Source organism: Nonomuraea sp. NPDC050663, from assembly GCF_044456985.1.
Taxonomy (GTDB): Bacteria; Actinomycetota; Actinomycetes; order Streptosporangiales; family Streptosporangiaceae; genus Nonomuraea.
Genome location: NZ_JBITGL010000005.1, coordinates 556742 through 612761, shown reverse-complemented (window position 1 = coordinate 612761; position 56020 = coordinate 556742). Strand labels below are relative to the sequence as shown.

At 70.3% G+C, this 56020-nt stretch carries 58 protein-coding genes (2 of these 58 cut by a window edge); 18 read left to right on the top strand and 40 right to left on the bottom strand.

Annotation, left to right across the window (positions count from 1 at the left end):
* Positions 1–947 carry the 5' portion of a gamma-aminobutyraldehyde dehydrogenase gene (locus ACIBH1_RS19900; RefSeq protein ID WP_397315339.1) on the bottom strand. It extends 487 nt beyond the left edge of the window, so the window shows 947 of its 1434 coding nt (coding positions 1–947); the start codon lies at positions 945–947; the stop codon falls past the left edge of the window.
* A 163-nt stretch (positions 948–1110) separates the two neighbouring features.
* Between ACIBH1_RS19900 and ACIBH1_RS19895 the strand changes: the two genes are divergently transcribed.
* The 3 genes from ACIBH1_RS19895 to ACIBH1_RS19885 all read left to right on the top strand — a co-directional run bounded on the left by ACIBH1_RS19895 (position 1111) and on the right by ACIBH1_RS19885 (position 3103).
* Positions 1111–1605: an Lrp/AsnC family transcriptional regulator gene (locus ACIBH1_RS19895; protein ID WP_181612033.1), complete on the top strand. Its 495-nt coding sequence runs from the start codon at positions 1111–1113 to the stop codon at positions 1603–1605.
* 119 nt (positions 1606–1724) lie between these two features.
* Entirely contained in the window at positions 1725–2573 is an 849-nt protein-coding gene (locus ACIBH1_RS19890; protein WP_397315259.1) for a lytic polysaccharide monooxygenase, read from the top strand.
* On the top strand, positions 2573–3103 hold the full coding sequence (locus ACIBH1_RS19885) for a DUF305 domain-containing protein (RefSeq protein WP_397315258.1): 531 nt from the start codon (positions 2573–2575) through the stop codon (positions 3101–3103). The genes ACIBH1_RS19890 and ACIBH1_RS19885 overlap by 1 nt, the downstream gene beginning before the upstream one ends.
* Here the strand turns inward: ACIBH1_RS19885 and ACIBH1_RS19880 are convergent.
* The 6 genes from ACIBH1_RS19880 to speB form a co-directional block, all read right to left on the bottom strand.
* Positions 3087–4847, bottom strand: coding sequence for an ABC transporter ATP-binding protein (locus ACIBH1_RS19880; RefSeq protein ID WP_397315257.1), 1761 nt, complete (start codon positions 4845–4847; stop codon positions 3087–3089). The two genes, ACIBH1_RS19885 and ACIBH1_RS19880, sit on opposite strands and share 17 nt — an antisense overlap.
* A complete protein-coding gene (locus ACIBH1_RS19875; protein ID WP_397315256.1) occupies positions 4844–5797 on the bottom strand; it encodes a RimK family alpha-L-glutamate ligase in 954 nt (317 codons plus the stop codon). Before ACIBH1_RS19875 ends, ACIBH1_RS19880 begins: the two co-directional genes overlap by 4 nt.
* Positions 5798–5823: 26 nt before the next feature.
* The gene (locus ACIBH1_RS19870; RefSeq protein ID WP_397315255.1) at positions 5824–6039 is read right to left on the bottom strand and encodes a hypothetical protein; all 216 of its coding nucleotides are present in this window, start codon (positions 6037–6039) and stop codon (positions 5824–5826) included.
* A gap of 96 nt (positions 6040–6135) precedes the next feature.
* Entirely contained in the window at positions 6136–6774 is a 639-nt protein-coding gene (locus tag ACIBH1_RS19865) for a cyclase family protein (protein ID WP_397315338.1), read from the bottom strand.
* Entirely contained in the window at positions 6774–8264 is a 1491-nt protein-coding gene (locus ACIBH1_RS19860) for a purine-cytosine permease family protein (RefSeq protein WP_397315254.1), read from the bottom strand. The genes ACIBH1_RS19865 and ACIBH1_RS19860 overlap by 1 nt, the downstream gene beginning before the upstream one ends.
* Positions 8261–9193, bottom strand: coding sequence for an agmatinase (speB, locus tag ACIBH1_RS19855; protein ID WP_397315253.1), 933 nt, complete (start codon positions 9191–9193; stop codon positions 8261–8263). Before speB ends, ACIBH1_RS19860 begins: the two co-directional genes overlap by 4 nt.
* A 73-nt stretch (positions 9194–9266) precedes the next feature.
* On the opposite strand from speB, the gene ACIBH1_RS19850 reads away from it, so the two are divergent.
* Positions 9267–10715, top strand: coding sequence for a PucR family transcriptional regulator (locus tag ACIBH1_RS19850; RefSeq protein ID WP_397315252.1), 1449 nt, complete (start codon positions 9267–9269; stop codon positions 10713–10715).
* A gap of 10 nt (positions 10716–10725) precedes the next feature.
* A complete protein-coding gene (locus ACIBH1_RS19845) occupies positions 10726–11091 on the top strand; it encodes a hypothetical protein (RefSeq protein WP_397315251.1) in 366 nt (121 codons plus the stop codon).
* On the opposite strand, the gene ACIBH1_RS19840 is transcribed toward ACIBH1_RS19845, so the two are convergent.
* From ACIBH1_RS19840 to ACIBH1_RS19805, 8 genes are read right to left on the bottom strand one after another with little or no spacing between them, the layout of a single operon-like run.
* Positions 11092–13728, bottom strand: coding sequence for an alpha-mannosidase (locus ACIBH1_RS19840; RefSeq protein WP_397315250.1), 2637 nt, complete (start codon positions 13726–13728; stop codon positions 11092–11094).
* Entirely contained in the window at positions 13715–14770 is a 1056-nt protein-coding gene (locus ACIBH1_RS19835) for a Gfo/Idh/MocA family protein (RefSeq protein WP_397315249.1), read from the bottom strand. Before ACIBH1_RS19835 ends, ACIBH1_RS19840 begins: the two co-directional genes overlap by 14 nt.
* The gene (locus ACIBH1_RS19830) at positions 14767–15576 is read right to left on the bottom strand and encodes a sugar phosphate isomerase/epimerase family protein (RefSeq protein WP_397315248.1); all 810 of its coding nucleotides are present in this window, start codon (positions 15574–15576) and stop codon (positions 14767–14769) included. The genes ACIBH1_RS19835 and ACIBH1_RS19830 overlap by 4 nt, the downstream gene beginning before the upstream one ends.
* On the bottom strand, positions 15567–16727 hold the full coding sequence (locus tag ACIBH1_RS19825) for a CehA/McbA family metallohydrolase (protein WP_397315247.1): 1161 nt from the start codon (positions 16725–16727) through the stop codon (positions 15567–15569). Before ACIBH1_RS19825 ends, ACIBH1_RS19830 begins: the two co-directional genes overlap by 10 nt.
* Positions 16724–17773: an ABC transporter ATP-binding protein gene (locus ACIBH1_RS19820; RefSeq protein WP_397315246.1), complete on the bottom strand. Its 1050-nt coding sequence runs from the start codon at positions 17771–17773 to the stop codon at positions 16724–16726. Before ACIBH1_RS19820 ends, ACIBH1_RS19825 begins: the two co-directional genes overlap by 4 nt.
* Positions 17770–18588 (bottom strand): carbohydrate ABC transporter permease, encoded by an 819-nt coding sequence (locus ACIBH1_RS19815; protein WP_397315245.1) that lies wholly within the window; start codon positions 18586–18588, stop codon positions 17770–17772. Before ACIBH1_RS19815 ends, ACIBH1_RS19820 begins: the two co-directional genes overlap by 4 nt.
* Positions 18585–19529, bottom strand: coding sequence for a carbohydrate ABC transporter permease (locus ACIBH1_RS19810; protein WP_397315244.1), 945 nt, complete (start codon positions 19527–19529; stop codon positions 18585–18587). The genes ACIBH1_RS19815 and ACIBH1_RS19810 overlap by 4 nt, the downstream gene beginning before the upstream one ends.
* Complete coding sequence (locus ACIBH1_RS19805) at positions 19504–20868, bottom strand: extracellular solute-binding protein (RefSeq protein ID WP_397315243.1); 1365 nt, start codon at positions 20866–20868, stop codon at positions 19504–19506. The genes ACIBH1_RS19810 and ACIBH1_RS19805 overlap by 26 nt, the downstream gene beginning before the upstream one ends.
* A 243-nt stretch (positions 20869–21111) precedes the next feature.
* On the opposite strand from ACIBH1_RS19805, the gene ACIBH1_RS19800 reads away from it, so the two are divergent.
* From ACIBH1_RS19800 to ACIBH1_RS19785, 4 genes are read left to right on the top strand one after another with little or no spacing between them, the layout of a single operon-like run.
* A complete protein-coding gene (locus ACIBH1_RS19800) occupies positions 21112–21981 on the top strand; it encodes a deoxyribose-phosphate aldolase (protein ID WP_397315337.1) in 870 nt (289 codons plus the stop codon).
* Positions 21978–22826 (top strand): 5-deoxy-glucuronate isomerase, encoded by an 849-nt coding sequence (gene iolB, locus ACIBH1_RS19795; protein ID WP_397315242.1) that lies wholly within the window; start codon positions 21978–21980, stop codon positions 22824–22826. The genes ACIBH1_RS19800 and iolB overlap by 4 nt, the downstream gene beginning before the upstream one ends.
* A complete protein-coding gene (iolD, locus tag ACIBH1_RS19790) occupies positions 22823–24643 on the top strand; it encodes a 3D-(3,5/4)-trihydroxycyclohexane-1,2-dione acylhydrolase (decyclizing) (protein ID WP_397315241.1) in 1821 nt (606 codons plus the stop codon). The genes iolB and iolD overlap by 4 nt, the downstream gene beginning before the upstream one ends.
* 34 nt (positions 24644–24677) lie before the next feature.
* Positions 24678–25709, top strand: coding sequence for an AI-2E family transporter (locus tag ACIBH1_RS19785; protein WP_397315240.1), 1032 nt, complete (start codon positions 24678–24680; stop codon positions 25707–25709).
* A gap of 24 nt (positions 25710–25733) precedes the next feature.
* Here the strand turns inward: ACIBH1_RS19785 and ACIBH1_RS19780 are convergent, their stop codons facing one another.
* Positions 25734–26303: a DivIVA domain-containing protein gene (locus tag ACIBH1_RS19780; RefSeq protein ID WP_397315239.1), complete on the bottom strand. Its 570-nt coding sequence runs from the start codon at positions 26301–26303 to the stop codon at positions 25734–25736.
* A 92-nt stretch (positions 26304–26395) separates the two neighbouring features.
* On the opposite strand from ACIBH1_RS19780, the gene ACIBH1_RS19775 reads away from it, so the two are divergent.
* Complete coding sequence (locus tag ACIBH1_RS19775) at positions 26396–27124, top strand: ATP-binding cassette domain-containing protein (protein ID WP_397315238.1); 729 nt, start codon at positions 26396–26398, stop codon at positions 27122–27124.
* Complete coding sequence (locus ACIBH1_RS19770; protein ID WP_397315237.1) at positions 27121–27792, top strand: hypothetical protein; 672 nt, start codon at positions 27121–27123, stop codon at positions 27790–27792. Before ACIBH1_RS19775 ends, ACIBH1_RS19770 begins: the two co-directional genes overlap by 4 nt.
* Before the next feature lie 142 nt (positions 27793–27934).
* On the opposite strand, the gene rlmN is transcribed toward ACIBH1_RS19770, so the two are convergent.
* Positions 27935–29017, bottom strand: a complete 1083-nt coding sequence (gene rlmN, locus ACIBH1_RS19765; RefSeq protein WP_220133937.1) for a 23S rRNA (adenine(2503)-C(2))-methyltransferase RlmN — start codon at positions 29015–29017, stop codon at positions 27935–27937.
* A gap of 113 nt (positions 29018–29130) precedes the next feature.
* On the opposite strand from rlmN, the gene ACIBH1_RS19760 reads away from it, so the two are divergent.
* On the top strand, positions 29131–30150 hold the full coding sequence (locus ACIBH1_RS19760; RefSeq protein ID WP_397315236.1) for a suppressor of fused domain protein: 1020 nt from the start codon (positions 29131–29133) through the stop codon (positions 30148–30150).
* A gap of 7 nt (positions 30151–30157) precedes the next feature.
* On the opposite strand, the gene ACIBH1_RS19755 is transcribed toward ACIBH1_RS19760, so the two are convergent.
* The 6 genes from ACIBH1_RS19755 to ACIBH1_RS19730 form a co-directional block, all read right to left on the bottom strand.
* Entirely contained in the window at positions 30158–30997 is an 840-nt protein-coding gene (locus tag ACIBH1_RS19755; protein ID WP_397315235.1) for a phosphatidate cytidylyltransferase, read from the bottom strand.
* 280 nt (positions 30998–31277) lie between these two features.
* A complete protein-coding gene (gene frr / locus ACIBH1_RS19750) occupies positions 31278–31835 on the bottom strand; it encodes a ribosome recycling factor (RefSeq protein ID WP_397315234.1) in 558 nt (185 codons plus the stop codon).
* 80 nt (positions 31836–31915) lie between these two features.
* A complete protein-coding gene (gene pyrH / locus ACIBH1_RS19745; protein WP_220133826.1) occupies positions 31916–32614 on the bottom strand; it encodes a UMP kinase in 699 nt (232 codons plus the stop codon).
* Between the two features lie 132 nt (positions 32615–32746).
* Positions 32747–33580, bottom strand: coding sequence for a translation elongation factor Ts (tsf, locus tag ACIBH1_RS19740; protein ID WP_397315233.1), 834 nt, complete (start codon positions 33578–33580; stop codon positions 32747–32749).
* A gap of 322 nt (positions 33581–33902) precedes the next feature.
* The gene (rpsB, locus tag ACIBH1_RS19735) at positions 33903–34874 is read right to left on the bottom strand and encodes a 30S ribosomal protein S2 (RefSeq protein ID WP_397315232.1); all 972 of its coding nucleotides are present in this window, start codon (positions 34872–34874) and stop codon (positions 33903–33905) included.
* A gap of 283 nt (positions 34875–35157) precedes the next feature.
* Positions 35158–35790, bottom strand: a complete 633-nt coding sequence (locus tag ACIBH1_RS19730) for an ArsR/SmtB family transcription factor (protein WP_397315231.1) — start codon at positions 35788–35790, stop codon at positions 35158–35160.
* Positions 35791–35851: 61 nt separating this feature from the next.
* On the opposite strand from ACIBH1_RS19730, the gene ACIBH1_RS19725 reads away from it, so the two are divergent.
* A complete protein-coding gene (locus ACIBH1_RS19725) occupies positions 35852–37129 on the top strand; it encodes an MFS transporter (RefSeq protein ID WP_397315230.1) in 1278 nt (425 codons plus the stop codon).
* A gap of 21 nt (positions 37130–37150) precedes the next feature.
* Entirely contained in the window at positions 37151–37288 is a 138-nt protein-coding gene (locus ACIBH1_RS19720) for a hypothetical protein (protein ID WP_397315229.1), read from the top strand.
* Between the two features lie 9 nt (positions 37289–37297).
* On the opposite strand, the gene ACIBH1_RS19715 is transcribed toward ACIBH1_RS19720, so the two are convergent.
* Positions 37298–38620: a CoA transferase gene (locus tag ACIBH1_RS19715; protein ID WP_397315228.1), complete on the bottom strand. Its 1323-nt coding sequence runs from the start codon at positions 38618–38620 to the stop codon at positions 37298–37300.
* A gap of 222 nt (positions 38621–38842) precedes the next feature.
* Between ACIBH1_RS19715 and ACIBH1_RS19710 the strand changes: the two genes are divergently transcribed.
* Both ACIBH1_RS19710 and ACIBH1_RS19705 read left to right on the top strand, forming a co-directional pair.
* Entirely contained in the window at positions 38843–39700 is an 858-nt protein-coding gene (locus ACIBH1_RS19710; protein ID WP_397315227.1) for a peptidoglycan DD-metalloendopeptidase family protein, read from the top strand.
* 8 nt (positions 39701–39708) lie between these two features.
* Positions 39709–40233, top strand: coding sequence for a hemerythrin domain-containing protein (locus ACIBH1_RS19705; RefSeq protein WP_397315226.1), 525 nt, complete (start codon positions 39709–39711; stop codon positions 40231–40233).
* A 40-nt stretch (positions 40234–40273) separates the two neighbouring features.
* Here the strand turns inward: ACIBH1_RS19705 and ACIBH1_RS19700 are convergent, their stop codons facing one another.
* The 14 genes from ACIBH1_RS19700 to rpsP all read right to left on the bottom strand — a co-directional run bounded on the left by ACIBH1_RS19700 (position 40274) and on the right by rpsP (position 51483).
* Complete coding sequence (locus ACIBH1_RS19700; protein WP_397315336.1) at positions 40274–41143, bottom strand: tyrosine recombinase XerC; 870 nt, start codon at positions 41141–41143, stop codon at positions 40274–40276.
* Positions 41144–41536: 393 nt separating this feature from the next.
* Entirely contained in the window at positions 41537–41677 is a 141-nt protein-coding gene (locus ACIBH1_RS19695; RefSeq protein ID WP_397315225.1) for a hypothetical protein, read from the bottom strand.
* Between the two features lie 232 nt (positions 41678–41909).
* The gene (gene dprA / locus ACIBH1_RS19690) at positions 41910–43325 is read right to left on the bottom strand and encodes a DNA-processing protein DprA (protein ID WP_397315335.1); all 1416 of its coding nucleotides are present in this window, start codon (positions 43323–43325) and stop codon (positions 41910–41912) included.
* 56 nt (positions 43326–43381) lie between these two features.
* Positions 43382–44914: a YifB family Mg chelatase-like AAA ATPase gene (locus ACIBH1_RS19685; protein ID WP_397315224.1), complete on the bottom strand. Its 1533-nt coding sequence runs from the start codon at positions 44912–44914 to the stop codon at positions 43382–43384.
* Positions 44915–45271, bottom strand: coding sequence for a YraN family protein (locus tag ACIBH1_RS19680; protein ID WP_397315223.1), 357 nt, complete (start codon positions 45269–45271; stop codon positions 44915–44917).
* 636 nt (positions 45272–45907) lie between these two features.
* Positions 45908–46231 (bottom strand): DUF2469 domain-containing protein, encoded by a 324-nt coding sequence (locus ACIBH1_RS19675; protein WP_181612001.1) that lies wholly within the window; start codon positions 46229–46231, stop codon positions 45908–45910.
* Positions 46232–46253: 22 nt separating this feature from the next.
* Entirely contained in the window at positions 46254–46919 is a 666-nt protein-coding gene (locus tag ACIBH1_RS19670; RefSeq protein ID WP_397315222.1) for a ribonuclease HII, read from the bottom strand.
* 546 nt (positions 46920–47465) lie between these two features.
* Complete coding sequence (gene lepB, locus ACIBH1_RS19665) at positions 47466–48053, bottom strand: signal peptidase I (protein WP_397315221.1); 588 nt, start codon at positions 48051–48053, stop codon at positions 47466–47468.
* Entirely contained in the window at positions 48035–48871 is an 837-nt protein-coding gene (gene lepB / locus ACIBH1_RS19660; protein ID WP_397315220.1) for a signal peptidase I, read from the bottom strand. The genes lepB (ACIBH1_RS19665) and lepB (ACIBH1_RS19660) overlap by 19 nt, the downstream gene beginning before the upstream one ends.
* 132 nt (positions 48872–49003) lie before the next feature.
* Entirely contained in the window at positions 49004–49363 is a 360-nt protein-coding gene (rplS, locus tag ACIBH1_RS19655; RefSeq protein ID WP_397315219.1) for a 50S ribosomal protein L19, read from the bottom strand.
* Positions 49364–49470: 107 nt separating this feature from the next.
* Positions 49471–50244 carry a tRNA (guanosine(37)-N1)-methyltransferase TrmD gene (gene trmD, locus ACIBH1_RS19650; RefSeq protein ID WP_397315218.1) on the bottom strand — a complete coding sequence of 258 codons (774 nt, stop codon included), beginning with the start codon at positions 50242–50244 and terminating at the stop codon, positions 49471–49473.
* The gene (gene rimM, locus ACIBH1_RS19645) at positions 50241–50714 is read right to left on the bottom strand and encodes a ribosome maturation factor RimM (RefSeq protein WP_397315217.1); all 474 of its coding nucleotides are present in this window, start codon (positions 50712–50714) and stop codon (positions 50241–50243) included. Before rimM ends, trmD begins: the two co-directional genes overlap by 4 nt.
* Before the next feature lie 72 nt (positions 50715–50786).
* On the bottom strand, positions 50787–51032 hold the full coding sequence (locus ACIBH1_RS19640) for an RNA-binding protein (RefSeq protein ID WP_181611994.1): 246 nt from the start codon (positions 51030–51032) through the stop codon (positions 50787–50789).
* Between the two features lies 1 nt (position 51033).
* Positions 51034–51483, bottom strand: coding sequence for a 30S ribosomal protein S16 (gene rpsP / locus ACIBH1_RS19635; RefSeq protein WP_397315216.1), 450 nt, complete (start codon positions 51481–51483; stop codon positions 51034–51036).
* 256 nt (positions 51484–51739) lie between these two features.
* On the opposite strand from rpsP, the gene ACIBH1_RS19630 reads away from it, so the two are divergent.
* Complete coding sequence (locus ACIBH1_RS19630; RefSeq protein ID WP_397315215.1) at positions 51740–52990, top strand: hypothetical protein; 1251 nt, start codon at positions 51740–51742, stop codon at positions 52988–52990.
* Positions 52991–53315: 325 nt separating this feature from the next.
* On the opposite strand, the gene ACIBH1_RS19625 is transcribed toward ACIBH1_RS19630, so the two are convergent.
* Entirely contained in the window at positions 53316–54335 is a 1020-nt protein-coding gene (locus tag ACIBH1_RS19625) for a LacI family DNA-binding transcriptional regulator (RefSeq protein ID WP_397315214.1), read from the bottom strand.
* Between the two features lie 31 nt (positions 54336–54366).
* Between ACIBH1_RS19625 and ACIBH1_RS19620 the strand changes: the two genes are divergently transcribed.
* A complete protein-coding gene (locus tag ACIBH1_RS19620; protein WP_397315213.1) occupies positions 54367–55581 on the top strand; it encodes an MFS transporter in 1215 nt (404 codons plus the stop codon).
* A gap of 222 nt (positions 55582–55803) precedes the next feature.
* Here the strand turns inward: ACIBH1_RS19620 and ffh are convergent, their stop codons facing one another.
* Positions 55804–56020: the end of a signal recognition particle protein gene (gene ffh, locus ACIBH1_RS19615; RefSeq protein ID WP_397315212.1), read on the bottom strand. 1328 nt of this gene lie beyond the right edge of the window; the window shows 217 of its 1545 coding nt (coding positions 1329–1545); its start codon lies beyond the right edge, outside the window; it ends in the stop codon at positions 55804–55806.

Genomic DNA, 56020 nt, shown 5'->3' with positions numbered 1-56020 from the left:
GACAGGTCGCCGGTGACGGTGCCCGACGCGGCCTCGCTCAGCGCGGCCACGAACTCGTCGTGGATGCTCTCGTGCACCAGCACGCGGCAGGCGGCGGTGCAGTCCTGGCCGGCGTTGTAGAGCCCGGCCGTGGCGATCTTGCCCGCGACGTCGGCGATGTCCTTGACGTCCTCGAAGACCACGACGGGCGCCTTGCCGCCGAGCTCCAGATGCACGCGCTTGAGGTCGTCGGCGGCGCTCTTGGCGACCGCCATGCCCGCGCCGACGCTGCCCGTGATGGCCACCATCGAGGCGGTCGGGTGGCCGACCACCAGCGCGCCGGTCTCGCGGTCGCCGGTGACGACGTTGAAGACGCCGGCCGGCAGGACCTCACCGATGATCTCGGCGAGCTTCACGGTGGAGGCCGGGGTGGTGTCGGACGGCTTGAGCACGACCGTGTTGCCCGCGGCGATCGCCGGAGCGATCTTCCACACCGCCATCATCATCGGGTAGTTCCACGGGGTGACCTGGCCGATCACGCCGACCGGCTCGTGCCGGATGACGCTGGTGTGCTCGGCGAGGAACTCTCCCGCGGTCGGGCCCTCCAGCGTGCGGGCCGCACCCGCGAAGAAGCGGAAGTGGTCGGCGGCGACCGGCGTCTCGTCCTCGGCCATGCGGGCGCGCGGCTTGCCGGTGTTGCGGCACTCGGCGTCGTTGATCTCATCCGCGCGCGCCTCGATGGCGTCGGCCACCTTCAGCAGGAGGTTGGCGCGCTCGCCGGGAGTGGTCGCCCCCCAGGTCTCGAAGGCGGCGGCCGCGGCGGCGTAGGCCGCGTCGACGTCCTCCTGGCCGGAGACGGGTGCCTGGAGATAGGCCTCACCGGTGCACGGATCGATGACATCGGAGTAGCGGCCGCTCTTGGCATCCACGAACTTCCCGTTGATGAAGTTCTGCAGACGATTCAAGATGTGACCTCCTGGTGAGGTGGGCTGGGTTGCCGCGACTCTGACAGAGCAACCTGGCCTCGACAAGGGATTCCGTTGCGACGATACCAAAATGCTACGAATTCGCTTGACAGAGGCCGGAGAACTGACAACATGTCGCACCAACGACGCTTGCGGAAGGTGATCCATGACGACACCGCCAAAGGCACGCCGGGGGAACGACGCTGTGGCGGGACCCGTCGTGCTCGACGACCTCTCCAAGCAGATCATCGAACAGCTGCAATCCGACGGCCGCATGCCGTACGCCGCCATCGGCAAGGCGGTCGGGCTCTCTGAGGCCGCGGTACGGCAGCGCGTCCAGCGACTGCAGGACACGGGCGTCATGCAGATCGTGGCGGTCACCGATCCGCTCACGCTCGGCTTCCCGCGGCAGGCGATGATCGGCATCAACTGCGAGGGCGACCTGGAGGCGGTCGCCGACGAGCTCGCGGCCATCACCGAGATCGACTACGTCGTGCTGACGGCCGGGTCCTTCGACGTCATCGTCGAGGTGGTGTGCGAGGGCGACCCGCACCTGCTGGAGATCCTCAGCAAGATCCGGGCCATCCCGGCCGTACGGGCCACGGAGTCGTTTGTCTACCTGAAGCTGCGCAAGCAGACCTACTCCTGGGGCGCCCGCTGAACCCCTGAGGGGGCCCAATTTTCCTTAAGAGCCGCATAAGAGCCTTGCGTGCCGGTGGTGGGGTGATTAATTCTTAGGAAGGTTTCCTTTTAATTCCTGTTCACCCCCCAGGAGTTGAGGTGCGCAAAACACTTCTGGCCGCAGCCGCTGCGGTCACGGGAGCGGTCGTCCTGCTTCCCGCTAGTGCCGCCCACGCACACGGCACGATGTCCAATCCGCCCAGCAGGGTCTACGTCTGCAAGAACGAAGGCCCCGAGACCCCCAAGTCCGACGCCTGCAAGGCCGCCGTGGCGGCCGGAGGAACGCAGGCCTACTACGACTGGAACGAGGTGTCGCTGCTGGAGGCCGGCGGGCGGCATCGCCAGTTGATCCCCGATGGCAAGTTGTGCAGCGCGGGACGCGACAAGTATCGCGGCCTCGATCTGCAGCGTTCGGACTGGCCGGCCACGAATGTGCGCTCCGGCGCCTTCACGCTGACCTACCACGCGTCGGCGCCGCATTCCAACAGCAACTTCGAGTTCTACATCACCCGCGAGGGCTGGAACCCGACGATGCCGTTGAAGTGGTCGGACCTGGTGCACATCCAGACCTTCAACAACCAGAACCCGTCGACCTTCACCAACTGGACGATCAACCTGCCCCAGCGCAGCGGCAGGCACATCCTGTACTCCATCTGGCAGCGCGTGGTGGGCAGCAACGAGGCCTTCTACACCTGCTCCGACGTGAACTTCGGCGGCGGCACGAACCCGTCGCCGTCGCCCACGCCGACCGTGACGGTCTCGCCGACCTCCAGCCCGACACCCACCCCGACGGTCACCCAGCCGGGCGGGACCTGGGCGGCGGGCACGGCCTACCGGGCCGGTGACCGTGTCACCTACAACGGCTCCACCTACGAGTGCCTGCAGCCGCACACCGCGCTGACCGGCTGGGAGCCGCCGAACGTCCCGGCGCTGTGGCGCAAGGTCTGATGAAAGCTGTCGTGTTCCTCCTGGCCGTCCTGCTCCTCTCGGGGTGCGGGGCGGCCGGGCAGGCCGCCGCCGATCCCGTCAACGCCGACGACGTCATGTTCCTGCAGATGATGATCCCCCATCACAAGCAGGGCGTGGAGATCGTCAGGCTGGGGCGGGACCAGGCCAGGAGTGCCGAGCTCAAGACCCTGGCCGCGGCGATCGAGAGCACTCAGACGGAAGAGATCACCCGGATGACCCGGTGGCTGCACGGGTGGCAGCAGCCGCTCACGGCCCCGTCGGACGCCCATGCCGGGCACGAGGTCCCCGAGACCGACCTGCAGAAGATCACCTCCTTGCGCAGGTCGAAGAACTTCGACCGCGACCTGCTCAACCTGCTCATCGCCCACCAGGACGACGCCGCCCAGCTGGCGGTCAAGGAAGGCTTCGCCGGCGCCAACCCCGAGGTGAAGGACTGGGCCAAGCAGGTGGAGCTTTCGCGCAAGGACCAGATCACGCTCATGCTCGATCTGCTCAAGCGCACGCCCTAGGCTCGCGGAGCCTCCGGGGCGATGCGCTGGAACGTGTGCTCGCGTGCAGCTCGGCGTAACGCCCGCCCGCCGCCACCAGCTCGGCGTGCGTGCCGTGCTCGACCAGCCGGCCGCGGTCCAGCACGAAGATCACGTCGGCTGCGGCGACGGTCGAGAGCCGGTGCGCGATCGCGATCGTCGTGCGCCCCGCCATCAGCGGACGCAGCGCCGCCTGCACCAGGCGCTCGTTCTCCGGGTCCAGCGCCGAGGTGGCCTCGTCGAGCAGGAGGATCCGCGGGCTCCTGAGGACGGCCCTGGCGATCGCCAGCCGCTGCCGTTCCCCGCCGGACAGCAGGAAGCCCCGCTCCCCCACGACGGTGTCGTATCCCTCGGGCAGCGCCATGATCCGATCGTGGATCATCGCCGCGCGGCAGGCGTCCTGGATCTCCGCCTCCGTGGCCTGCGGCTTGCCGAAGCGCAGATTCTCGGCGATGGAGGCGTGGAAGAGGTGCGTCTCCTGGGTGACGACGCCGAACAGGCCCGACACCGAGGCGGCGGTCAGGTCGCGCAGGTCCATGCCGTCGATCAGCACCGCGCCCCGGTCCGGGTCGTACAGGCGCAGCAGCAGGTGGGCGAGGGTGGTCTTGCCCGACCCGCTCCCGCCGACGATCGCCGCGAACTGGCCGGGCCGGATCGTCAGGCTCACCTGCTCCAGGGCCGGCGCCTCGCCGTAGCCGAAGCTGACCCCGGACAGTTGCACGCAGCCCTTCACCTCATCGGGGCGTACGGCGAGCGCGCCCGGGCGGTCGACGATGTCGGGGACCAGGTCCAGGTATTCGTGGATGCGCTCGAACAGCGCCGTGGCCGATCGCAGCTGGACCGAGATCTGGAGCAGCCGCCCGACGGGCATGAAGAACTTCGACTGCAGGGCGACGAAGGCGGTCAGCTCGCCGTACGTCATCGGCTCGCCGATCCCGACCGCGAGATAGATCGCCGCGGGGATGAGCGCGAAGGTGCCCTGCATGGCGTTGAGCATGGCGTGGGCGGCGAGGGCGGCCTTGAGCTGCAGCCGGGACAGGCGGCGGCTCTCGCGGCCGAAGCGGCGCAGGCCGTGGTCGGAACGGCCGAACACCTTGGCCAGCAGGACGCCGGAGACCGACAGGGTCTCCTCCACGATCACCGACATGTCGGCCTTGGTGGTCATCAGCGCGGTCGCCAGCTTGCGCTGGTAGTCGGCGGCGCGGGCGGTCAGCCAGCAGACCAGCGGCAGCAGCACCAGCGAGACGAGGGTCAGCCGCCAGGAGAGCCACCCCATGGTCACCAGCATCGTCACCGAGGTCACGGCCGCGGCGATCATCGAGGGGAAGGTCGAGCCGACGACGTCCTGCACGCTGCCGACGTCGTTGGCCAGCCTCGACTGGATCTCGCCCGACCTCGTGCGCGTGAAGAAGCTCATCGACATGCGCTGGAGGTTGGAGTAGACGCCGACCCGCAGCGCCTCCATCACCCGGTGGCCCATGCGGTGGGTCTCGTAGGCCTCGACGACGCCCAGCAGCGACGTCAGCAGCAGCACGCCCGCCATGAGGCCGAGCACGGTGACCAGCACCGCAACGTCGGGACCGCCCGGCCGCATCAGCCCGTCGTCGAGCATCACCTGCAGCAGGAGCGGGACCCCGACGCCCAGCGCGGACGAACCCACGATCAGGAGGCTGATCAGCACGATCCGTGCGCGGTGGGGCCTGAACAACCGCAGGAGCCGCTTCACCAGCGGGCCGTCGCCTCGCCGTACAGGAAGGTGCTGAACGACTCGAGCAGCGGCATGCCGGTCATGCCTTCGACGAACAGCCACTGGCCCTGCGGGTTGATCTCCAGCCAGACGTACTCCCCGGCGTCGGTGAGCTTCAGGTCGAAGATCCCCATCTTGAGGTCGAGCCGGCGCAACACCTCGTGCAGGTTCTTGGCCACTTCGTCCGGCAGGGGGTACTCCCTGGCCGGGAAGTTCAGGTCGAATCGCCAGTCCAGCTCGTCCACCTCGAACAGCGCGGCGTGGACGCGGTCGCCGAAGACCTGGACCCGCAGATGCCGTGAACCGGGGATGAGCTCCTGGTAGATGGCGGGCGCCAGGGACAGCGACGCCTCGTCGGCGAGCAGTTCCTTGCTGACCACCGTGGTGGCGGCGGTCCTGGCCGACGAGCCGCCGACGACCTTGACGATCGCCGCGCCGCCCATCGCCTCGCAGAAGGCCCTGATCCGCTCGGGCGACTGGCTGATCAGCGTCTGCGGCAGCCGCCAGCCCACGTCGTGGGCGATACGAAGCTGCAGGACCTTGCTCTGGGCCAGGTGGACCGCCTGCGGGTGGTCCACCACGTTGCCTCGGTAGCCCGCCATCACCATGCCGATGGCGGCGGTGGCGCTGTCGGAGAAGATCACATCGCGGTAGTCGGGATCGGTGACCTCGGGCAGCGCCGTGGTCCTGCCGTTGCCCACCCGGCGGAACCAGATCAGGTCCATCTCCGCCATCTCGACGGCCTCGCCGTCGCGGCCCGGCAGCACTCCCACCCCCTCGGGAGTCCAGCTCAGGCCGGGGCTGCGATAGAAGTGGTCGGTCTCGACGATGTGGGCTCCCACGCCGAAGCGCTCGCGCAGGCGGTGCTGCACGGCGAAGGCGTGGAGGTCACGCTCATGCGTGATGATCGCGATCCTTGGGACACGCATGAGCGCGCTCCTTTCCCGTCAGCTCATCACGTGTTGCGCGGCCAGCTGTAGCAGTCGTCCGCGCCGACGTCGCCGCAGAAGCAGTAGGCGATGTCGGGGTTCTGCTCGTCGCGGGCGGTGATCAGGTAGCCGGGCATGACGTCGCCCTGCAGCCGCCGCTGCCAGTCGCTCAGCTGGGGAGCCACGGCCACCTGCGCCGGAGTCTGACCGAAGAGCCCTGCCGGAGTCGCGTTGCCGAACAAGGAGAACCTCCATTCGATTGGGCGGTTGGTCTTCAACCGCCTGGTGAGGTTTTCCGAGTCGTCTTGGATCTCGGTTGCAGGTTCCTGCAAGGGCAGCTAGACCACCCGGGCGACCGCCCGCACCGGAGCACCGTCCGCCGAGTCGATCTTGATCGGCAGCAGCGACAGCTCGATCGGCCGCCCCGCCCGCTGAGCGGCGATCACCGGCTCCAGGTTGGTGAGGTTCTCCCCGATCACCACGTGCGCCCCGCAGAGCTCCCGGTGGGCGGGGAAAGCCTGGGCGGGCGTGGGGTCGACGCTCAGCGCGTCGATTGCCACCGCCCGCGTGCGGCGCGCCACGAGCAGGGCGGCGGCGCCCCAGCTCAGGTACGGGTGCTCCAGGTAACGTTCGGTCCCCCAGTACGCCGACCAGCCGGTGGCGACCAGCACCAGCACGTCGGGAGGCACCTCGGAGAAGGCCGAGGCCGGGATGGCCGAGCGCGGCGGCATGCCGCGCACGTCCACCACCACGGCCGGGCCCATGAAGCGCGACAGCGGCAGCTCGTCGAGGTCGGGCAGCGAGTCGTCGATGTGGAACGGGGCGTCGACGTGCGTGCCGGACTGCGAGCCCAGGTGGAGGGCGAGCACGTTGACCCCGTCGGCCGCCACGGTGAGCGCCGGGGTGACCAGCACCTCGGGATCGCCCGGGTAGACGGGCATGCCGCTGGTGATGGGCACGGACAGGTCGATCAGCATCACACCTCTACTGTGACAGGCACGATGGGCGGTACGGGGGTGTCGGCGCTCCTGACCCACCGGGGTCCCTGCGGGCCGAACACCTCGCGGGGCTCGGGGAAGAGCGTCAGCAGCGCCAGGTAGAGCAACGCGGCCAGGGCCAGGCCGAGCGGCAGCGAGATGTCGACGCCTCCGGCGAGTTCGCCGAACGGCCCGACGAACTGGCCGGGCAGGTTGACGAAGAGCAGCGCGACCAGGGCCGCGGTGATCCAGGCGGTCAGGCCGCGCCAGTTCCAGCCGTGCGCGAACCAGTAGCGCCCGCCGCGCTGGCGGCGGTTGAACACCTGCAGCGCCTCCGGGTCGTACCAGCCGCGCCGGGTGACGTAGCCGAGCGTCATGATGATCATCCAGGGGGCGGTGCAGGTGATGATCAGCGTGGCGAAGGTGGAGATGCTCGCGGTCAGGTTGGCGGCGAAGCGGCCGACGAAGATGAAGACGATCGACAGGATGCCGATGAACAGCGTCGCCTGCACCCGGGAGAAGCGCGGGAAGACGCTGGAGAAGTCCAGGCCGGTGCCGTACAGCGAGGTCGTGCCCGTGGACATGCCGCCGATCAGGGCGATGAGGCAGACCGGGACGAAGAACCAGGCCGGGGAGACGGCCAGCAGGCCGCCGACGTAGTTGGCGCCGTAGTCGGGGGCCTTGACGGCGGCGATCGACGCGGTGGCCAGGCCGAAGGTGAAGGGGATGATCGTGGCGATCTGCGACAGGAACGCCGCCGCCATGACCTTGCGGCGGGGCGTCGAGGCGGGGATGTAGCGCGACCAGTCGCCGAGGAAGGCGCCGAAGGAGACCGGGTTGGACAGCACGATCAGCGCCGCTCCGATGAAGGAGGGCCAGAACAGCTCGGGCGTCACGGATCCCGCGTAGGAGGGGTCGAAGTCTCCGGCGAACGCGAAGGCGCCCAGCACGAACAGCAGGGAGGCGGCGGCGACGGCGATCTTGTTGACGAAGAGCATGAACCGGAAGCCGTACACGCACACGATCAGCACGAGCCCGGCGAACACCGCGTAGGCCAGGCCGTACATCAGGTCGTTCTCCGGCAGGCCGATCAGCCGGTGCGCGCCGCCGACCAGGGCGTCGCCCGACGACCAGACGGAGATGGAGAAGAAGGCGATCGCGGTCAGCAGCGACAGGAACGAGCCGACGACCCGGCCGTGCACGCCCAGGTGGGCGCTGGAGGAGACGGCGTTGTTGGTGCCGTTGAGCGGGCCGAACAACGACATCGGCGCCAGGATCAGCGCGCCGACGACCAGGCCGAGCACGGTGGCGGCCAGGCCCTGCCAGAACGACAGTCCGAACAGGATGGGGAAGGCGCCGAGCACGCAGGTGGCGAAGGTGTTGGCGCCGCCGAACGCCACCCTGAACAGGTCGAACGGGGTGGCGGTCCGGTCGGCGTCGGGGATGCGCTCGACGCCGTAGGTCTCGACTTCGGTGATGGGGGTGCTCACTTGTTCTCCCGGAGGGCTAGGAGGCTGACCAGGTCGTAGGCCACGTGCGAGGCGGCGATGGAGGTGATCTCGGCGTGGTCGTAGGCGGGGGCGACCTCCACCACGTCCGCGCCGACGAGGTCGCACCCGGCCAGGCCGCGCAGGATCTCCAGCAGTTCCCGGCTGGTCATGCCGCCCGCCTCCGGGGTGCCGGTGCCGGGCGCGTGGGCGGGGTCGAGCACGTCGATGTCGACCGAGACGTACAGGGGGCGGCCGCCGATACGCTGGCGCAGCGCGTCGGTCACCTCGTCGACGCCACGGCGCATGACGTCGGCGGAGGTGACGATGCCGAAGCCGAGGCGGCGGTCCTCCTCCAGGTCGCGCTTGCCGTACAGGGGGCCGCGGATGCCGACGTGGCTGAGCGCCTCGGTGTCGAGGAGGCCCTCCTCGACCGCCCGGCGGAACGGGGTGCCGTGGGTGTAGGCGGCGCCGAAGTAGGTGTCCCAGGTGTCGAGGTGGGCGTCGAAGTGCAGCAGTGCGACGGGTCCGTGCTTGCGGGCGGCGGCGCGCAGCAGCGGCAGCGCGATCGTGTGGTCGCCGCCGATGGTGACCAGGCGGGAGTCGATGGACGACGCGGCCGCGTCGATGGTCTCGACCGCCTCCTCGATGTCGAACGGGTTGCACGCGATGTCGCCGCCGTCGGCGACCTGGACCCGCTCGAACGGCGAGACGTCGAGGCCCGGGTGGTAGGGCCGCAGCAGCCGGGAGGCCTCGCGGACCGCCGACGGGCCGAACCTGGCACCCGGCCGGTAGGAGACGCCGCTGTCGAAGGGCACGCCGATCACGGTCACGTCGGCCCGCCCGACCTCGTCCAGGCGTGGCAGCCGGGCGAAGGTGGCCGGTCCGGCGAACCGGGGGATCTTGCTGGAGTCGACGGGTCCTCGTGTCATGACGCAGAGTGTGCAAGCCGCGCCGCCGGGGGACAATTGTGCTCGCCATGAAAGTGGTTCCTATGCTTTGTGGGTGGCCACAAAAGTCTCGGTGGAGGATCTTGTCCGCTCCCCCGCTCTCCAGCTGCGGGTTCTCGCCGGGGAGTCCGGATTGTCGCGCCCGGTGTCGTGGGCGCACGTCAGCGAGCTCGACGACCCGACGCCGTGGTTGCTGGGCGCCGAGGTGATCATGACGACCGGGATCGCGATCCCCCGTACGGCGGCGGCCCAGCGCGCCTATCTGGAGCGCCTCGACGACGCCGGGGTTTCGGCCCTGGCCCTGTCGGCCCAGCTGCATGTGCCCCCGCTGCACGCGGCCTTCTTCGAGGTGGCGGGCGAGCGCGGCATGCCGGTGCTGGAGGTGCCGCTGGCGGTGCCGTTCATCGCCATCGCCCAGGAGGTGGCGGCGGCCGTGCAGGAGGACGCCAGGCAGCGGCTCGGCGCGCAGTTGCAGGTGTTCGGCGCGCTGCGCTGGCTGGCCGCCGAGGATCTCGACACGGCCTCGCTCTTCCGGCGGCTGGAGCGGCTGTCCGGCTACGACGTCTTCGCGTGCACGCCCGCGGGCCGACCGCTGCTGCCCGGCGTGCCGGTCCCCGATCCGGCGGTGATCCCGGCCGAGCCGGACGCCCCGCCGACCATCCCCGGCGGCTTCGTGCTGCCGGTGCCCGCGCCGGGCGGTCCCGCCGGGTTCATCGTGGCGCTGGCCCGCGACGGCGCCCAGCCCGCCGGACTCGCGGTCGCCCAGCACATCGCGACCGTGGCGGCCCTGCAGGTGGCCATGGCGCGCCACGATCGTGAGACGCTGCGACGCGAGAGCGCCGAAACCCTGGCCGAGCTGCTGCAGGACGTGCTCGACCCGGCGACCGCGCGCCGCCGCCTGGCCCGCCTGGGCCTGGAGGCGGACGTGGTGCTGCTGGTCGTGCGGGGTGTCCCCGACGACCAGCTGCGCCGCGCCCTCGACGACCTGCCCCATCTGCTGCTGCGCCGGGGCGACGACCATCACGTGCTCGGCCCCGAGTCGCTCTGCGAGGCGGTCGCCTCGGTGCCCGGCGTGTCGGCCGGGGCCTCACGGCCCTTCCCGGCGGGCGAGTCGACCCGCGTGGCCCAGCGGGAGGCCGGATGGGCGGCCTCCCGGGCGGCGGAGTCGGGCCGGCCGCTGGTGCGCTACGGAGAGGACACGACCGGACGCTGGCTGCCCGACGACCCGTGGACCCTGACCGCCCTGGTCGAGCACGTGCTGGGCGAGGTGCTCGCCTACGACTCCGCGCACGGCTCGCAGCTGGTGACCTCCGTGCGCACCTGGATGGAGCGCGACAGGCGCACCGAGGAGGCCGCGTCAGCGCTGCACGTGCATCCCAACACCCTGGCCTACCGGCTGCGGCGGTTCTCGGCGCTGACCGGGCGTGACCTGTCGTCGACCGAGGCCTTCGCCGAGGTGTGGCTGGCGATCAGGGCCGCGCGCCAGCTCGGCATGCAGGACTAGGTTGGTCGTCATGGTGCGAAACGACCGGAAACCGCGACGGCTCGTGGTGGGCGAGGAGACCTACATCTGGACGGTCAGGCACGCGCACGACAAGGGGCGCGACTGCCGCGAGACCCTCACCTTGCGCCGCGACGGGACACGCGGGCGCGCGCAGGTCGTCTTCCGGTCGGGCGAGGGCCGGGTGGTGTCGGGCGGCTTCTACATGCCCTCGGGCTCGGTGGCCACCGACGGCGCCTGGCTGAACCTGCACCTGCCCGGCACCGTCCGTGCCCTGCTCGACGAGGTGATCGCGGGCGGCTGGGACCCCGTCGACCCCACGACATTGCAGGTCGACGGGTGGTCCCTCATCGAGAAGGTGGCCGCGCTCCAGAAGTGATCACCGCAGCAGCTGCACCGTGACGATCTCCCAGGCGCGCACCGGCAACCGCAGCGTGCCTTCGGCCACGGGCAGGTCCTCGCCCGGCCGTCCGCGCAGGTCCGCGCGGCGGGCGGCGGTGAGGGCGCCCGACACGACCGCCTCGCCCGCCTCGTGGGCGAGCATGCGCAGCTCCAGCCAGCCTTCACGCCTCCTGAGCGAGGTCATGACGGCCCCGCTCACCTCCAGCCCGGTGCCCGGTTCCGGCAGGTCCAGCTCGCGCGGACCCGAGCCGGGCACGGCGAGCAGGTCGTGGCGGAAGACCTCCGCCGCCCGCGCGACCTGCGGCCCGTACGGCATGAGCGCCAGGCTCACCTGCCTCACCCCGCGCGACTGGGCAGCGGGGGTCGCCAGCTGCGGGCCCGCGGGCTCGGGGCGCAGCCCGTTGCGGTTGCGCGACAGGTAGCCGGCCGAGCGCAGCAGGGTCAGCGCCAGCTCGTTGTCGTCGGTGACCTCGTACTCCGTGACGTGCTCCAGCAGCACCGCCGCGCCGCCCGCGGCCACCCAGCCGGAGGCGGGGAAGGTCGGCAGCGGGGTCTCGCCGCACCCTCCTTCGCTCGTCAGCGGGCGCTCGACCACGGCGAACTGGCCCTCGGCGAGGGAGCCCGTGGCCCGCTCGGGCAGGGGGACGTGCAGGCGCACCCGGTGGTCGACCGAGCGGTTGTCGAAGGTGACGGTCAGGCGCACGAACGGCTCGCCCGCCCTCAGCTCGACGCGGGTGGTGACGACGGTCTCCTCGGTGCCCTCGGGGCCCTGCTCCGGCGGCGCGTCGGCCCAGGAGCGGGGGTCGGGGTCGCCGGTGCGGTGGCCGCCGAACCGGGGCCAGTGGTAGATCCGGCGCACGTCGAACGCGGCGACGACCGGACCCGAACAGACGGGTTCGACCTCGACCTCGGCGGGCCGGTCGACCAGGAAGTCGTGGACGGGAGGGGCGTGGTTGTAGGTGTCGCCCACGTCGCCGCCGTCGACGATCCGCCCGGCGCCGGTGATGGCGACGCCGTCCTGGCCGGTGAGGGTCAGGGTGCCGTCGTCTGCGAGCTCCACGGTGAGCAGGCCGTTGGTGAGGGTCGTGTCGTCCCGTCGTACCGGCGCGGCCGGGGCCTGCCCGGAGGAGGACGGCGCCGGAGCGAGCGCCACGTGACCCAGGGGCGGCAGCTCGACCAGCGCCGCCACCGTGCGGCGGGGCTCGGCCTCGATGCGGACGCGGGTGACGCCCTCCAGGTGGCCGCGCAGCTCGGCGACGTTGAACGCCACGTCGGAGTCGCGGGCGACGGTGAAGGCGAGCACGCCGTCCTCGACCGACCAGCCGGTGATGTGCTGGCCGTACAGCTCGGTGCCGTGGATGAAGCTCAGCGCGACCGAGGGCTCCATCTCCTCATCGAGCAGGAGCGTCGGCGCGTATTCGAGGGTCTGGGAGGGCACCGGCAGCGGGTCGAGCCCGGCGACCTCGAAGAACACGACGCTCTGCCGTACGGCGGGCGTCGGGTTGACGACGAGCACCGCCCCCGCGGGAACTGCGGCAGCCAGCCGGGCGGTGACCATGTCGCGCACCGCCTGGCCGAGGTGCTCCGCCTCCGCGATGCGGGCGGCGACCTGCTGGGCGGTCTCGTCGACGCCGCAGCCGGTGACGGAGTCGTGCCCCGAGGCGTCGACCAGGCGCCACCAGGCCATGTCGAGGAAACGTCCCGGCCAGTCGGCTCCCCACAGGGCCGCCAGGGGTTCCGCGTACCGCTCGACCATGCGCTCGGCGCGGCCCATGGCCTGCTTGACGTGCGCGCGGACCGAGATGACGCCGGGCAGGATGTTGGCGCGGGCGTGCGAGCGCAGCTCGCCGGCGACGACCGGCAGGCCGTCGGCCGTTCCGCCGACGAATCCGGACAGGGTGTCCATGCGGGCGCCCAGCGCCGCCACCATCGCGGGCAGGCCCGCGACCGGAGCGGAGTGGTCGGCGCCGTACATGGCCAGGAACGGCCCGCTCCCCCAGCGCGCCATGCGCTCGACGAACTCGGCGGCACGCCTGTCGAGCTCGCCGGGCACCTCGAACAGGTGGGCGCCGTTGCCGTAGCCGCCCTCGGGGAGGTACTGCGTGCGGATGGGAGTGCCGTCGGGCGCGACCCACGAGAAGGCCGAGGTCACGACCGAGGAGGGCACGCCGCGGTACACACACGCGTGCTCCAGGCCCGCCAGTCGCAGGATCTGCGGCATCTGGGCGGTGTGGCCGAACATGTCGGGCAGGTAGCCGACCGGCATGTGCCCGCCGAGCTTGTCGGCCCGGTCCATGCCGATCTCCAGGTTGCGCACGATGGTCTCGCCGGAACACAGGAACTCGTCGAGCAGGATCTGCCACGGCCCGATCGCCAGCCGGCCCTGCAGCACCAGCGCCTCGATGCGGCCCTGGTTCTCCGGCCGCACCTCCAGGTAGTCGTCGACGCAGGCCATCTGCCCGTCGAGGGTGAAGTGGTAGCCGGGGTCGGCCTCCATGCGGTCGAGCACCTCGTCGAGCAGGGCGACCAGGCGCAGCCTGAACCGCTGGAAGGGCTCGTACCACTCACGGTCCCAGTGGGTGTGCGGGACGACGACGATCTCAGAGCTGCTCACGGGCTTCCCCTCCGAGAGGAAGTGCGTTCTGTACGGCGAAGCGGGCGGCGATGCGTTGCGCGGTGACGATGTCTTCGAGCGCCCCGTCGGCCCCGGTCAGCGGTTCCTCGCCCGCGTGGAAGGCCAGGAGCTGCGTCTCGAAGGCCTCGGTGACGTCACGCCACTCGGTGCGCGCCTCTCCGGGCGCGACGACGGTCAGCACGGTCGGGGCGTTCATCAGGTACGGCGAGGGGAAGGCCAGCTCCAGCGTGCCTTCCGAGTGGTGGATCGCGACGGTCTCCCGGTAGGCCGGGTAGTCCTCCAGGTAGTGCCACCGGATGGAGAAACGGGCGGATCCGGGCAGCTGCCCCGAGATCTCCACGGAGCCGGGCGCCGGACCCCAGGTCGCCACGTGCTCGATGGCCGTGGGCGAGCCGGTGAAACGCCGCAGCAGCGACAGGTCGTGGCAGATGGAGCCGAGGCTGACGGCGTAGACCGAGCGCACGCTCTCCGAAGCGTCGGCGCCCAGCGCCTGGTCGAGCAGCGCCTGCTCGGCCTTGCGCACCTGCGTCAGGTCGGCGTCGGCCGCGTGGACGAGGTTGGCGAAGGCGAGCTGCGACTCGCCGCTCGGGTGCAGCACGGTGACCTCGACCGAGCGGATCTCCACCCCGCGCAGCAGCTCGACGGCGCGCAGGACCGCCGGGTCGTACTGCTTCATGTAGCCGACCATCAGCCTGCCCGGCGGCAGCGCGGCCACCTCGGCCCTGGTCAGGGCCAGCGGCTTCTCGCAGAAGACCGCGTAACCGGCTTCGAGCGCCAGCCGCACGGTCTCGCCGTGCGAGCCGGAGGCCAGCACGAGCACGGCGTCGAAGCCGCCGTCGGCGAGCATGGCCTGCAGCGAGGTGTAGCGTCCCGGGGCGCCCAGCCGGTCGGCGACGGCGTCGGCGAGGGTCTGCGACAGGTCGCAGACGGCCCGCACCTCGAACAGCTCGCGCCGCCTGGACAGCAGCGGCACGTAGACGGCCTGCGTCACGGCCCCGCATCCGACGAGAGCAATCCTCACAGTCCCAGCTCCTTCAGCTTCCTCAGGTTCGCGGCCTGGTCGGCGACGATGTCGCCGGTGCGGCGGTGCGCGGGCAGGGTGTCCTGCTCGACGACGATCCAGCCCTCGTAGTCGCGCAGCGCGGCGACGACACCCGGCAGGTCGAGGTCGCCCTCGCCGAGCGGGGTGAAGACGCCCGCGCCCATCATGGAGCGCAGGTCGCCGTCCATGAGGGCGAACGAGGCGTCCTTGACGTGCACCTGGCCGACGCGGTCCGACCAGTCGTCCAGCGCCTTGACCGGGTCTCCGCCAGCCAGCAGGAGGTGGCCGGTGTCGAGGCAGAGCTTGACGTCGGTGAGCTCCAGCAGGCGCTCGATCTCGTCGGGCGTCTCGACGGCGTGGCCGAGGTGGTGGTGGAGCGCCGCCTCGTAGCCGCGCTCCCTGCACCGGTCGGCGGCGGCCTGGACCCGGGCCGCGAACGCCGGCCAGTCCGTCATCTCCGGCTCGCCGTGCCCGGGCCGGGCGAAGCGGGCGGGCATCGACGGGGGCCCCAGCGTGGGCACCGGCTTGAAGGGCGCCGAGGGCGCGCGGTCGAAGGCGTCGAGCGTGGCGTCGAGATCGTCGAAGGACTCCCCCGGCACGTCCGCCCAGCCGCCCGCCAGCCGCAGCCCCCCGAGCCTGCCGAGGTCGAGGTAGCCCAGCGGGCCCAGATCGATGCCGTCGTACCCCGCCTCCGACAGGGCGGCGACCATCTCCTGCGCCGCGAGCGGCGGCGCTCCCGGCTCGAAGACGCCGAAGCTCACCGGCGCGTTCGCGATCAGGCGCACAGCGCCATCACCTCGTTCTCGTGGGTCTCCAGACGGTGCATGCCCGTCCCGGCGGGCACCAGGACCCGCTCGCCGCGGATCACCTGCCGCCGGCCGTCGGGGCGCACCAGCACCAGGCCGTCGGCGTCGAGGGCGAGCAGTTCGTCGCCGAGCCTCAGCAGCAGCGGCGCGTCCGGCCCGGCCGAGATCGCGGTGCGGCCCTGCCGTACGGCGTCGAAGACCAGCGTCGGGTCCTCGGCCAGCACCCACGTCGTGGGCGCGCCCGGCAGGCCGTCGCTGCCGTCGCGGTGGAAGTCGCTGCCGCCGATCGGGATCACGTCGTCGCGCCAGGCCTCGGCCCAGGCCAGCGGGGCGCCCCAGCGGCGGTCCCACCAGCCGGAGTGCCAGATCTCGGCGACCTGCGGCCGGTTCTTGATCGGCTGCAGCCAGGCGCAGTCGCCGCCGAGCGGGTGGTTGATCGACATCAGGCCGCGCTCGGTCCAGGAGTCGGCGTCCTGGCGGAAGTCGACCCAGCCGACGTCGCCGAAGACGTTGGCGTGCCCGCGGTCGGTGGTGACCTCCTGGCCGGGCAGCAGCGTGATGCCTTCGGCCTGCGGCAGCTCGGGGTGGTGGCTGACGGTGTTGTGGTCGGTGACGGCCAGGAAGTCCAGGCCGCGGCTCCTGGCCAGCTGGGCCAGCTGGGGCACGGTCAGGGAGCCGTCGCTGTGCACGGTGTGGGCGTGGAAGTCGCCCGCCCACCATCGCAGCGCGCCGACCGCCGGGATGTCGCGCGCGGGCGGCCGTTCCGCCATCGGGACGACGGGATCGGCGGGCCTGGCCGGCACGTCGGCGGAGGTGGTGATGTCGAGCTCGAAGTCGAGGCCGCCCGGCGGGATGCGGTGCAGCCGCAGCCAGACCTGCCACACCCCCGGCTGGATCTCGCCCGGCAGGTAGCCGGGCGTGGCCCACTCGCGGGTGACGGTGTACTCGTCGCGCGCGCCGCCCGACCAGCCGCGGAAGCCGGACGGCGAGCCGCACCCGAGGTCGAGCACCCCCTGCGAGCGGTCATAACGCAGCCTCACCGTCACCGCGGCCGTCCCATCGGGCACCTCGAAGGGCACCTCGCGCAGGATGCGCTCCAGCCGGTCGTCCAGCGTCCAGCGTGACCTCACACCAGCTCCCCGTCTCGGTAGATCAGCGCCCGGTCGGTCCTGGGCACCGCGTAGCCCTCGTCGCCCAGCGCGGGTTCGTCGCCTTCCGGCACGATGACCTGCACCGTCTCACCCGCCGCTTCGAGCGTGATGAGGTGGGAGGCCCCCAGGCTCTCGGAGAGCACGACCTTCCCCGCGATGGAGCCGTCGACGGGTTCGACGGAGTAGGTGACGTACTCGGGGCGCACGCCGTACACGATCTTCTCTCCGTCCTTGAGACCGGCGGCCGGGGCGGGCACCTTGCACCCTGCCACCTCCAGGGTGTCGCCGCGAACGGTCCCGTCAAGCAGGTTCATCGGGGTCGAGCCGATGAACCCGGCGACGAAGGTGTTCGCCGGGCGCTGGAAGACCTCGGCGGGAGTACCGATCTGCCGGATGTGCCCGGCCTCCATGACCGCCATGCGGTCGGCCATGGCCAGGGCCTCGGCCTGGTCGTGGGTGACGAAGACGGTGGTCACGCCCAGCTCGCGCTGGAGCTTCTTGAGGAAGGTGCGGGCCTCCAGGCGCAGCCGCGCGTCGAGGTTCGACAGCGGCTCGTCGAACAGGAAGGCCTGCGCCTGGGTGGCCATGACGCGGGCGAGCGCGACACGCTGCTGCTGGCCGCCCGACAGCTGCCCCGGCCTGCGGTCCATCAGGCCCTCCAGGCCCAGCCGCGCGCCGACCTCGGCGGCCTTCGCGGTGCGCGCGGGCTTGGCGACCTTCTTGATGCGCAGCGGGTAGGAGATGTTGTCGGTGACGTCCATGTGCGGGAACAGCGCGTAGTCCTGGAAGACCATCGCCACGTCGCGCGCGCCCGGCTGGACGTGGGTGACGTCCTTGGAGCCGATCACCACCTGGCCGGAGGTGGCCGTCTCCAGTCCGGCGATCGTGCGCAGCAGGGTGGTCTTGCCGCAGCCCGAGGGGCCGAGCAGCGCGAAGAACTCGCCGTCGCGGATCTCCAGGTCGAGGGCGTCGAGCGCCTTCACCCCGCCCGGATAGACCTTGGTCAGGCTCTTGAGCTCGATCACCGCTTGATCCCTCCGTGGAAGCGGAAGCCGTACTTCTTGCTGACGAACAGATACATGAGCACCACGGGGATGGAGTAGAGCAACCCGAACGTGGACAGCAGGCGCAGGTTGGCCTGGCCGCCCTCGGTGTAGAGCGTGTACATGATCACCGCGGCGGGCTGCTTCTCCACGTCGCTGAGGAGCAGGTAGGGCATGAGGAAGTTGCCCCAGACGTTGGCGACCGCCCACACCGCGATGGTGGCCAGGCCCGGCCTGACCAGCGGCACCACCACGTGCCGCACGATCTGCAGCGGCGAGGCCCCGAAGACGCGGGCCGACTCCTCGTAGGACTTGGGCGTGGAGTCCATGAAGTCCTTCAGCATGAAGATCGCGGCGGGCAGCAGGCCGCCGGTCATGATGAGGATCAGCCCGAACTGCGAGTCGATCAGCCCGACGGTGACCGCGAGCTGGAAGAGCGGGACCATCGCCGCGGTGCCCGTGATGATCGAGGAGAGCAGGAGCAGGGTGTAGAGCAGCGCGTCGCGGCCGGGCATGCGGACCCGGCTGAGCGCGTAGGCGGCCAGGGCGGCCAGCGCCACGACGATGACCGCCGTGCCGATCGCCAGGATCAGGGAGTTGCCCAGCGAGCCGAGGGCGTAGGGGTGCTCCCACATGGCGGCGAAGTTCGCGACCGTGAAGTCCGGAAATTTCACGCGATAGGTGGGGGTGTCGGTGAAGGGCGCGGTCAGCAACCACAGCAGCGGGACGCTGAAGAAGGCCAGCACCACCGCGACGAAGGTATAGAAGCCGATGCGGCCCAGGACGAATCGGGTCATCGTTTTCTGAGCATTCTGAGATAGAAGACGGCAACCACCAGGTTGATCAGCAGGATGACTGTGGAGACGGCCGCGCCGTACCCGAGCTCACCGCCGAACAGCGCCACCTTGTAGACGAACACGGCCAGCACCTCCGACTTGCCGTCGGGGCCTCCCGCGGTGAGCAGGAACGGCGAGAAGTCGTTGAAGGTCCACAGGCTGATCAACAGCAGGTTCGTGAGGATGTGGCCGCGGATGTGCGGGAAGATCACGTCGCGCAGCTGCTGCCAGGCGTTGGCCCCGGCCAGGCGGGCGCTCTCCAGGTGGCTGGGCGGCACGTTCCCGAGGGCCGCGCCGTACAACATCATCGAGAAGGCGGTGCCGCGCCAGGTGTTGAAGATGATGATCGACAACATCGGGTGGTCGATCAGCCAGGCGAAGCCGGGGATGCCGAGCAGCGCGTTGAGCGTGCCGCTGTCGCGGTCGAGCAGCGCCACCCACAGGAACGACACCACCGCGCTGGGCAGGATCCAGGCCAGGATGACCAGGCCTTCGACCAGCCGCTTGATCCGGCCGTGCAGCACCTTCGCGAGGATGAACCCGAGCACCGCCTGGCCGATGACCGCCGAGCCGAGCACGAACTGGAAGGTCAGCCAGGTGGAGTTGCCGAACCTGCCGTCGGTCAGGGCCTTGGCGAAGTAGTCGAGGCCGACGAACTCCGGGTTGGCCGCCGCCGCGCCGGTCAGGCTGTAGTTCGACAGGCCCAGCAGGATCACCCACAGGGCCGGGAAGACCAGGAAGATCGCGATGAGGATCAGCGCGGGCGCGATGAACGCCGCCGCCCTGCCGACCCCGAGACCCGCCGCGTCGGTGGCGAACCGGGCCGCACCCGGCCGCGGCGCCTGAGCGCCGTGGCCGGGTGTCCCCTTGTCCTCGTCAGCTTGCGATCTTGTCAGCGCCACCAACGAGTCCTTCGAGCTTCTTGGCGTAGTCGGCAGCCGCCTGGTCGGGCGCCGTGCCGTTGATCACCGCCGCGGACGCCTCCTGGAGCGCCACCGACACCTGCGGGTAGACCGCGAGCGGGGGCCGGTAGGCGGTCACCGGCAGCACGTTCTCCGAGATGAAGCCGAGCAGCGGGTCACCGGTGAGGATCTCCTTGTTGACGTCGTTGCGCGGCGTGATGCGCACCGCGGTCTTCGTCTCCTGCTTCAGCGCCTCGGGCGACAGGGTGAAGGCCAGCAGTTCGAAGGCCTCCTTCGGGTGCTTGGTGTTCGGGTTGAGCGTGCGCAGCGCGCCACCCGACATGCTCACGAAGTCCTGGCCGCGGATGCCCTTGCCAGCCTCGATCGCCGGGATCTTGGCGAATCCGACGACCGTGTCGCGGTCGGCCATCTTGGCCACGCCGTCCGTGGGGTTGACGACGCCTCGCCAGAAGTAGTCGCCCTCCATCAGGATGCCGATCTTGCCTTCCGCGAACTGGGCGAACGACTTGTCGCGGCCCTTGGCCTCCTGCTGGAGCTTGGGGTCGCCGAGCCCGCTGCCGCCGTAGATCTTCTGGTAGAGCGTGAGCGCGTCCTTGAGCGGCTGGGTCGCGCCGGACCACTTGCCGTCCTTGTAGACCTCGCCGCCGGCCCCCGCCAGCAGCGGCAGCACGCCCTGCATGGTGGTGGCCTCGCCCATGGCGGTGCCCGCGTTGATCTGGATCGGCACGGGGACGCCGGAGTCCTTGAGCTTCTGCCCGGCGTCGAGCACCTCCTGCCAGCTGACGGGCTGCCAGTCGGCGGGCAGGCCGGCCTTGGAGAAGAGGGTCTTGTTGAAGTAGAGAACCCGGCCGTCGGTGCCGATCGGCAGGGCGTACTTCTTGCCGTTGAAGGTGGTCAGGCCCTGGACGGCTTCGGGGATCTGGGCCCAGCCGTCCCACTTCTCGCTGTCGGGCGCCACCTCGGCCAGCGGCTTGATGTAGCCGGCCTCGGCGAACTCTCCGGCCCAGATGCCGTCGATGTCCATGATGTCGGCGCCCTTGCCGGACTTGAGGTCCAGTGCCAGCTTGGTCTTGTACTGCTCGTCGTCCACGCCGTTCGGGACGAACTTCACCTTGACGTTCGGGTGCGTCTTCTCGAACTCGGGGATGATCCACTTGGTCAGGTGATCGGCGGCGTTGGCGTTCTTGCCACCCGCGATCGCGTTCTGGGTGATGGTCAGCTCGATCGTGCCGCTGCCGGATTCGCCCGAACCTCCGCTGCCGCAGGCAGTTAAGGCCAGGCCCGAAGCGGCGAGCACTGCGACCACTGATCTCTTCATGCATACCCTCCGGGGCTGTCCGAAATGGGAGGCATCAGGGCGCCTAATATGTCATGACATGAAGACGACGTAAAGACCTGTTATCAACTCGTGGGTCTGGCTTACGCTGCGGTTTCGCGGTCAGTAAACGATTCCACTCGATGTGACGGGGAGATGTCATGGACAGCGATTACGGTCCTGTCACAATCTAAGGCATGATGTCATGACATACTGTGTTTCTAGGGAGGCGCCTTGGACATCACGATGAGCGGGTACGACCGGCTGACTCACATCCGGGCCACCAGGCCGTCGCTCATCGCCGAGGCCGCATCCCGGCGCGTTCCCGGCGTCCTGAAAGACCGGCTCTTCCTCCTGGCGGCCGACCACCCGGCCCGCGGCTCGCTCGCCGTACGCGACCGGCCCCTGGCGATGGCCAGCCGCCACGACCTGCTCGACCGCCTCCGGCTGGCGCTGTCGCGTCCCGGCGTCGACGGCGTGCTCGCCGCGCCCGACGTGATCGAGGACCTGCTGCTGCTCGGCGCGCTCGACGGCAAGATCGTCATCGGCTCCATGAACCGCGGCGGCCTGCCCGGCACCGTCTTCGAGGCCGACGACCGTTTCACCGCCTTCGACGCCGGCGCCCTGCTCGATTTACGTCTCGACGGCGGCAAGATGTTGTGCCGCATCGACCCGGGCGACCCCGCCACCGCCTCCACCCTGGAGGCGTGCTCGCAGGCCGTCAGCGCGCTGGCCAGACGCGGGCTGCTGGCCATGGTCGAGCCCTTCTGGTCCTCGCGCGTCTCCGGCTCCCTGCGCAACGACCTGTCCGTCGAGGCCGTCATCAGGGCCGTCTCCGTCGCCCAGGCACTCGGCACCACCTCGGCCTACACCTGGCTCAAGATCCCCTGCCTGCCCGAGATGGAGGCCGTCATGGCCGCCACCACGCTGCCCGCGCTCCTGCTCGGCGGCGACCCGCCGCACCTCGACTCCGCGCTGGCGTCCTGGGAGCGGGCTCTGCGCCTGCCGGGGGTGCGCGGGCTCGTCGTGGGGCGCGCGCTGCTCTACCCTCCAGACGACGACGTCGCCGCCGCGGTGGACGCCGCCGCCGCTCTGGTCAGGGAGGATTCTCGATGACGTTCATTCCGTACGGCAAAGCCGCCTCGTCACCCTGGTCCGTGGAGATCACACCCGAGCTGGCCGGATGGACCTACTCCGGGCTGCGGATCGTGGAGTTGTCGGGCACGGTCACCTTCTCGACCGGGGCGGAGGAGATGCTCGTCGTCCCGCTCTCGGGCTCGTGCACGGTGACGATCACCTCGCGTTCATCGGCCGGTGATCCTGCGGTCTTCCGCTTGGCCGGGCGCGAATCGGTCTTCTCGGGCCCCACCGACTTCGCCTACCTGCCGATCGACGCCGCGGTCACGCTCACCGGCTCGGGCCGGATCGCCCTGCCCGCGGCCCGCGCGACCAGGGCGCTGCCGCCCCGCCACCAGCCCGCCTCCGCCGTACCCGTCGAGCTCAGAGGGGCCGGCCAGGCCACCCGCCAGGTCAACAACTTCGCCGCCCCCGGCGTCTTCGAGTGCGACAAGCTCGTCGCCGTCGAGGTGCTCACGCCCGCCGGCAACTGGTCCTCCTATCCCCCGCACAAGCACGACACCGCGCACGAGGGCGAGGCCGTGCTGGAGGAGATCTACTACTTCGAGGGCGGGCCCGGATACCAACGTGTCTACAGCTCCGAGCGCGGCCACATCGACACCCTGGCCGAGGTCTCGTCGGGCGACGTGGTGCTGGTCCCCTACGGCTACCACGGGCCGTCGATGGCGGCGCCCGGATACGACCTGTACTACCTGAACGTCCTGGCCGGCCCGGCCGACGAACGATCCATGGCCTTCTGCGACGACCCCGAGCACGCCTGGATCAGGGGCACCTGGGCCGGACAGGAGACCGATCCCCGGCTGCCCTTCGGGAGGACCTCATGATCAGGCTGTCGGTCGCGCAGGCCGTCACCCGCTTCCTCGCCGCGCAGCACTCCGAGCGCGACGGCGTCGAGCGCCCCTTCTTCGGCGGGCTGTTCGGCATCTTCGGCCACGGCAACGTGGCCGGGCTCGGCCAGGCCCTGGCGGTCAACGGCGACCTGCCCTACCACCTGGCGCGCAACGAGCAGGCGATGGTGCACACCGCCGCCGCCTACGCCAGGGCGAGCAACCGCCTGGCCACGCTGGCGTGCACCACCTCGATCGGGCCCGGCGCCACGAACATGGTCACCGGGGCGGCGGGCGCGACGATCAACCGGCTGCCGGTGCTGCTGCTGCCCGGCGACATCTTCTCCACCCGCGTGGCGAGCCCCGTGCTCCAGGAGCTGGAGGATCCCCGCTCGTACGACGTCTCCGTCAACGACTGCTTCAAGCCGGTCTCGCGCTACTGGGACCGGATCAACCGGCCCGAGCAGCTGCCGTCGGCGCTGCTGGCCGCGATGCGGGTGCTCACCGACCCGGTGGAGACCGGCGCGGTCACCCTCGCCCTGCCGCAGGACGTCCAGGCGGAGGGCTTCGACTGGCCGGAGGAGCTGTTCGGGCGCCGCGTGTGGCACATCCCGCGTCCCCGGCCGGAACAGGCCGTCCTGGAGCGGGCCGCCGCGCTCGTCAAGGGCTCGGCCCGGCCGCTGATCGTCGCCGGCGGCGGGGTGATCTACAGCGAGGCCGGTGAGGCCCTGCTGGCCTTCGCCGACAAGCACGGCATCCCCGTCGCCGAGACGCAGGCGGGCAAGGGCGCTCTGCCGTACGGTCACCCGCTCGCGGTCGGAGCGGTCGGCGCGACCGGGACGACCGCGGCCAACACGCTGGCCCGCGAGGCCGACCTGATCATCGGCGTCGGCACCCGCTACAGCGACTTCACCACCGCCTCCCGCTCGCTCTTCCCCGCCTCGGCCGCCGTGGTCAACCTCAACGTGGCCGCCTTCGACGCGGGCAAGCTGACCGGGCTGCCGCTGGTCGCCGACGCGCGGGCGGGGCTGGCCGACCTCACGCTCGCCTGCGAGGGCTGGTCGACCTCCGAGGCGTACCGCTCCCGCGTCGGCGAGCTCAACCGCGACTGGAACGCCGCGGTCGACGCCGCCTACGCCCTGGACTCCTCGCCCGTACTGCCCCAGCCGGCCGTCATCGGCGCGGTCAACGCGGCCGCCGGCGACGACGGCGTGGTCGTCTGCGCCGCCGGGTCCATGCCCGGCGACCTGCACAAACTGTGGCGGCCGAGCGGTCCGGGCAGCTACCACGTGGAGTACGGCTACAGCTGCATGGGCTACGAGATCGCCGGCGGGCTGGGCGTGAAGATGGCGCGCCCCGACCGCGAGGTCTTCGTGATGGTGGGCGACGGCTCCTATCTGATGATGGCGCAGGAGCTGGTCACCGCGGTCGCCGAGGGCGTCAAGCTCACGGTCGTGCTGGTTGACAACGCCGGATTCGCCTCGATCGGGCGCCTGTCGGAGAGCGTCGGCGCCGAACGGCTCGGCACCTCCTACGCCTATCGCGGGGGCGGACGCTACGACGGCGGGCCGCTGCCGGTCGACCTGGCCGCCAACGCGGCCTCGCTCGGAGCGGTGGTCCTGCGCGCAGAGACCGTCGACGACCTGCGCAAGGCGCTGGAGACGGCGCGGGCGTCCTCGGACACGACGGTCGTCTACGTGCGCACCGACCCGATGGTCGACTCGCCCTCCTCCGAGGCCTGGTGGGACGTGCCCGTCGCGGAGGACAGCGCAGGTCATGGCGCCTATCTGGAGGCGAAGCGCGAACAGCACTAGTGTCGCGTCCGGCCCACGGGGGAAAGATCGCCCTATGGTCACCACAACCAGGGCGTGGCGCGCACTTGGGGTGATCGCCCTCATCGTGGCGATCGCCCTGTTCCTGTGGTACCTGCGCTCCGTCGTCATCCCGATCATCCTCGGCATGTTCCTGACCACACTGTTCCTGCCGCCCGCACGCTGGCTGCGATCGCGCGGCATGGGACGCGGGCTGTCCACCACGCTCGTCTGCCTGGGCGGAGTGGTGCTCGGAGGGGCGTTCATCGCACTGCTGGTGCAGCCCACCATCGACGGCGTCGCCCAGCTGCGCGACAGCGTCGGCGTGGCCGTCGACCAGCTCCACCAGCTCGCGGTCTCGCTCGGGCTCGACGACAAGACGCTCAACAACCTGGTCGAGCAGACCAGGCAGTACATCACCCAGCAGACCCAGACCATCGCCACCGGTGCGCTCACGGGGGCCAAGGTCGTCGGCGAAGTCGTCATCGGCGCGGTGCTCGCCGTCATCCTGGCGATCTACTTCACCCACGGAGGCGACCGCCTCTACGCCTGGCTGGTGGACCTGCTGCCGATGCGGGCGCGCCCCCAGGCCCGTGACGGCGGCGCGCTCGTCTTCGACGTGATCGGCCGCTACATCCGCGGCGTCGCCCTCGTCGGGCTCGTCGACGGGTTCTTCATCGGCCTGGCCCTGTGGATCCTCAAGGTGCCCATCGCCCTGCCGCTGGCCGTGCTCACCTTCATCGGCGCCTTCCTGCCGATCGTCGGAGCCTTCGTCGCCGGGCTCCTGGCCGCCGCCGTCGCGTTCGCCGCCCACGGCTGGGTGGTGGCGCTCATCGTCGTCGCCGTGACCATCGCCGTGCAGCAGATCGAGGGGCACGTGCTCGCGCCGCAGATCTACGGGCGCGCGCTGGACCTGCCGGGAGCCGTCATCCTCATCGCCATCGCGGTCGGCAGCGTGCTCGCGGGGATCACCGGAGCCTTCCTCGCCGCACCCATCGCCTCGGCGGCGGTGGCGCTCGTCAGGAGCCGCGAGAGCGGGCCGGCCGGGGCATCCCCGGCGCCGGTCTAGCTGTTCAGCGGCGCCGGTGCCGGCTCAGCGGACCAGTCCGCGCGACGGCCAGCGCTGCTCGAGCACCTCGCCGATCTCGGCCAGGAAGGCGTCGACGTCCTGGATCAGATAGCCGGGGCGCACCATCACCGTGGGGAAACTCGCCTCCCGCAGCTCCTCCGGCCGCAGCGGCTGATCGGTCGTGCCGCGCAGCGTTGCCACGATGCGGTCGAGGAAGGCGTCGACCGAGTCCTCGCTGTAGCCGCCGCCCATGCGACCCGGCCGGAACGCCACCCGCTCCACCCTGGCCGCCTGCTCCTCGAACCACTGCTCCCTGCGCAGATGCTCCGTCGGCTCGGTGAACGCCAGCCGGACCGGAGCCCGCTGCTTGGTCTCCAGCGCCACGACGAACGCCTCCAGGGCGAAGTCGACCGCCATCTCCTTGTAGCCGCGGCGGCGCACGGCGAAAGTCGCCCGCCGCACCTCGTCGGCCGTCACCGGGCGCAGCTCCTGCGGCCCCCTGCCCAGCGTGGCCTCGATGCGGGCGATCAGCGTGTCGACTTCGAGAGGGTCGTAGCCTGACCGCAAACCCGTGACGCGCGGAAAGCGATTCAAGCCTGGTCCTCCTGCTGCGGGCTGATGTCCCGTCCATTGTCCCGACTCTCACGGGGCTACCGGCGAGTTGTGCCTATACGGTTACAAGTGTCATGCAGCTGTCGAACGTCTCCTTCTCCTACCGCCGTCGCGGGCCCTCCGTCCTGCGCGACGTCGGCGTACGGCTCGCGCCCGGCGACGTGATCGAAGTCGTGGGCGCCAACGGCGCAGGCAAGTCGACCCTGCTCCGGCTGCTCGCGGGCATCACCCGCCCCACCGGCGGCACGATCCTCGACCGGCCCTCCGTGGTCGGCTTCGCCCCCGACCGCTTCCCCGCCGACCAGCCCTTCACCGTCGCCGGCTACCTCACCCACCTGGCCCGCGTCCGCGGCACCGCCTCCTGGAAGCCCTGGTGCGCCCGCCTCGGCCTCGACCCGCTGCTGTCCGTACGGCTCGGCGAGCTGTCCAAGGGCAGCGCGCACAAGGTCGGGCTGGTGCAGGCGCTCATGTGCGCTCCCGGGCTGCTGATCCTCGACGAGCCGTTCGCGGGGCTCGACGTCACCACGCGGGACGCGCTGCCGGCGATCATCGCCGAGGTGCGCGCCCGCTCGGGCATCGTGGTCGCCAGCGACCACCAGGGCGGCCTCCAGGACGTGCCCTCGGTCCGCCGGTGGTCGGTGGTGGACGGGCGCGTGAAGGAGGGCAGCGCGGAGCCTGCCATGAGGGGCTCGGGGGATGCGGACTCCGAGTCGCGGGCGACGGTGCGGGTCACCCTGCCCGCCGACGAAGCCGACGCCTTCGTGGCGAAGATGCGCCAGGCGGGATACGAGGCCGAACGATGATCGCCCTGACCCGCTTCCGCCTCACCGCCTACGTACGCTCCCACCGCATCTACCAGGCGCTCCTGCCCATCCTGATCATGCTGGCGATCCTGCACAGCAACGTCGCCCCCGCCGGCAAGGAAGCCGCCGTGCTCGCGGACTCCGCAGCACTCATGATCCCCTTCCTGGCCTGGGCCACCCGCAGCCTCCTCGACACCGAGCCCGACGGCCAGCGCGTCATCTCGGCCACCTCCGTCGGCGGCCCCGCACGAGAGGTCGCCGCCGGACTGCTCGCGGCGCTCGGCGCCAACGTGCTCTTCGCCGCCGTCGCACTGGCCGCCGCCCTGGTGATCGGCATCGCCACGCCCATCACCGGGCCGGTCCTGGCCGCCGGGGTCGCGCTGCACCTGATCGCCGCCCTCACGGGCACCGCATTGGGCGCGCTGACCAGCCGCCCCATCCTGCCCAGCCCGGCGGTCTCCATCATGGTGCTGATCCTGGGGTACATCGTGATGCTGCTGGTGGGACGCAGTTCGGTGTACTGGCTGACGGTGCCGGTGACGGGGTGGATGAAGGCGGCCAACGACAACCGGCTGGTGGAGCAGCTGCCGTTGATCGCGGGGGTCTCGGTGCTGTGGGTGGCGGTGGCCTTCACCGGCTACGCCTGGCTCCGCCGTACCCGCCCCTGACGGGCCACGCGCCGCCGTACCCGCGACCCACCACGCGCCGCGGTACACGCCCCTCGACCCGGCGCCGTGCCTTGCGCGCCATGTTCCCACCGTGCAGCGGCGCGGGCCGTGTTCCGCCCCGCGCCTGACGACCCCTCGCCCGCTACTCGGCGGCCGCCAGCTGGCCGCAGGCGCCGTCGATGTCGCGGCCCCGCGTGTCGCGGACGGTCACCGGCACGCCGTGGAACTCCAGCCGCCGTACGAACGCCCGCTCGTCCTCCGGCCGTGACGCCGTCCACTTCGACCCCGGTGTCGGGTTCAGCGGAATCAGGTTCACATGCACGAGCTTGTTCTTGATCAGCTTCCCGAGCAGGTCGGCCCGCCACTCCTGATCGTTGATGTCCTTGATCAGCGCGTACTCGATCGACACCCGCCGCTTGGTCTTGGCCGCGTAGGCCCAGGCCGCGTCGAGCACCTCGGCGACCTTCCAGCGCGTGTTGATCGGCACCAGCGTGTCGCGCAGCTCGTCGTCGGGCGCGTGCAGCGACAGCGCCAGCGTCACCGGGAGTCCTTCGTCGGCGAGCTTGGCGATCGCGGGCACCAGCCCGACGGTCGACACGGTCACGTTGCGCGCGGAGATCCCCAGCCCGTCGGGGGCGGGGTCGGTGATGCGGCGCACGGCCCCCATGACGGCCTTGTAGTTGGCCAGCGGCTCGCCCATGCCCATGAAGACGATGTTGCTGACCCGCCCGGCTCCGCCCGGCACCTCGCCGTTGGCCAGCGCCCGCCCGCCGGCGACCACCTGCTCGACGATCTCGGCCGTGGACATGTTGCGGGTCAGTCCCGCCTGTCCGGTGGCGCAGAAGGGGCAGTTCATGCCGCAGCCGGCCTGGGAGGAGACGCACATGGTGACGCGGTCGGTGTAGCGCATCAGCACGGACTCGACCAGCGCGCCGTCGAACAGCCGCCACAGCGTCTTGCGCGTGGTGCCCGCGTCGGTGGTCATCTCGCGCACCGAGGTGAGCAGCGGCGGCATCAGCGCGGAGAGCTTCTCGCGGGCCGCCGCCGGAAGGTCGGTCATGGCGGCCACGTCGGTGGTCAGGTGGGTGAAGTAGTGGCGTGAGAGCTGGTCGGCGCGGAAGGGCTTCTCGCCCAGCTCGGCGACGGCGGCGCGGCGCTCGGCCATCGTCAGATCGGCCAGGTGGCGGGCGGGCTTGGCTCGCCGCGGCGCGACGAACTGCAGCAGCGGCCGCTCCTTGGCCGGGGGCTGCTGCTTCCCGGCCGCAACCGACTCTGGCGCGGTGGCTCCGGTCTTCTGACTCACGTAACACTCCGGGACGATCTAAAGTATCCAGATGTATGGCGATTTTCCGGCCGGCCTTGGGTTCCGGACTCTCCGGAGACACAGGCGAGGGGCTTACCGAGGTCGTCCTCACTGCCGGCAACCCCTACGGAAGCCGCACGCTGGTCGTGGAGCGTGACGAGGAGTCCTCGGTAGCTTACCTGTGCTCGCCCGACGGCACCGTCCATGGAGCCGTCTGGCTGGCCAACCACCGCAGTGCTCCCGCGGTCATCGACCTGGGCCGGGTCAACGCCGGCCGGCCGCCGCTGATGCCCAGGGCGAACACCGGCCATCCGGCCGGACGCAGACCTCTCGGCCAGCTGACCCCCCTCTGGTTCGAGGAGGGTGACGGCGTCGCCCTGTATGAGAACGACGACCTTCTCGCGGTCATTCCTGGCTGGGCGGACATGAGCCGGGGCATGCCCGGCTACGCGAGGGACGCGATCGGCGAGACGCCCTTCGCCTGGGCGCTCGACGAGGCCCTGGAGGGCCTGGCGCCTCGCGTCGAGAAGGCCAGGTCCTACTGGCAGTGGCGGCACGCGGAGGGCAGCTGGGCGTCGTTCCAGCAGTTCGTGATGGGCCACCTGGACGGCGCCCTCGGCCCCGCGGGCAGATATTGGGACGCCAGCGGCGAGCGCATGCCCACAGTGGGCATCACCGAGCGGCCCCCGCACGGGGACCGGGAGGTCACCGTCTTGTCGACGGTGGGGATGAGCTGCCAGCGCATGCCGACGGTCGAGCAGTGGATCGATCGTCCCGACGCCTACGCGCGCATCGAGCTGGCGGTGGCCACGCACGACGATCCGCGGGAGGCGGCGCTGCTGCTGGTGTGGCTGGCGCAGTATCCCTGGCATTCGGTCACCTGGCTCGGGCATGGACACACCGCCAAGTGGTATCACGAGCCGGAGACATTCCCGTTCGGGCCGGAGTTCAGCGGGGTGATGCTCGACGCCGAACCCCCCGACATGCCCGACATGTCAGGCTTCGCCTTCGGCGGCGAGGCCGTCCGATGGTTGTGGCTGCAGCCCTGGCGTTAGCTCTTTCCTAGAAGAACCAGCTCAGGAGCACGTAGACCGGGATCAGCGTGGCCACGAGCGAGTCGAGGCGGTCCATCAGGCCGCCGTGCCCCGGCAGGATCGACCCCAGGTCCTTGATCCCGAGGTCGCGCTTGATCATCGACTCGATCAGGTCGCCCAGCGTGGCCAGCACCGCGACCAGCGCGCCGATCAGCGCGCCCTGCCAGATCTGGCCGCCCATCAGCCAGACCACCAGCCATGCCCCCACACCCACGCAGGCGAGGACGGACCCGGCGAATCCCTCCCAGGTCTTCTTCGGACTGATGATCGACATCTTGTGCCTGCCGAACAGCACCCCGGCCGCGTACCCGCCGATGTCGCTGGCGACGGTCACCGCGACGAAGATCAGCACCCGGTAGTGGCCGTCGTCCGGCTGCAGCAGCAACGCCACGAAGGCGGCCAGCAGCGCCGGATAGACCAGGGTGAAGACCGAGGCCGTGGAGTCGCGGACGTATCCGTCGGTGCCCGCGGCGAACATGCGCCAGATCAGCACCACGAACGTGAAGATCGCGAACGAGCCGACCAGCCAGCCCGGCCCGCCCCAGTAGGCGCCGCAGATCATCGCCGCCATGCCGGCCAGCACCGGGATCATGGGCACCTTGATGTCACGCGTCGCGAAGGCCTGGACCAGCTCCACCACGCCCACGCCGACCGCGCCCAGGACCACCGCGAGGAAGATCTCCTTGACGGTGAAGAGCGAGACGATGACCAGCGCGCCCAGGCCCACGCCCACGGCGATCGCGGCGGGCAGGTTCCGGCCGGTACGGCTGCCGCCGCTCGGGCCGGTGCCAGCCGTAGGTTCTTCCACGAAAACTCCCGGCACGTTCTTGCTCGCCCAGGGTCCTGGACGTTTCACACGCGTGCGCCCGGCCCAGCGGCGAGCACCTCACGCACCCTACCTGTTACGCACGCTTCATCTGGGACACGTCCCAGCGTCATCTTCGTACGGCACGCCTGCCGTACCACTGCCCTCGACGGCCTCGCCCTCACCTGGCAGCACGAAACACCCGGTCGTTTCGTGATCTCGCCCGAGCTACGCGAGAGTCCCCGCACCACGAGGGTGCGGGGACCTGGCGACAGCCGGCCGCTCAGACCTCGAGCAGCTCGGCTTCCTTGTGCTTCAGCAGCTCGTCGATCTTGGCGACGTGGCGCTGGGTGATGTCGTCGAGTTCCTTCTCGGCGCGGCGCACCTCGTCCTCGCCGGCCTCGCCGTCCTTGATCATCTTGTCAAGGACTTCCTTGGCCGAGCGCCGGATGTTGCGGACGGAGACCTTGCCGTGCTCGGCCTTGGTCCGCGCGACCTTGATGTACTCCTTGCGGCGCTCCTCCGACAGCTCGGGGAAGACCACGCGGATGGTCGCACCGTCGTCGGTGGGGTTCACGCCGAGGTCGGACTCGCGGATCGCCTTGACGATCGCCGTGACCGAACCGCGGTCGAAGGCCTGGATGATGACCATCCGGGCCTCGGGCACCGAGAACGAGGCCAACTGCTGGATCGGCGTCGGGGTCCCGTAGTACTCGGCGTTGATCTTGTTGAACATCTGCGGGGTGACGCGGCCCGTCCGGATGTTCGCGAAGTCCTCCTTCGCGACCGACACGGCCTTGTCCATCTTTTCCTCGGCTTCGAGGAGAGTTTCGTCGATCACAGCGGCTCCCTGCCTCCCGTCGCTCACCTTTCCGTACTTGCCTCGCGAAACATCGCGAAGCTCGCTCGTCGGGTTCGCTCCTACTTCCCTGCCGGACTCACCAGCGTGCCGATCTTCTCACCGCGGACAGCGCGCAGGATGTTGCCCTCGCCCATCAGGTCGAACACGACGATCGGCAGGTCGTTCTCCCTGCACAGGCTGATCGCGGTCTGGTCCATGACAGCGAGGTCGCGCACCAGGACCTCGGCGTAGTCGAGGTGGTCGAACCTGACCGCATCGGGGTTCTTGCGCGGATCCGAGTCATAGACTCCATCCACCTGAGTGCCCTTCAGCAGCGCCTCCGCACCGATTTCCAGCGCTCTCTGGGCGGCGCAGGTGTCGGTGGAGAAGTACGGCGAGCCGAGTCCGGCGCCGAAGATCACCACACGGCCCTTCTCCAGGTGCCGGATGGCGCGGCGCGGCAGGAAGGGCTCGGCGACCTGCTGCATGGTGATGGCGGTCTGGACCCGGGTGTCGATGCCCCGCTTCTCCAGGAAGTCCTGGAGGGCCAGGCAGTTGATCACGGTGCCGAGCATGCCCATGTAGTCGGCCCTGGCGCGGTCCAAGCCCTGCTTGGACAGCGCGGCGCCGCGGAACATGTTGCCGCCGCCGACCACGACGGAGACCTGCACGCCCTCCTGCACCGCGTCGGCGATGGAGTCGGCCAGCTGGCCCACCACCGCGGCGTCGATGCCGAGCGGCTCGCCGCCGGCGAACGCCTCGCCGGACAGCTTCAACATCACCCGCTTCCACCGGAGCGGGGCCCTGCCCTGTTCTGCATACGACGAAGCCGCCGACGTAGCTGGCTCCTGGTTCTCCTGCACGACGGCGGCCTCCTCGTTGGTTGGTTCTGACGTCCCTCGGGACTGAGACTAAGCCTGACCGACCTTGAAACGAACAAAGGCCAGCACCTCGACGCCGTTCTCGTCCGCGTACTTGGCGATCGACTTCTTGTTGTCCTTGACGAACGCCTGCTGGAGCAGGGTGAAGTCCTTGTACCAGCCGTTGACCCGACCCTCGACGATCTTGGCGATCGCGGCCTCGGGCTTGCCCTCGTCGCGAGTCATCTCCTCGAAGAGCGCGCGCTCCTTCTCGACGACCTCGGCCGGGACGGCCTCGGCGTTGAGGTACTTCGGCGCCATGGCGGCGGCGTGCTGCGCGATGTCCTTGGCGACGTCGGCGTTCGGCTTGTCGAGCTGCACGAGCACACCCACGGCCGGCGGCAGCTGCGGGTCGGTCTTGTGCATGTAGGCGCCGATGTAGCCGCCCTCGAGCACCGCGAAGCGGCGGATCTCGATCTTCTCACCCAGCGCGGCGTTGGCCTCGTCGAGGTGGTTCTGGACCGACTTGCCGGCGTACTCGGAGACCAGCAGCGCCGGGACGTCGGCGGGCTTGCTGGCCAGGATGTGCTCGACGACCTCGGCCGCCAGCTCCTGGAAACGCTCGCCCTTGGCGACGAAGTCGGTCTCGCAGTTGAGCTCGAGCAGCGCCGCGGCGGACTCGCCGTCCTGCTTGACGGCGATGAGGCCGTTGGAGGCGGTGCGCGACTCGCGCTTGCCGACGTCCTTGGCGCCCTTGAGACGCAGGATCTCGACGGCGCGGTCGAAGTCGCCCTCGGACTCCTCGAGCGCCTTCTTGCAGTCCATCATGCCCGCGGCGGTCAGCTCACGAAGCCGCTTGACGTCGGCCATGTTCACGGAAGCCATTTTGCTTTTCCTCGTGGGATGTCGTCGTGTGTTCGGGCCCGCGTCCTCGTCGGACGCCGGCCCGTGAAGCCTCGATGCCGGCCTGGCTGTCGCCATTCCGGCTGTGGTGCGGCCGTCGCCTCGCGGCTCCTGCCGTACCGGCAAGCCCTGGGCTCACCCGGCCACCTGGCCCGCGCGGGCCGGAATCACGTTCCGGCCCGGCCGCTCCCGGCCTTTCTCGCGCGGCGCCGGCCGTACCCGGTTTCGGCCTGAAGCCTCTGCCCGGCACGGCCGGGGTTCGCCGGCGGTGGCCTGTTGCTTGCCCTGGTGGCGTCAGCCGGCCTTAGGCCTTGTCGCCCTCGGCGTCGGCGTCGGCGGCGGGGGCCTCGGCGGCCTCCTCGGCGGCCGGAGCCTCAGCGACCTCGGCGACCTCGGTCTCGGCGACCTCAGCCTCGGCGGCCGGAGCCTCGACGACCTCGGCCTCAGCCTCAGCGGCGGGGGCCTCGGCGACCTCGGCAGCGGCGGCGGCCGGAGCGGCGGCCTCGGCGCCCTCGATGAGCTCGCGCTCCCACTCGGCCAGCGGCTCGGCGGCAGCGGGCTTCTCGTCACCGCGAGCGGCGCCGGAGCGGGCCATGAGACCGGCGGCGACACCGTCGGCGACGACGCGGGTCAGCAGGCCGACGGCGCGGATGGCGTCGTCGTTGCCCGGGATCGGGTAGTCGACCTCGTCGGGGTCGCAGTTGGTGTCGAGGATCGCGACGACCGGGATGTTCAGCTTGCGAGCCTCGCTGATCGCGATGTGCTCCTTCTTGGTGTCGACGACCCACACCGCGCTGGGCACGCGGCCCATGTCACGGATACCGCCGAGGGTGCGCTCCAGCTTCTCCTTCTCGCGACGGCGCATGAGGAGCTCCTTCTTGGTGAGCCCCGAGCCGGCGACGTTGTCGAAGTCGAGCTCCTCGAGCTCCTTCAGACGCTGAAGCCGCTTGTGCACGGTGGAGAAGTTGGTGAGCATGCCGCCCAGCCAGCGCTGGTTGACGTACGGCATGCCGACGCGGGTGGCCTGCTCGGCGATGGCCTCCTGGGCCTGCTTCTTCGTGCCGATGAACAGGATGGTGCCGCCGTGGGCGACGGTCTCCTTGACGAAGTCGAAGGCGCGGTCGATGAACGACAGCGACTTCTGCAGGTCGATGATGTAGATACCGTTGCGCTCGGTGAAGATGAAGCGCTTCATCTTCGGGTTCCACCGGCGGGTCTGGTGGCCGAAGTGAACGCCGCTCTCGAGCAGCTGTCGCATGGTTACGACGGGGGCCATGTGCTGGTCCTCCAGGTCGGCGCGCATCGCTGCGCGGTTCTCGGTTGTGCTGCGGGCGCCTCGCGGCTCCCGCCCTGATGCCCCTGAGCCGCTCCAGCCTGGTTTTCACCAGGACCGAGGGACCGGCTCGCAGTGGGGCATGCGAAGTTGGCCGTAGTTACAGGCCATCGAAAAGTGTACCTCCTGACCGGGCGGCCTTGACCCGCGTCACCGCTCCTGCCTGCTCACGAGCCCTCGCGCGACGCCACCCCGCGCCTCACGGACCCCAGGAACCGCCGTGCTCTCAGGCCTCGTCGCCCGCGACGCGCGCGTCGTGGTCCTCGGTCGGAAGCCCTGGCGTACGGCGTTCCGCCCGCGGGAACAACCGGTACTGCGCCTCGGCCACCCGGGCCCCTTCGGGCCTGGCCTCTCCATGGCGGTGCTTGGCCAGATAGGGCTCCACGAGCTTCTCGATCTCCTCGGTGAGCCCTCTCAGCTCCTCCGCCGTGACGATCAGCGTGCCGCGGGCGAAGACGGTCGCCTTTCTCCACTCTTCGGGCGTCTGCTCCACCTGGGCGAGCGCGCGTCGCGCCTCCAGCTCGGCGTCGTTCCAGATCGCGTCCACGAGCAGATCCCTGGCGGCCCGCGTCTCCCCCGGCTCGCCGGGCTCGTGCGACAGCGTGATGCCTGTGGAGAGGTGCTTCCACACCCGTTCCCTGCCGTCGCTGCGCGCGGGCGCGTCGGCCGCGAAGCCGTACTTCTCCAGCATCCGCATGTGATAGCTGGCCGCGCTCGGGCTGACCCCGACGATCTCGGCCAGTTCTGTGGCCGTCGCCGTACCCACCACCGCGAGGTGGTTGAGCATCGACAACCTGGCCGGATGGGCGAGCGCGCGCATGGCCTTGGGGTCGCTCAGGGGCGGGTGACGTTCCGTCATGCGAGAAGAGTATCAATCTGAAGGGTTGCTTTCATAGTTCTGAAGGATTACCTTCAGAGTCATGAAGGAAACCCTTCACGACTCGACCGACTCCCCCTCGGAGCCCCCCGTGTTCCAGCCGATCCCCCTGCGCAAGCAGCGCGACTACCGCCTCCTCTGGTCGGCCAGGACCACCTCGATCACCGGCTCCGAGGTCTCCCGGCTGGCCATCCCGCTCACCGCCATCACCCTGCTGTCCGCCTCCCCGGCCCAGATGGGTGTGCTGACGGCCGCCGCCTTCGTTCCGACCCTGCTCCTGGGCCTGCACGCGGGCGCCATCGCCGACCGGCTGCGCCGTCACCGGCCGCTGATGATCGGATGCGAGCTGGTCTCGGCCCTGGCCGCCCTCTCGGTGCCCGCCGCGTGGCTCATGGGCGCCCTGTCGGTCACCTGGCTCATCGTGGTGGCCCTGGTCATCGGGACGGCGGCGACGCTGTTCAAGGCCGCAAACTTCCCCCACCTGGCCGCGGTGGTCCACGCCGACCAGCGCACCGAGGCCCTCGCGGGCTTCCACGCCTCCTACTCCGTCGCCTCGGTCGCCGGCCCCGGACTCGCGGGAGCGCTGGTCCAGTTCCTCACCGCGCCGATCGCGGTACTCGTCGAGGGCGTGTCCTTCCTGGCCTCGGCCTTCCTCCTGCGCTCGATCAGGACTCCGGAGCGCAACGAGCCCGCCCCCTCACGCGGCCTGACCCGCGACGTCGCCGAGGGCCTGCGCGCGACGATCACCGACCCGACACTGCGCGCCCTCCTCGGCTCGGGCACGACGATCAACTTCTTCGCGATGGCCTACACGGCCGTTCACATGCTCTTCATGGTCAAGGTCCTGGACATCCCGGAGGGCCTGCTCGGCCTGCTCACCGCGGTCTCCGGCGCGGGCGGCCTGCTCGGCGCCTGGGTCACCACCCGTCTGGTCAGGCGCTTCGGCGAGAACCGCATCCTGCTCGGTTCCGTCCTGTTCTTCCCGCTCAGCATCGTCACCGTCGCCGTGATCGACGGGTCGCTGTGGTGGAAGCTCACGATGCTGCTCAGCACCGGCCTGATCACCGGCGGCATCGTGGTCGCCTTCGCCACCAGCCTCGGCGCGGTCATCCTCCGCGACGCCCCCGTCGAGGTGCGCGGCCGCGTGAACTCCACGATCAACTTCGCCACTCAGGGCGTCATGGCCCTCGGCGGCCTCCTCGGCGGCCTGCTCGCCGAGCTGATCGGGCTTCGCCCCGTCATCTGGATCTGCGCCGCCGGCATCGCCCTGAGCAGCGTATGGATCTGGGCCTCGCCCCTGCGCACGTCCCACCGCCACTGACCGATACCGAAGGAACCTCCCATGAGCACCTCCACCCGCCGCCTCTCCTGGCTGTACGACCGCGCGACGTCCCCCTTAACGCCGACCCCCGGCACCACGACGGCCACCGTCCCCTCCGCCCTCGTCGCCCTCACGCTCGCCAAGCCGTGGCTCCGTTGACGCCCGCCGTCACCACCACTCGGGATGATGCTGCCCCTTCATCGGCGGAGGACCGGTCCACCCGGGCCGCCGCCCGTCGATCCGCCCGGGCGGCAGCACGTAGGTCAGCTCCCCGAAGGTGGACTCCATCTCGCCCAGCAGCCCATCCATCCGGAACCGGTCAACCGGAGCGGCCTGCCCCATCGCCACCAGCCACTGCGCGGTCCTGGCCAGCGACAACTCCACCCGCCAGGACCCGCCTTCCCGCCGCTGACGAGCCAGAGCCCCCATAGCCCCGAAGGCCGCCAGATAGCCGGTCGCATGATCAAGCACCTGAGCAGGCAACGGCGCCGGCTCGTCCCCGTAGGCGATACCGGTCACCATCTGCACCAGACTGTCGAACCCGCGCCGCATCCCCCAGGGCCCCCGCCCCCCGTACGCCGAAATATCAACACAAACCACCCCCGGCCGGAGACCCGCCAGCTCCCCGACCCCGAACCCCAGCCCCTCCAACGCCCCCGGCCGATACCCCCGCACAATCACATCGGCCCCCGCCACCAACTCCCGAAACCGCCTCGCCCCCTTCTCCGCCCGGAGATCAAGCAAGGTCGACCGCTTCCCGAAAGCCGTACTGACCACCAGCCCCGCCACCTCCGGCAACGCCGGAGCCCCCACCCGCAGCACCTTCGCCCCATAAGCGGCCAACGTCCGGGTCGCCACGGGCCCCGCGATCACCCGGGTGAGATCCAAGACCCTCACCCCTTCCAACGGCCGCTCCCCATCACGCCGTCGCCCGCCCCCCGCAGGTGCGTCCCCCACCCGCTCCATCCCCACAAGCGGCAGTTCCCGTACGGCCCGCGCCTGCGGATGCGCGGCCCACTCCTCCATCGTCCGCAGCGCCCCCGCGCACCCGCCCTCCGCCGTCACCGCGTCCTCGACCTCCCGAGCCGTACGGCCGGCGCAAGCCTCCTCGACCTCCTCGCGCTCAGCCTTCGGCCTCAACCCCAAAGCCCGCAGTACGGCCTCGCGGTGATGGTCGAAGTTGCAGTGAAGCCGCACCCACCCATCGGCGGCCCGATAGTCACCGGAGAAGGGCGCCCACATCAAGGGCGCCTTGTTGTTGATCCTGAAGAACCGCTCATCTTGAAACGCGGCCAGGGCCTCCCGCATCTCCAACTCACCCTCGCCACCCACCAGCCCCGCCGCGGCCCCCAACGCCGCCCCCACGGACACCGCAGCGGCCTCTTCGACCTTGAACGTGGAGGGCAACCGGGCCCCGTCATCCACTATCCGCACGGGCGCCAGCTCGACCTGCACCGAAGAAGCCAGCTCCGCGATCTCCCGCTCGAACACCGATCGCCCCTTCCTTCCGGCTCCCACGAGCCCACCCAACCTCAAACCCCAGCCCTCGACCCCGAACGCCGAACGCCGAACGCCGAACGCCGAACGCCGAACGCCGAACGCCGAGCAGCATGCCACGGCCCGCCCATCACCGTCCCGGTTGTCCGCAGGCCCCCATCCACAGAACCGCATTCGGCCCACCCCAGCCGTGACCGCCCCAGCCACCATGCCGCCATGCGCGATTCCCCACCATCCAGCGCCACCCGACGCCGCATGGCCACCCGCCTAGCCGCCCTCCTCCTCACCACCACGATCATGTGGCTGACCCCCCAACCGCCAGCCATCCCCCAGACACCGGGCACCCCGCAGACACTCGCCATCCCACAGCCCCTGGCCACCCGGCAGACACTCGCCATCCCGCAAACGCCGGCCACCCCGCAGCCACTCGCCATCCCGCAAGCAACAGCCGTTCCGCAGCCTCCGCCCACCCCGCAGCCCACCTCCACCGAGCCGCAGCCCACCCCGCAGCCCACCCCCACCGAGCCGCACCTCCGCCCCCCACCCCCCACCGAATCTCGGACACTTCCCAGCCCCCACACCTGGCCCGGAGCTCTCCCCCGCCCCCAAGCTCGCCCTATCCCTCACACCTGGTCCTGGCCCCTCCCCACCCGCCCCCACATCCTGCGCGCCTTCACACCCCCACCAGCCCCCTGGCTCTCCGGCCACCGCGGCACCGACCTCGCCGCCGCCCCCGGCACCCCGGTCCTGTCCGCCGGCCCCGGCACCATCGGCCACGCGGGCCCCATTGCCGACCGCAGCGTGGTGACGGTCATCCACCCCAACGGCCTCCGCACCACCTACCTCCCCGTCCAGCCCTCCGTCCGGCCAGGCCAACAGGTCACCACCGGCACCCTCCTAGGTGTGCTCCAAGACGCCCCAGGCCACTGCCGCGTCTCCTGCCTCCACTGGGGCCTGATCCGCACCCGCCAATACCTGGACCCCCTGCTCCTCATCGGCTTCGGCCAGGTCCGTCTGTTCCCCCACTGGCCATCACCGCCGAGCAGCCCACCAAGCAACCGCATGGCATCATGAACGGACATATGGGAACGCAAAACTCACCAACCGCCCGCCTGGAAACGCTCGGCAACCAGCTGATCAACGTCCACATCTGGCTACGAGACCAACTGACCCAACTCCGCGACGACGTGGACGCCTACCTCGCCGGCGAAGGCACCCGCCCGCAAGACCTCCAGGCCCACTGCCTGACCTTCTGCTCAGCCCTCACCCGCCACCACACCGGCGAGGACACGAACGCCTTCCCAGCACTGGCCAAGCAGTTCCCCGAGCTCCGCCCGATCCTGGAGGAACTCGGCCGCGACCACGAGATCGTCACCGACAGCATGCACAAGCTCCAAGCACTCCTGGACACCCTCGCCGACGCACCCACCCCCACCGAGGCGCAACGGATCCGAGGAGAGCTGAACGGCCTGGCAGCCCTGATCGAGACGCACTTCGTATACGAGGAGAAGCGCATCGTGTCGGCCCTCAACTCACTCCGAGCCGAGGAGTGGCAGGCCACCCCACCCGCCTTCCTCCTCACTACGCCGCCCCCACCCGCGCGCTAGCAGCGAAGACTCCCGGACGGCTCCCGGACGGCTCCCGCCCTCAAGCGCGAGGATGAGCCTGCCGAAACGCAGCCCGCAGCCGCTCGATCGACACATGGGTATAGATCTGCGTGGTGTTCAGCGAAGCATGCCCCAACAACTCCTGCACGCTCCGAAGATCCGCCCCGCCCTCCAGCAAATGCGTCGCAGCACTGTGCCGCAACCCATGCGGACTCAGATCAGGCGCCCCCTCGACCTGCCGCAGCCGCGCATGAACGACACGCCGCACCGTCCCCTGATCGATACGACCACCCCGCACCCCCAGAAAAAGCGCCGCCCCCGTCCCCTCCTTGATCCAAAGCGCCCGCCCATAGACACACCACCGATCAAGAGCATGCAACGCCGGCACCCCGAACGGCACCGCCCGCTCCTTACGCCCCTTCCCCAGCACCCGGACGACCCGCCGCCCCCGATCCACGTCATCCACATCAAGCTGGCAAAGCTCACTCACCCGAATCCCTGTCGCATAGAGCAGCTCAAGCATCGCCTGATCCCTGAGATCAACCGGCTCCCCCTCCCCCCGAGTCTCCAGGGCGGCCCGAGCCTGCTCCTGATCCAGCACGGCAGGCAACGATCGAGGAGACTTCGCACTCCCCAACAGCAGCCCCGGATCATTCGCCAGCCACCCCCGCCGATAGCAGTAGGCAGTGAAGCTCCGAGCGCATGCCGTACGCCTCGCCAACGTCGCCCTCGACAAGCCAGCCGCGTGCTGCTCCCCCAGCCAGGCCCGCAACGTGGAGATATCCAGCCCGTCCACCCCACCGTCGTCCAGATGCGCGAGCAAACTCCCCAGATCGGTCAGGTAAGCACGCACCGTGTGAGGACTGAGGTCGCGCTCGTAGCGCAGGTGGCGCTCGAACTCCGCGATGATCGTCTCCGCGCTTCCCGCCCTCGAGGAACGACCTTCAAAACCCTGCGCGGAACCGCCAGTAGCTGAGCGACGCCCTCCTCCCGCTCCGGCCTCACCCCGCGGGCTGGTGTTATCGCCTCGACGAACCCCCACCGCGAACCTCCGCTCGCCACTCACTGAAGCCGCTTGCCGTTCAGCTTGTCTGATCTACCCCGATCACCCCAGTGTCCACCCTCTGTGAAGACGACGCCGATCGGCAGCATCGGACCCGCACTGGGCGCATTCCCAACCACAGCTGCCAAGACGATCCACTCACTCGGCGCCGGTTCGCTGCCCCGCCAGGGCCGGGATCCAGCGGGACAGGACCCGGCTCGCCTCAGAAGCCCTGGAGCTTGGCCAGCCCCATCCGTAACGTCAGGACAGCGCCACCTCGGCCCCCGCCACCTCGGGCGGCCTCGCCACCTCGGACCCCGCTACCTCGCGTTCCGCAACCTTGGGCGACCTTGCCACCTCGCGCCCCGCCACCTCGCGCCCCGCCACCTCGCCCTCAGCCACATCGCCCTCAGCCACATCGAACGCCGCCGCGCCGAGCCGCCGCGCCGTGCCTCACCACTCAGTCGCCCACACCAAGCCCACCAAGCCCACCAAGCCCACCAAGCCCACCAAGCCCACCAAGCCCACCGAGCCCACCGAGCAAGGCTCGCCGCCAGCCTGGGCGCCACCAGCTTCAGGTCTTACCGCGCCCAGCAGCACTCGCGTCCGACTGCGGCTCGCAGACGTCGCCCATTCACGATCGGCGGCGGACCCGCCAGCCCTTCGTGCACCGCTCAACGAAACCCGCCGCCGCAAGGCTTCCCAGGCTGCTCAGCGCTGTGCTGAGGTCCACTCCGGCGCTCACAGCGATGGAGGCGGTCCCGGCTCCTCCCCTCGTGGGCACGGCGTCGAGGACTCGGCGGGTGGTCTCGCTCAGGTCGTCCCGGGGCAGGACGGGGCCGCGAGCCTCCGTCGCGAGGTCGGTGCCTAGCTCGCCCACAAGCTCGACCACCTGCTCATGGCTGGTGACGCAGACCGCTCGGCCTTCGCGGATCAGGCGGTGGCAGCCGGCGGAGACCTCCGAGGTGATCGAGCCGGGGACCGCAGCCAGGGGGCGTTGCAGGGTCACCGCGTGGCCGGCGGTGTTGAGGGCGCCGCTGCGTACGGCTGCTTCTATGACCACGGTGCCGCGCGACAGGGCGGCGATGAGGCGGTTGCGGATGAGGAAGCGGGAGCGCGTCGGGTGGGTGGCTGGAGGACATTCGCTGACCAGGACTCCCTGCTCGCGGATGGCGTCGAACAGCTGGGTGTGGCCGGTGGGGTAGCAGACGTCGACGCCGTTGGCGAGGACGGCGATCGTTGGAGAGCCGCCGATCAGGGCGCCGCGGTGGGCTGCGCCGTCGATGCCGTACGCGCCGCCGGAGACCACGGTCCAGCCCGCGTCGCTCAGTTCGACGGCGAAGTCGGAGGCTACGTGGACGCCGTAGGCGGTGGCGGCGCGGGCGCCGACGACGGCTACCGAGCGTAGGCAGGAGAAGCGCAGGTCGGCGGAACCTCGGAGCCAGAGGCCGAGCGGGACGCCGTGGCCGAGATCGGAGAGTTGGGTGGGCCATTCCGGGGCGCCAGGAGTCACCAATCGGGCTCCTGCGCGCTCGCCTGCAGCCAGGTCGGCTGCGGGGTCGGTTTGAGGGAGGCGGGCCTGCCAGGTTGCTAGGCGCCTGTTCAGGGTCGCCCCCAGGCGGTCATCGGAGGTTGGGGTGGCAGCGGCTCCCGGCGGTGAGGACGAAGGGCTGAGGGCTGAGGCGGGGTTGGCTGTTGAGGGTGCGCCTCGGGTGGCTGATGAATGCTCCGTTGCAGGATCAGCAGATGGCGTGGCTCGGTAATCAGACGTCGCGCATGCCGTACCTCGGCAGTCGGACGTCTCGGATGCCGTTGCTTGGCAGTCGGACGTCGCGGATGCCGTACCTCGGCAATCAGACGTCGCATATGCCGTACCTCGGCAATCAGACGTCTGGGATGCCGTAGCTCGCTGGCCGATTGTCACAGATGTCGCTAGAGGGCTGTTCCCCGCGAAGTCTGGGGTGCGGTCGGAGACGGAGCTGGGTGCGGAGCCTGCGCGGACGATGTTCACCGCCTCGATGGCGCCGTACTGCTCGACCAGCCAGCCCATGACCGGGTCTCCCACCTCCGCGATGCGCATGAGGATCACACGAGCCGTCAGCTCGTTCATGCCCCCACCCCCAGCCAGAGCGCGAGGGCCTGGGCCGTGTCCTCTTCGCCTGGCGTGTCCTTGTCGGCGAGGTCGGCGATGGTCCAGGACACGCGCACCACGCGATCGAGTCCGCGTGCGGTGAGCGAGCCTGAGTCGAGGCACGATGCGATGGGCTTCATGGCCGCCTCCGACAGTCGGAATTCGCCGTGCAGCGCCATTGACGGGATCTCAGCGTTGGTGCGCCACGGAGTGTTGTCGAGGCGCTTGGCGGCGCGTTGGCGGGCGTGGAGGACGCGGGCGGCCACCGTGGAGCTGGTTTCCACGAACTTGCGGTCGGCCATCAGTTCTCGCTTGTTGGAGCGGGCGACGGTGACCTTGAGGTCGATGCGGTCCTGGAGGGGGCCCGAGAGGCGGCCCTGGTAGCGGCGGCGCATGGACGGGGAGCACTCGCAGACGTCGCTCTTGTCGGCCGGGTAGGCGCAAGGGCAGGGGTTGGCGGCGAGGATCAGCATGAAGCGGGCCGGGAAGGTCACGGTGCCCGCGGCGCGGGAGACGTTGACGTTGCCCGACTCCAGGGGCTGCCGGAGGCAGTCGAGGACGTGGCGGGGGAACTCGGGGGCCTCGTCGAGGAAGAGGGTGCCGCGGTGGGCCAAGGAGACCGCGCCGGGGCGGATGACGGCGCTGCCGCCGCCCACCAGGGCGGCGGCCGTGGCGGTGTGGTGTGGGGCGACGAAGGGCGGCCGGGTGATCATGGGGCTGCTGGGCGGGAGGACGCCGGCTACCGAGTGGATCGCGGTGACTTCGAGGGCGTGGTCAATCTCCAGGTCGGGCAGCAGGGTGGGGAGGCGTTCCGCGAGGAGGGTCTTGCCGGTGCCTGGCGGGCCGTGGAGCCAGAGGTTGTGGCCGCCGGCCGCGCACACCTCCAGGGCGCGGCGGGCCAGGGGCTGTCCGGCCACGTCTGACAGGTCGAGGGACGAAGGCTCGGTGACGGGGATCGGGGTGGTCTCGGGCTCATCGGGCTCTGGTGGTTCCTCGCCGCTGCGGAGCCACTCCACCAGCTGGCGCAGGTCGTGGACCGGCACCACTCGGACGTCGGGGACGAGGGCCGCCTCTGCGGCGTTGGACGCGGGTACGACCACGGTGGCCTCGCCGGTCTTGGCCGCGCCCAGGACGGAGGGCAGGATGCCGCGGACGGGGCGGAGCCTGCCGTCCAGACCCAGTTCGCCGAGGAAGAAGGGCGTGGCGATGCGGTCGGCCGGCACGGCGCCCGCGGCGCCGAGGATGGCGACCGCGATGGCCAGGTCGAAGTGGCTGCCACGTTTGGGCAGGGTGGCGGGGAAGAGGCTGACGGTGATCCGGGCGTCGGGCCAGGGATAGTGGCTGTTGACCATCGCCGACCTGACGCGGTCTCTGGCCTCGCTGAGTGAGGTGTCGGGGAGGCCGATCAGGTGGATGCCCGCCAGGCCGTTGCCGACGTCGGCCTCGACCTCGATGCCGCGGGCTGTGACGCCGATGAGGGCGACGCTTCTGGTGCGAGCGACGGCCATTCAGACCACCACGCCGCGGATGTGGCGCAGGGAGTAGTCGCCTGCGAAGCGCTCCAGGGCGATCACGTCGATGCGGACGGTGCGGAACGTCGAGGGCTGGGTGGACAGCCATTGGGCGGCGAGTGTGCGCAGGCGGGCCAGCTTCGCGGGCCGTACGGATTCGAGCGGCGTGCCGTGTGAGCGGCTCGATCGGGTCTTCACCTCGACGACGACTAGGTCCGCGCCGTCGCGGGCGAGGATGTCGATCTCGCCCCTTCTGGAGCGCCAGTTGCGTTCCAGGATCCGCATGCCTGCGGCGGTCAGGTAATCGGCGGCCAGTTGCTCGCCGTGCCTGCCGAGATCGTCTTTCGCGGCCATGGGGACCACCTCCGGGGAAGACCTTCGCGGAGGGGGTGGGGTTGGGGAGGGGGTGAAACTGGTTCTGTGGATAAGGGGGAGCTCGGTGGCGGAGTGGGACTTGCTGCGCTGCTGTCCGGCGCCGAAGCGGAGGTGGATGTGGGGCAGCTTGAGGGCGAAGGTGGGGGAAAGGGTGCTGAGGCTGCCTGCTGCCGGAGGTGGATGCGAGAGCGGCAGCGTGGACGGTCGAGGTTAGGACGGGAGGCCAGGTGGCGCTGGCGATGGGGCAGCCACGCGGGGGGCGGAGGCCGGGAGTGGTGCCGGCGGTGGAGCGCCAAGGCCGCATACGGAGAGCAGGAAAGGCCGTCGCCGTGCGTGGTCGAAGCCGGGCGGGGCCGGGAGTGGTGATGGGGGCTGGCCCGAAGTCGAGGGCAGAAGCGGGAGGGGGCCGAAGCCGGGGCGGACGTGGTGCCGTCGAAGCCGGGGCGGACGTGGGTCCGCGTCGAGGTGGAGGCCGACGTCATCGCGGTGGGGCGAAGGTGTGCGCGGAGGCTGGCGTCAGTGTCGGCCTCGGCAAAGGGTCGTGGCCGAATACGACCTGGGCGCCGACTCCCGCCTCGGAGTCGGCGCCCGGGTCGACGGGAGTACGGCCCGCGGTCAGCCGGAGAAGCCTTCCTTGGGCATCTCGAGATCGCTCTTGGCCAGTTCCTCGACGTTAACGTCCTTGAACGTCACCACCCGCACGTTCTTCACGAACCGTGCCGGACGGTACATGTCCCACACCCACGCGTCCTGCATCTTCACGTCGAAGAACACGTCGCCGTTCTCGGCCGTGCGGACCTCCAGGTCCACCGAGTTGGTGAGATAGAAGCGCCGCTCGGTCTCCACGACGTATGTGAACAAGCCGACAACGTCGCGGTACTCGCGGTAAAGCTGCAGCTCCATCTCGGTCTCGTACTTCTCGAGATCCTCTGCGCTCATCGAGTCCCTCCTGTCGCGCCCGTCATGCCGCCCCCACATCTCCATTCTCGCGTATCCGTCTACTGACCGTGACGAAGGAGAAGCGATGGTGATCGCACGGCCCGTGCTCCTGCAGCGCCAATCGGTGCTGAAGCGTTGTATACCCCTTGTGTTCGGCGAAGCCGTACTGCGGGAATTCCGCGTCGAGCGAAGTCATGATGCGGTCCCTGGTCACCTTCGCCACGATCGACGCCGCCGCGACGCAGGCGGCGACCTGGTCGCCCTTCCATACGGCCAGTGACGGAGCGGGGAGGCCCGGCACCGGGAAACCGTCCGTAAGGATGTACTCCGGGACGAATGACAACCTCGCGATCGCGCGCCGCATTCCCTCGACGTTGCACTTGTGCAAGCCGCGCGTGTCGATCACCTCGGGCGGGATGATCACGGTCTCGACGTGGGCGAACTTCATGATCAGGGTGAACAGGCGCTCTCGTACGGCAGGCGTCAGGAGTTTGGAGTCGCCCAGGCCGGGGATCTCGCGCCGCAGGACCACGGCCGAGACCACCAGCGGCCCTGCGCAGGCGCCCCGCCCTGCCTCGTCGACCCCGGCCACCGGCGTCAGGCCGCGCCGAGCCAGAGCCCGCTCGTAGGCGTAGAGCCCGGAGTCGCGGCGGACGACGCTCGGCCGGGGGCGGAACGAAAATGTCATGACAGAGGCAGCGTACGCCCCATATGCCGCAACCCGCGACCAAATGCGCGCTGAGCCGAACCGCCGAGGCGTGCGGGAGCGGTGGCCGAGGTGGGGATGGGGTGGGAGGGGAGGGTTGGGGGCGCAGGTGGGAGTGGGCGGGAGGCGCCTCTGACCTCCTGCGATGGGCGAGAGGGAGTGCGGACCCGCCGGGGGGACGTCGCTGCGCCAGGAAGGTCGGAGGAGGCCAGGAGCGGAAGGAAGCGGGCCTGGCGGAGCGCGAGGCGAGCATGAGGCGGATGCGAGACGGGGGCGAGACGGAGCACGGGGCGGAGGGCGAGACGAAGTGCGGACCCGCCGAGGGGACCTCGCTGCGCCAGGAACGCCGGAGGAGGCCAGGAGCGGAAGGAAGCGGGCCTGGCGGAGCGCGAGGCGAGCGCGAGGCGGAGAGCAGACGAGCGGTCCGTGCCACGGCCCCAAAAGGCGCGAATACAGCACGAGCCCAACCCGGCAAACGCCAAGGGCCCGGGAGCATCACCCCCAGGCCCAGCCAAACCACCCGCCGTCTCAGCGAACCTTCGAGAACGTCTCCGGCGTAGAGAACGTAGAGATCCGGTTGAGCGGCCAATACCGCAACACAGCCGTCCCGATCACGTCATCCTCCGAGATCCACCCCTCCGACCGCTCGTAATGCGCCCGAGAGTCCGCCGAAGCCGACCGATGGTCCCCCATCAGCCACAACTTCCCAGGCGGCACCGTCACGCTGAACTCGTCGCCCGACGGAAAGTCGTCCGGATACAGGTAAGGCTCGTCCAACGCCACCCCGTTGACCGTGATCCGCCGCTTGGAGTCGCAGCACACCACCTTGTCACCACCCACGGCGATCACCCGTTTGATGGTGTCCTCACCGTTCCACCCCTTGAACACCACGATCTCGCCGCGGTCGACGGAGGGGTCGAGCTTGTTGACGAACACCCTGTCGTTGACGAGCAGGGTGTTCTCCATCGACTCCGAGGGGATGTAGAACGAGCCGACCACGAAAGCCTGCAGCAGCAGCGCCAGTCCGACGCCACCGGCCAAGAGGAAGATCGTCTCGCGGAACCCGCCGCCCTTTTTCTTCTTCTTGGCAGGTTCCGTCACTTCTTCTTCCGCCAAAACAACAACCTCCGGCGCAGCAACACAAGGGGGACCGCGCCCGCGAAACCCGCGAGCAGCGGTATGGCGCCGCCCATGGCCTGCAGGGCGGGCTGGGCGAACGTTTCTGGGATGGGCAGCACGGTGGCCCGGGAGAAGGGCCACACGATCACGAAGGCGCGTCCGACCACGTGATCGACAGGGATCGTACCGCCACCGGGCTCGCCCTGGTGACTGCGGGAGTCCTGGGAGACCGAGCGGTGGTCGCCCATCACCCACAGCGCACCCTCGGGCACCTTGACGTCGAAGAACGTCAGCGACGGCACGTCACCCGGATACAGGTAGCTCTTCTCGTCGATCGCGACGCCGTTGACGGTGACGCGGCCCTTGGAGTCGCAACACTTGACCCGGTCTCCGCCGACGCCGATGACGCGTTTGATGTAGTCCTTCTCGCCGGGGATGACGCCGAAGGCGGTGCCGATCCAGCGGAAGAAGCCGACCACGGGGTTCGAGGGCTCCTCGTAGAAGACCTCGGAGTCCCACGAGTCGATGCCGTTGAAGACCACGATGTCGCCGCGCTCGATGTCACGCGTGTGGTAGACGAGCTTGTTGACCAGGACCCGGTCGTTGACGAGCAGGGTGTTCTCCATCGACTCCGACGGGATGTAGAACGCCTGCACGACGAAGGTCTTGATGATCAGGGCCAGGACCAGCGCCACGACCACCAGGACGGGGAGTTCCTTCCAGAACGAACCCTTTTTGTCCTTCTTGTCCTTGGCGGGCTTCTGGGTGTCTTCCGCGACCACGTCCACCTCGTTGTCCTGGCTCTCGCTACTCATCGCTACCCGAGCCTAGATGATGCGCGTGCGCGACAAGCCTGGACCGACGCTACACCCGTCACGCGTCGCCTCAAGATAAAGGAAATGACCCGGTACGGCTGTGCCGTACCGGGTCATTTCGGACACCTGGCGTTACCTGGAGGTGTTGTCGCGCTTCTCGCGGATACGGGCGGCCTTGCCGCGCAGGTCGCGCATGTAGTAGAGCTTGGCGCGACGGACGTCACCGCGAGTCACGAGAACGACCTTCTCGATGACCGGGCTGTGCACCGGGAAGGTGCGCTCGACGCCGACACCGTAGCTGACCTTGCGGACCGTGAAGGTCTCGCGGACGCCGGCGCCCTGACGGCGGAGCACGAAGCCCTTGAAGACCTGGATACGCGAGCGGTTACCTTCGACGACTCGCACGTGAACCTCGAGCGTGTCGCCGGGACGGAAGTCCGGGACGTCGCTGCGCAGGCCCGCCTTGTCGAGCTCCTGGATCTTCGTGTGCATGACAGCAGTTCCTCAACGTTTCGATGAGCACCCGGAGGTCCACCCGGCCTCGGCTCGAGGGGGACACGCGTGCATGATGACAAGACCCGGTCAACCGGGCCAGCGATTCAGTGTGCCATATCTTCCGGCCCGAAGCGAAACGACAGCTCCTCGAGCAGCGCCCGATCATGCTTGTCAAGGCCGGTCAGGCGCGCCGCGAGATCGGGCCGGTTGTCGACCGTACGGCGCAGCGCCTGGTCGCGCCGCCACCGCGCCACCTTGCCGTGATGGCCGGACAGAAGCACATCGGGTACGGCATGGCCGCGCCAGACGGGCGGCTTGGTGTAGACGGGACCCTCCAGGAGGTTCTCCATCGCCCCGGGAGCGAAGGAGTCGTCCACCACGGAGTTGGCGTTGCCCAGCACCCCGGGCAGCAGCCGGCCGATCGCCTCGATCATCACCAGGACCGCGACCTCGCCCCCGGCCAGGACGTAGTCGCCGATGCTGACCTCCACGACCCGCATGCGCTTGCCGTACTCCGCCATGACCCGCGAGTCGATGCCCTCGTAGCGTCCGCACGCGAACACCAGCCACGGCTCGGCGGCCAGCTCCTGCGCCATCGCCTGGGTGAAGGGGCGGCCGCTCGGCGTCGGCACGACCAGGACGGGCGAGCCGTCGCCGGCGATGTCGTCGAGCGCCGCTCCCCAGATCTCCGGCTTCATCACCATGCCAGGGCCGCCGCCGTACGGGGTGTCGTCGACGGTCTTGTGCACGTCGTGCGCCCAGTCGCGCAGCTGGTGCAGCCGCACGTCGAGGGTGCCCGACGTGCGGGCCTTGCCGATGAGGGAGACCTCGAGCGGCGAGAAGTACTCGGGGAAGATCGAGACGATGTCGGCTCTCACGGCTCCAGCAGCCCCTCGGGCGGGTCGACGACGAGCTTGCCGCCCTCCAGGTCGACGACCGGGACGAGCGCCTTGACGAACGGGATGAACACGTCCTTGCCCACCACCAGCAGGTCCTGCCCGTGATGCAGCACGTCGGTCACCTCGCCGACCTCCTGCCCCGCGACGGTCACCACGCGCAGCCCGATGAGCTGGTGGTCGTGGAACTCGTCGGGGTCGTCAGGGGCCGGCACGTCGGCGGAGTCGATGAACAGCATCGTGTCGCGCAGCTCCTCCGCCTCGTCGCGGGAGCCGACCCCCTCGATCCGGAGCAGCAGCACGTCCTTGTGCCAGCGCGCCCCCTCCACCACGAGGTCGCCGAAAGCGGTGCCCGGCTGGAAACGGGCCTCCGGGTCGTCGGTGAGCACCTCGACGGTCACCTCGCCGCGCACCCCGTGGGGACGGCCGATGCGGCCGACGGCTAGCTCCACATGAACTCCTCAGAAACGACCGCACCCCCACCGGCACGAAACCGATGAGGGCGCGTTCAGACGAAACTTCCGCTAGCGGGCCACTTCGTACAGGTCACGAAGATCGACCTGGACGCGCTTCCCTCCGGACAGGGCGTTGACGACAGTGCGCAGCGCCTTGGCGGTGCGGCCGTTGCGGCCGATGACCTTGCCGAGGTCGTCGGGATGCACCCGGACCTCGAGCACGCTCCCGCTGCGGATGCGGCGGGCACGGACCCGGACGTCGTCGGGATGTTCGACGATGCCCTTCACGAGGTGCTCGAGTGCCTCCTCGAGCATGTCAGGCCTCGGCCGGAGTCTCGGTGGAGGCCTCCTCGGCGGGAGCCTCTTCCTTCTTCGGCTTGGCCTTCCTCGGCGTGGTGGCGGTGGAGGAGCCGGTGTCGCCACCGGACATGGCCTCCTTGGCCGCGGCCTCGTAGATCGCGTGACGGTCGGCCTTGGGCTCGGCCACCTGCAGCGGGGCCGGAGCCGGCTCACCCTTGAACTTCTGCCAGTCGCCGGTGAGCTTGAGCAGCTTGAGAACCGGCTCGGTCGGCTGCGCGCCGACACCCAGCCAGTAAGCGGCGCGCTCGGCGTCGATCTGGATGACCGAAGGGTTCTCCTTCGGGTGGTACAGGCCGATCTCCTCGATCGCCCGTCCGTCACGCTTGGTGCGGCTGTCGGCGACGATGACACGGTACTGCGGGTTGCGGATCATGCCGAGCCGCTTGAGCTTGATCTTGACTGCCACGGGTGTGGTCTCTCCTGCATTAGAGCGCGGGTGAACGACATCTCATCGAGTGGGGCACGATGCGAAGCCGCTCGAAGGGACAGGCGCGACAGGCGGGAGATGAGAGGGCACCCACACAGTCACGGTGTTCCAACATGTCATTGTGCCAGATGGCCAGCACTGCATACGACCAGGTACGGCAGGCGTTCACAAAGCATCGGCAAGCACGGTGTGTCCAGCAGGGGGCGTCATGCCTTCTTACCTGCCAATTTCACACGTGACCATCACACTCAAGTCTCGCGCGCTGCTGACGGCAGCCGTGGCGACCGTGTCGGTCGGTGCGCTGCTCACCTTCTCGGCGAGGGCGACTCCCGGCGATTACGGGCATGCCAATGGCGTGGAACTCACCCTCCCCGCGATCCCTGCGATCGGGCAGCCTGCCTTCCAGGGGACCTGGGGCTCGGTCGCCGTCGACGACACACCGGGGACCGACAGCGCCACCCATCCGACGTGGCCCGACCCTGACGGCGTGACGCAGTACATGAGCCTCGCCAACGGGACGCTCGAGGCGACGGGAGTGGACTCGCCCGACGCGTGGCGAGGCTCGTCCAACCTGGTCGTCGACCAGTTCCAGCTCTCGCCCTCCGGTCAGATCCCGCTGCTGTTCACGGGCAACGTCAGCACCTTCGCGCAGTGCACCGAGCAGGCCGACGGATTCGCCGCCGTGCAGACGGCGCCGGGCACGGTCCGCGTCTTCGGGGAAGCTCCGGCCGGTGGAACAGCCCTGGAGAACGGCGGCGACGTGACCATGACGCTGACCGGGGCGGAGCTCGGCCTTCCCAGCGTGGCGAGCGGGGACATCACCGCGAGCAGGACCGATGTCGTCACCCCTCCGGGAACGCTTCCTGCCGAGGCGCGCACTGAGGTGACCTTCACCGCCGTCCTGCGCGACGAGGCGGGCGAAGTGATCTATTCGGGCGACCTGGCCTTCCTCGTCCTGGCCAGGACCGAGGCGAACTGCAACTCGGTTCCCACGCCGACACCCACCACTCCGACGCCCACCCCGACGACCACGACCCCGTGCCCGACCGAGACGCCCACCACTCCAACGCCCACGCCCACCACTCCGACGCCCACCCCCACGACGCCCACACCCACGCCCACCACTCCGACCCCGAGCCCGACCGAGACGCCCACCACCCCGACACCCACCCCGACCACACCGACTCCGAGCCCGACCGAGACACCCACCACTCCGACGCCGACACCCACGACGCCCACGCCCACATCGACGTCGCCCAGCCCGACAGAACCGCCGACGGAGCCGCCGACGAACTCCCCCTCGCCGACGCCCGACGACAACCCGTCGCCCAGGCCGCCTCACGGCGGTGGCGATGACGGGGACATGTCGATGGTCTCGGGCCGCGACGAACTGCCCTTCACGGGCCTCCAGCTCGTCTGGCCGCTGGCCGCGCTGGCCGCGATCGCGCTCGGTCTGACGGCCCGCTACATGGCCCGCCGCCGCTGACCGTCCCGTGAAGCCGGGCGCACACCCGCGCCCGGCGTACGGCCCGGCCTGCCGTAGGGCCCAGCCCTGCCGTACGGTGCCCTCCTGCCGTACGGCACCGCGCCGCCGTACGGCAGGAGGGCACCGTACGGCGGGCCGCCATGGCGTCGAGACCCGGCGCTGAGACCGCAGCCGGCACGGCGACGAGGACGGGCGCCGAGGCAGAGGCCGCAACAGCGGCGACGGCAGGCGCTGAGATCGATGCCGCGGCAGCGGCCAGGACAACCGACGAGACCGAAGCCACCACACCGGCGCCGGTAGGCGCCGGGACCGGTGCCGCGGCGCCTTACCGCACGCCGCCCACGACACTCCACGGGATATCGTCGCCGGCGTGCCGGTCGTCCTCCTTCACCGCGAGCTCCGCACACCGGCGCCCCTGCTCCCGCAGCGGGTTGGTGACGGACACGATGCCCGCCCGCCGCCCTTCCTGCGACGCGTCCCACCCCAGGTAGACCAGGTCCGGGTGGTTGTCGCGCAATGCCTGCCGCGCCCCCAGGGCGAGCTCGTCGCTCATGGCCATGACGACCCCACCGCCGGCGAGGTGAGGCGCGAGCAGCCGGGCGGCGGCGTGCCCGTGCTGCCGGGAGTTGCGCGCCACGACGGCCACGGGAGTGGCCGCCCAGTCGAGCCCCGCCCCCGCGATCGCGTCGCGGAAGCCGCGCATGCGGGCGTTGGTGACGTGGAAGGTCACGCGTTCTGGCACGTGGGCGCCCGTCGTCAGGCCGGGCTCCCGCCCGCGGTCGAGCGGGAAGGAGATCACCACCGGCGACCTGCCGTCGCGCAGCCCGAGCGAGGCCATGGCGAGGGCGGCGGCGTGGTCGTCCTGGGTGACGCACGCGATCCCTTCGCGTCGTGGGCCGCCTTGGATGGCGGCGGGGCGGGGGTCGTCGGCGACCGCCGCCAGTACGGGGTCGTCCTCGGCCGTGGTCCAGAGCACGAACGCGTCGACCGCGGCGGAGAGCACGCGGTCGGCGTCGGCGTCGTCGCCGCGGGTGGGGATCAGCGTCAGGCCGAGCCCTTCTTCGACGCAGACCTCGGCGACCCCGGCCAGGAACTGCGCGGCCTGGGGGTCGTCGAAGGCGTAGGCCAGGTGCTCGCCGAACACCACGCCGAGCTGGCGGGTGCGGCCGTACTTCAGCGCGCGGCCCATGGCGTTGGGGTGGTAGCCCAGCTCGCCGGCGGCCTGGTGGACGCGTTCGCGGGTGGCGTCGGCCACGCGCGAGGGGCGCGTGAAGGCGTAGGAGGCGGTCATGAGGGACACACCCGCCCGATCCGCCACGTCCTTCAGCGTCACACGTTTTCGCACGAACCCATGCTAGTTGTGTAGCGTTACACATATGCGTATGCCCCACCTGGCACCCCTCCTCGGATTTGCCGGATTCGGCGCTTTCTGGGGCGTATGGGGCGCGACCCTCCCCCTCCTGCGCGCCCAAGCCGGAGTGAGCGACACCGAATTCGGCCTCGCCCTGCTCTTCGTGGCCGCGGGGGCGCTGCCCGCGATGCTCGCGACCGGCCACCTCGTCGACAGGCTCGGGTTGCGGGTGGCCGGGGTGCTGCTCGCGCTGCTGGGCGTCTCGGGTGTCGTGCTCGCCTTCGCTCCGGGTGACCTCGTGACGTTGTGCGCGGGGATCCTCCTGGTGGGAGCGGCCTCGGGAGCGGCCGACGTGGCGATCAACACGCTGGCGGCGACGGTCGAGAAGCGCACGGGGCGGCCCGTGGTGTCGCGCTCGCACGCCGCCTTCTCCGCCGCCGTCGCGCTCTCCAGCCTGGGAGCGGGCGCCCTCGCCGGCCTGGCGGGCAGCCTGCCGGTGAACTTCGGCGCCGCCGCGGTGATCGCCGTCGCGCTGGGCTCGGCCGTCGTCGTCTCGACACGCTCGATCCCGGCGCCCGGTCGCGAGCCTGCCGTGCCGCCGCGCGCGGGGCGGCGGGTGGTGTGGTGGGCCGTCCCGCTCCTCATCGGCGCGATCGGCGCGCTGGCGTTCGCCTCGGAGAACGCCTACCAGTCCTGGGGCGCCGTCCTGCTGACCGACTCGTTCGCCGCCTCTCCCCTGCTGGCCTCGGCCGCGCCCGCGCTCTTCGCCACGACGGCCGCCGTGCTCCGGTTCGCCGCCGCGCCCCTCACGCTGAGCCGTCCGATCGCCACGCTGGTCGGCGGCAGCGTGATCGCCACGGCCGGAGGGGTGGTGACGGCGTCGGCCGCCACGCTGCCCCTGGCGCTGGCCGGGATCGTCCTCGCCGCCGCGGGCACCTCGATCCTCTTCCCCACCCTGCTGTCGTACGGCTTGCGCGGAGTTCCCGACGGGTCGCGTGGCCGGGCGGCTTCGGTCATCTCCACGGCCGCCTACGTCGGCTTTCTCGGCGGTCCTGCGTACTTCGGGATGCTCGCGGACGCCTTCGGCGTGCAGCGGGCCTTCCTCGGGGTGGCGGCACTGACCGTCGTCCTGCTGGCCGCGCTGCCGGCGACGAGAAGGCGCCGTCCAGGAGACACCCCGGACGGCTCACATGAACGCGGCGCCGGAGGACGAAGCGGCGAGCCCCAGCCGACAAGGTAGGCAGACAGGGCGCGCAACGAAAAAGGCCGTGCCCCGATCTCTCGGGGCACGGCCTAAGGGATCATCCCTATGCGCGAGGAATGATCCCCCATACCTGCATCGCATACAGCACCGCGATCGCCAGCACGAGCACCGCGATCACCATCCGAGACCGCCGCGAGCCGTTCACCAGGCTCCCGGCGAACGCCCGGAGCCTGGCCCACCATCCGGCTCGCCGCGGTTTCACTTCTGGTCCGGCAGATTCAACTTGGAAGGATCGAACCCGGGCGGCAGCTGCATCCCCGGCGGCAGGCGCAGGTTGCCCAGGGCGCCGCCCTTGGCGGGCTTCGGCTCGTCGTCGGCGGCCTCCGGCTTGGCCTTGCCCAGCGCGGCCTTGCGCGGGTCGCCGCTGACGCGGCGGCCCTTGGCCTTCTTGGACTGCTTGCCCTGCTTGCCACCG

Coding starts and splice junctions, on each gene's coding strand:
- ACIBH1_RS19875 (WP_397315256.1), bottom strand. CDS start 5,797: ATGCGTGTCCCAAGGATCGCGATCATCACGCATGAGCGTGACCTCCAC.
- ACIBH1_RS19675 (WP_181612001.1), bottom strand. CDS start 46,231: ATGAGCGCAGAGGATCTCGAGAAGTACGAGACCGAGATGGAGCTGCAG.
- ACIBH1_RS19760 (WP_397315236.1), top strand. CDS start 29,131: ATGGCGATTTTCCGGCCGGCCTTGGGTTCCGGACTCTCCGGAGACACA.
- ACIBH1_RS19895 (WP_181612033.1), top strand. CDS start 1,111: ATGACGACACCGCCAAAGGCACGCCGGGGGAACGACGCTGTGGCGGGA.
- ACIBH1_RS19885 (WP_397315258.1), top strand. CDS start 2,573: ATGAAAGCTGTCGTGTTCCTCCTGGCCGTCCTGCTCCTCTCGGGGTGC.
- iolD (WP_397315241.1), top strand. CDS start 22,823: ATGATCAGGCTGTCGGTCGCGCAGGCCGTCACCCGCTTCCTCGCCGCG.
- ACIBH1_RS19800 (WP_397315337.1), top strand. CDS start 21,112: ATGAGCGGGTACGACCGGCTGACTCACATCCGGGCCACCAGGCCGTCG.
- pyrH (WP_220133826.1), bottom strand. CDS start 32,614: ATGTTGAAGCTGTCCGGCGAGGCGTTCGCCGGCGGCGAGCCGCTCGGC.
- lepB (WP_397315220.1), bottom strand. CDS start 48,871: ATGAGTAGCGAGAGCCAGGACAACGAGGTGGACGTGGTCGCGGAAGAC.
- ACIBH1_RS19720 (WP_397315229.1), top strand. CDS start 37,151: ATGAGCACCTCCACCCGCCGCCTCTCCTGGCTGTACGACCGCGCGACG.
- tsf (WP_397315233.1), bottom strand. CDS start 33,580: ATGGCTTCCGTGAACATGGCCGACGTCAAGCGGCTTCGTGAGCTGACC.
- rplS (WP_397315219.1), bottom strand. CDS start 49,363: ATGCACACGAAGATCCAGGAGCTCGACAAGGCGGGCCTGCGCAGCGAC.
- ACIBH1_RS19770 (WP_397315237.1), top strand. CDS start 27,121: ATGATCGCCCTGACCCGCTTCCGCCTCACCGCCTACGTACGCTCCCAC.
- speB (WP_397315253.1), bottom strand. CDS start 9,193: ATGACACGAGGACCCGTCGACTCCAGCAAGATCCCCCGGTTCGCCGGA.
- ACIBH1_RS19725 (WP_397315230.1), top strand. CDS start 35,852: ATGAAGGAAACCCTTCACGACTCGACCGACTCCCCCTCGGAGCCCCCC.
- ACIBH1_RS19805 (WP_397315243.1), bottom strand. CDS start 20,868: ATGAAGAGATCAGTGGTCGCAGTGCTCGCCGCTTCGGGCCTGGCCTTA.
- ACIBH1_RS19785 (WP_397315240.1), top strand. CDS start 24,678: ATGGTCACCACAACCAGGGCGTGGCGCGCACTTGGGGTGATCGCCCTC.
- ACIBH1_RS19620 (WP_397315213.1), top strand. CDS start 54,367: ATGCGTATGCCCCACCTGGCACCCCTCCTCGGATTTGCCGGATTCGGC.
- ACIBH1_RS19730 (WP_397315231.1), bottom strand. CDS start 35,790: ATGACGGAACGTCACCCGCCCCTGAGCGACCCCAAGGCCATGCGCGCG.
- ACIBH1_RS19710 (WP_397315227.1), top strand. CDS start 38,843: ATGCGCGATTCCCCACCATCCAGCGCCACCCGACGCCGCATGGCCACC.
- iolB (WP_397315242.1), top strand. CDS start 21,978: ATGACGTTCATTCCGTACGGCAAAGCCGCCTCGTCACCCTGGTCCGTG.
- ACIBH1_RS19815 (WP_397315245.1), bottom strand. CDS start 18,588: ATGACCCGATTCGTCCTGGGCCGCATCGGCTTCTATACCTTCGTCGCG.
- ACIBH1_RS19705 (WP_397315226.1), top strand. CDS start 39,709: ATGGGAACGCAAAACTCACCAACCGCCCGCCTGGAAACGCTCGGCAAC.
- ACIBH1_RS19845 (WP_397315251.1), top strand. CDS start 10,726: ATGGTGCGAAACGACCGGAAACCGCGACGGCTCGTGGTGGGCGAGGAG.
- ACIBH1_RS19640 (WP_181611994.1), bottom strand. CDS start 51,032: ATGCTCGAGGAGGCACTCGAGCACCTCGTGAAGGGCATCGTCGAACAT.
- rpsB (WP_397315232.1), bottom strand. CDS start 34,874: ATGGCCCCCGTCGTAACCATGCGACAGCTGCTCGAGAGCGGCGTTCAC.
- ACIBH1_RS19775 (WP_397315238.1), top strand. CDS start 26,396: ATGCAGCTGTCGAACGTCTCCTTCTCCTACCGCCGTCGCGGGCCCTCC.
- dprA (WP_397315335.1), bottom strand. CDS start 43,325: ATGGGCTGGCTGGTCGAGCAGTACGGCGCCATCGAGGCGGTGAACATC.
- ACIBH1_RS19865 (WP_397315338.1), bottom strand. CDS start 6,774: ATGCTGATCGACCTGTCCGTGCCCATCACCAGCGGCATGCCCGTCTAC.
- ACIBH1_RS19670 (WP_397315222.1), bottom strand. CDS start 46,919: ATGACATTTTCGTTCCGCCCCCGGCCGAGCGTCGTCCGCCGCGACTCC.
- ACIBH1_RS19685 (WP_397315224.1), bottom strand. CDS start 44,914: ATGGCCGTCGCTCGCACCAGAAGCGTCGCCCTCATCGGCGTCACAGCC.
- ACIBH1_RS19680 (WP_397315223.1), bottom strand. CDS start 45,271: ATGGCCGCGAAAGACGATCTCGGCAGGCACGGCGAGCAACTGGCCGCC.